We start from the raw sequence: 46,430 nt of genomic DNA on the forward strand, positions 1-46,430 counted from the left end.
AATCTCCCGCCACTCCTCGCTCGACCGCCTCACCTTCCCGTTCGCTTGCACCCGCATGCCGCCTCCTCCCGGATTGTCATGCGGTGGGTCTACATCTCGCCGGCGAGCCCGGGAAGAACGGCGATATCCGGCCGCTTACGTACTCCCGACCTCTTGCACCTCCTGGAATCCCACATGACCTCATCATCCCTGTCCCGCGCGGTCCCTCCGATGACCCTGCAAGGCGGCTCCTCGGAGTTGATTCGCCTGGCCTACCCGATCGTCCTGACCCAGCTTTCGATGTCAGCGATGCAGATCGTAGATTCCGCCATGGTCGGGCGCCTGGGCCCTGGCGAACTCGGCGCCGTGGGCTTCGGCGGCATCTGGCTGTGGACCGTGCTGACGCTCTTCGTCGGCACGACGCAAGGCGTTCAGACGTTCGTATCCCAGGACTTCGACGCCGGCCGGCCAGCTGCCACGGGTGCCTGGTTCTGGCAGGGGCTCTACTCGGTCCTGCCCCTGACGCTGCTCGCGATCGGCACCTTCGCGCTGTGCATGCCGGCCTTCATGGACCTGCTTGCGCCGCCCGAGGAGATCCGGCCGCTGGCGACCTCGTACGTCCAGGCGCGCGTGTTGGGCTCGCCCGCTGGCGTGGCATTTGCGGTGGGTGCGGCGTTCTTCCGCGGCATCGGAGATACGCGAACGCCCTTCCACATCACGTTGTTCGCCGTCGGCATCAACGCCGTGCTCGACTACGGGCTGATCTTCGGCAGGCTGGGGTTTCCGGAACTCGGTGTCAGCGGTGCCGGCTATGCCACGGCCGTCGCCAACTGGATCGCAGTCATCTTGATCTTCCGCGCACTGATGCGACCTGGAGTTCGGCGCCGCCATGCCACGGCATGGATTCGCCCGAATCCGGACCAGATGATCCGCTTCCTGTGGACGAGCGCGCCCGTCGGTGCCCAGTGGCTGCTCGGGATGTCGTCCTTTGCGGTGTTCTCGACGCTGGTCGCACACATGGGCAGTACCTCCATCGCCGCGAGCCAGGCGCTGATCGCTGTGCTCTCGATCTCGATCATGCTGGCGAGTGGTCTCTCCATCGCTTCGTCGACACTGGTGGGCCAATACATCGGCGCTCGCAATCTTGCCGCTGCTGAACGTGCCCACCGATCGGCGATCCGCATCGGCTTCGGCGTCAGCCTCTGCCTGGCCGCATTCTTCGTCGGTGCACCGGGATTCCTGATTCGGCTCTTCACTGAAGACCCCGGACTCCTGGAGGCTGGCGCAAGCCTCATGCTCGTCGGGGCAGTGCTGCAAGTCTTCGACACGATGGTCAACATCTCGAGTGGAAGCCTGCGCGGCGCCGGGGATACCCGTTGGCCGCTCCTGGCAACGACCAGCCTGGCATGGCTGGTCTATCTGCCGCTGGCCTATTTCCTGGGTATCACCCTCGAGGGCGGCTTGTTGGGCGCGTGGATGGGCTGCGCAGTCAATTCGTTCCTTGCCGCGATGGTCTTGCTCGCCCGCTTCCGGCGCAGGACCTGGCAGACGATCACCATCTGATCGGTTCGCTCTCCGGATCGTCCAGTCCCGCCTTGTCGCAGCGCTTGCTCGCCCGTGCGGTCAAGCTCGCTCCACTCGATCATGGCGAATAGAAGATGGCAGCTCTCAGGAATCCGAATCACTACGACACTGACGGGGGTGGCGCCCTGCGCTTGGATGCGGTGCGGCTGCACGGCACCAGGGCAGGCAACATCATCGCTGCGGGCTCAGCTTCACGATCACTGTCGCGCCCCCTTCGATGCTCGCTGAGGGCACATTGGAGTAGCTGGTCCAGACGTTGCCTTCTGGGTCGAAAGAGATCTCCCTGCAGAAGGTCACCTGAGAGGGCAGGCGATACGTGGTGAAGCCTTCCGTCTTCGGATCGAAGTGCAGCATCGTGTCGGAATTGGAGCCGCAGCCCCACACGGTATCGTCGATGGGGTCGACGCCAATTGCATAGACGCTGTCGCCGCTGCCGGTGGGAAGGTCGTAGCCGGTGAATTTGTCTGCTGCCGGCTCGTACTTGTAGATGCGACCGTCCGTGAACGCCGGTATCCACAAATTGCCCTGGGAATCTGCGCGGAAGCGACGAGGGCCACCAAAGGGCGTGTCTACCATCTTGATCTCTTTGCTGTGCTTGTCGTAGTAGCCAATGCGCCGGTTGTTGTATTGGCTGAACCAGACTTTGCCGTCGGGGGTAACGTCGATGCCGTAGGCGATCGGTCGCAGCTCCCGATCGAACACGAGGGAGTAGGAGCTGTTGCGTTGAATCTGGGCAACGATCGCCGCGACTGGAGGCCAGGCGTATAGGCTCTGCATCCAGTTGCGCGTCGGCAGGTCGATCAACTCCAGCTCAGCCGTCTCCGGATTGACCGTGCCGAGCTGGTTGGTCAGGGTGACGGTGAACCACACCTGCCCATCACCATCAAAGCGCAGCGTATGGGGATAGATGCCATCGAGGTAGGAGAGATTCCATACTTTCATGGTGTCGCTGGGTATGTCGTAGCGTGAGAGGACATTGCCCTGGGCATAGGTGAACCACATGCTGGTGCCATCGGGTCCCGGAAGAACCGTATGCAGCCCAAGGGCATCGCCTACGAAGCTGTTCCCTTCGGGCTTGACGTGAGTCATCTCCTGACGCTCACTGGTCTTCGGGTCGAGACGCCAGATCTGGTTGTCCTTCGTGCCCGCTCCGTAGATGAGTCCATCGGGTCCTACGGAGATATCGTGCATGATGCCACCCGGCTCCATGCCCCACTCCGTCACAGTGGCCGTGGTTTCCTTGCCGCGAGGCATCGGTGGGATGCGTGGCAGGTCGTCATCACCTCGTAGTACGTAGGCTGCCAGGAGCGCATCGATGGTCTGCTCCCTGGTGTCGTCGGAAACCATCGCGTTCTTGTGTGCCATCCGGTCGAAGACCGTGTACCACTGCTCGCGGTTCGTCGGCCATCTGGCAAGGTTGTTGCCCTGTTGGTGGCACATCATGCATTCGATTCGAAACTCGCGGTCGATGTCAGGGGAGATCCTGGCAATGCGCTCTGCCCAGATGTTGGCAGGCAGTTGCTGCCGAACCTCCTCCTTGCTGGCCGGTGTGAGTTCGAAATCGATGCTGGCGTCCTGCGTCGGGTCATCGATGGCGCGAACCTGATCTGCAAACGTGAAGTACCTGGCCCGAATCTCGATTGGACCGGTCGCATCGGAGTCCGTCTTGTAACGGCCATTCGCGTTGGTATACACGCTGACCTTCTTGTGCTGCTGCCCGTCGATGAGGGTCACGATGGCCCCTTCGAGGGGGGCGTTGCCGTCGGTGACAGTCCCAGAGAATGTGGCCGCATTCGCGAGGCACGGAAGCATGATCAACAACATGCTTGCCTGTTTCAGCTTTCTCGAGTCGTACATCGGTTACCTCATCATGTGCATGTGGTCGAAGGCCAGGTGGCCGTCCTCGACCCGGCACTCATTCTTTCTCGCCAAGATCCCGCAGACCCCTGTGCAAGATCGCACCCGGCCGTCAATTTCGTTCGGCGGCTGCGATTGCGCGGGGGGACGGACACTCCGCGAGGCTGATCGTCCAGAGCGACTAGTGCAGCTCGGCGAAGAGGAGGACGCCTGTGTAAGCGAGCGCTGCCGTCGTCGGAAGGTAGACCTGGAAGGACGGACGCAGCGCCCCCCCGCCACCAAGTCGATGGGCAGTCGCAAATCCGAACCCGAGCGCAAGGGGGGCGAGGATCGGCGGGAGCACTCCGATGGCGAAACCCGCGACGCCTGTGACAACCACGGCCAGGGTGGTCACCCGCAGACACGTCACTGTCGCAGGCAGGCCGACCGTCGTCGCGAAGTTCCGGTCGGTGCGCGAGTCGCGATCGAAATCCCGCACCTGTTGGGCAAGTTGCCCCGATAGCGACGCCAGGAAGTTGATCGCCAACAACCAGGCATCGAGTCGCAGCCATTCGACGCCCGTCAGGAACACACAGATGAAGTACGCGAAGGTCTGCACGAAGAGCGCATGGGTCAGCAGATCGAGGCCGGGTATCGCCTTGAGCCGGAGGGGAGGCGCCGAGTAGGCCCAGATCACGAGGACGCAGGTCACCGCGACCAGGACGCCCCGAGCGCCGAAGCTGGCAAAGACGCCGAGCGGAACAGCGGCCGCGAACAAGGCCGTCGCGCGGAAGGGTCCGAGGCGATGTCGGACGAAGAGGTTGTGCCGGGCCTTGGCCTCTTCCTGCGCGTCGAAGGCAGAGTCGAAGTAGTCGTTGACGACGTAGCCGAGACCGAAGGCAGCGGTGACGGCCAACACGAGCAGCAGGTTCGCCGGAGTGACGGCGTCGTGGACCAGCAGCGCGATCGAACAAACGATCAGTGCCACACCCCAGGCGTCGATCCGGTGCAGCGCGGACCGCGCGACGTCGCGCAAGAGTGTCGGCATCTGCAATCTGGGCCTCCGCGTCGGCTCGGCTTCGCCGAGCGATATTCTGAGGCAAGGATGTCAGTTCCTCAAGAACCGTCCTGGTTCGCGGGTTGGCCCCAGACGGGGCGGACTGGCGCGCCCGGCAACCCCAGTTCCGCGAGCTGACTTCGAGCTTGAAGGCTCGGGAACTGCGGGGACTTGAAGGCGGCCGGATCGCTCCTGGTGGGTCCCGTTGCGCCAGCCCGGATGCACCTTGGGAAACACCACAGACCCATTGGGTTGCACCGTTGGAGATGAGCCTCGGTCTCCCCGAGGGGTCAGTTCCCCGTTTGTCAGGCGTCGCCGGCTCCAGCGTCGTCGTCTGCCAGGCGGGCCATCGAGACCAGCCCTTCGCCGCTGCCGAGGTCCATCATGCGCACGCCTTGGGTTGCGCGGCCCATGGTCGAGATCGTCTTCACCTTGCAGCGCAAGACCTTTCCGCCGTTCGTGATGAGCATGACTTCGTCGTCATCGACGACTTGCGCGATACCCACGACCTGGCCATTTCGACTGCTCGTACGGATGGTGATGATGCCCTGGCCACCTCGGCGCTGGATCCGGTAGTCGTCCAGCGGCGTGCGCTTTCCGTAGCCGTGTTCGGTGACCGTCAGGACGGTCGCGCCAGGAGAGAGAATCTCCATACCGACGAGTTCGTCGTCCCCTGACAGGTTCATCCCGCGTACACCTGCCGCCGTGCGGCCCATGGCGCGAACCTGATCCTCGGGGAAGCGGATCGCCTTACCCGCCTTCGATGCGAGGATGACTTCGTTGTTGCCGCTGGTGCGGCGGGCACCGATCAGCTCGTCGTCATCGGGCAGGTTGATGGCGATGATGCCGCCCCGGCGCGGGTTCGAATAGGCGTCGACCTTGGTCTTCTTCACCACGCCCTTGCGCGTGCAGAGCAGGACGAAATCGTCCGTGGCTTCCGCGAAATCGCGAACCGGAAGGGTTGCTTGCACGCGCTCGCCTTCCTGCAGGGAAAGCAGGTTCACGAGCGCCTTGCCTCGCGCCGCGCGGCCCAGCTGCGGAAGCTCCCAGACCTTCTTCCAATGCACGCGCCCACGGTTCGTGAAGAACAGGATCGTCGAGTGCGTCGAAGCCACGAAGAGGCTCGAAACGAAATCCTCTTCCTTCGTCTGCATGCCCTTCAGACCCTTGCCACCGCGGCGCTGCGCGCGGTACTGGGTGATCGGGTTTCGCTTCACATAGCCACGGTGGGACACGGTGACGACCATGTCCTCCTCGACGATCAGATCCTCGGTCGAGATGCCTTCCACGGCACCGGTGATCTCCGTGCGGCGCGGGTCGGCGTACTTCTCATTGATCTCGTCGAGTTCTTCGAGGATCACCTCGAGGATCTTCTCATCGCTCGCGAGCAGGGCGATCAGCTCGGCAATCAGCGCCCGCAGCGCCTCGAGCTCGTCCATGACGCGCTGGCGTTCCATCGCCGTGAGTGACCGCAGGCGCATATCGAGGATCGCCTGGGCCTGGCGCTCGGAAAGCTCGAAGCGTGCCATCAACTCGCTGCGCGCCGCCGGCGTGTCTGCCGCGGCTCGGATGATGGCGATCACCTCATCGAGATGATCCAGAGCGATCGCGAAGCCTTCCAGGATATGGGCACGGGCTTCGGCCTGAGCCAGATCGTAGGCAGCTCGGCGGGCGACGACTTCACGGCGGAAATCCAGGAAGTGCCCGAGGCAATCGCGTAATGAGAGGAGTTGCGGGCGGCCACCGACCAGGGCGAGCATGTTCACGCCGAAGGTGGTCTGGAGCGGCGTCAACTTGTAGATCTGGTTGAGGATCACTTCCTCGGGTGCGCCCTTGCGCAGTTCGACGACCACGCGGATTCCCTTGCGATCGCTCTCGTCTCGCAGGTCCGAGACGCCATCGACTTTGCCGTCGCGCACCAGATCGGCGATGCGCTCGACCATCGACGCTTTGTTCACCATGTACGGGATTTCGCTGATCACGATCCGCGAACCGCGCTTGGTCTCCTCGAACCCGGCGCGGCCCCGTACCGTAATCTGGCCACGACCCGTCAGGTAGGCGGATCGGATGCCCTCCGTTCCGCAGATCATCGCACCGGTCGGGAAATCCGGCCCGGGGAGCTTCTCCAACAGATCGTCGATGGTGCAATCCGGGTTGCTGGCCAGCACCTTGAGCGCGTCGATCAGCTCGCCCAAGTTGTGGGGCGGGATGTTGGTCGCCATCCCCACTGCGATTCCCTGGGAGCCATTCGCCAGAAGGTTCGGGATGCGGGTCGGCAAGACCGTCGGCTCGACCTGGTTGCCGTCGAAGTTCGGTGCGAAATCGACGGTCTCCCGGTCGATATCGCGCAAGAGCTCCGTTGCGATCGGACGCAGGCGCGCCTCGGTGTAGCGATACGCGGCCGGCGGATCCCCATCGATCGAACCGAAGTTTCCCTGGCCGTGGACCAGCGGGTAGCGCAGCGACCAATCCTGGGCCATCCGCGCCATGGCTTCATAGATCGAAGAATCACCGTGGGGGTGGTAGTGCTTGATCACCTCACCGACGACACCGGCGCTCTTCTGGAATGGCCGGTTCGGCTGGAGCCCTTCGTCGTGCATGGCGTAGAGGATCCGCCGGTGCACCGGTTTCAGACCGTCTTCCACCTTCGGCAACGCACGGCTGACGATGACCGACATCGAGTAGTCGAGGAACGAGCCGCGAACTTCGTCCTCGATATTCACCGGCAACGCGGGGTTCGCCCCGTCGCTTCCGCCGCCGGTCGGGCTGCCTCCGTCGCCGCCATTGCCGTTGCCGTCGCCACCGTTTTCGGTGGTCTCGGGCGCAGGAGTCTCCCCGATCTCGAGCTCTTCTATCGTTTCTTCGGCCATCTCTAGATGTCCAGGTTCTGCACCTTGAGTGCGTTCTCTTCGATGAACTCACGGCGCGGCTCCACGTCATCACCCATCAAGGTGGTGAACACGAGATCGGCTTCGACCGCATCCTCGACGCGAACCTGCAGCAACGTGCGCTTGGCCGGGTCCATGGTGGTTTCCGCCAGCTGGTCCGGGTTCATCTCGCCCAGCCCCTTGTAGCGCTGGATCGAAAGGCCCTTCTCGGCGCGCTTCAGGATGTCGACTCGGAGTTCCTGTGCGCTTGCGAATGCCTCGGGTTGATCGTCCGGCTCACCCGTGACGACATGGTAGGGCTCCTGCCCCGCCTCGCGGATCCGCTCCGCCAGAGCCATCAGTCGAACGAGATCTGGTGAACGCACGAATTCGTTGTCGAAAACCGTGCGCAGGGGAGCCCCGGAACGGCGGCTCATCGCAATCAGCTTCACGCCCCCGTGCTCCGGATCTGCCTCGATGTTCCAGAGTGCGCCCGCACATTCGGGGTGCAGGCCCTCGAGCTTGGCTGCAAAATCTCCGAGGCGGGTCTGCAGCCACTCCTCGTCCTGGAGATCGTCTTCTCCGATTCCACCGCACTGAACCACGGCATCTACGATCCGCTCGTCGATTCGCCGCAAGGCGATGTGTTCGATCGAGCCCGCGTAGTCTCCAGCCAATTCAACGATGCTACGAGCGGCTTCGGTACTGAGCACCTGGCGTTCGGATCCACTCTCGACTTGAACACTCTGGAACGCGAGATCGAGCAGATAGGCGTCCAGCGCCGGTTGGTCCTTCACATAACGCTCACTTCGGCCCTTCTTGACCTTGAAGAGCGGCGGCTGGGCAATGTAGATGTAACCGCGCTCGAGCAGGTCTCGCATCTGGCGAAAGAAGAACGTCAACAACAGGGTTCGGATGTGGCTGCCGTCGACATCCGCGTCGGTCATGATGATGAGCTTGTGATAGCGGGCTTTCTCGGCGTCGAAATCTTCACCGATTCCGCAGCCGAGAGCGGCGATCATCGCCTGCACCTCTGCGTTCGAGAGCATTCGATCGAGGCGCGCGCGTTCGACGTTCAAGATCTTGCCGCGAAGCGGAAGGATCGCCTGGAACTCCCGGCTTCGACCCTGCTTGGCCGTCCCACCCGCGGAGTTGCCCTCGACCACGAAGAGTTCGCTTTTCGCCGGATCGCGCTCCTGACAATCCGCGAGCTTGCCCGGCAGGCTGTGATCCGAGAGCGCGCCCTTGCGGCGGGCCAGGTCGCGAGCCTTGCGGGCCGCGGCGCGAGCCCTTGCGGCATCGACCACCTTGGAGGTGATCGCCTTTGCGATCGCCGGATTCTCCTCGAGCTTCTCGAGCAGCTTCTCGTAGAGCAGGCCTTCGACCAGGCCCCGCACCTCACTCGTGCCGAGTTTCGTCTTAGTCTGGCCTTCGAACTCGGGCTGGGGAAGCTTTACGGAAATGACGGCAGTCAGTCCTTCGCGGACATCGTCGCCAGACAAGCCCTCGTCCTTCTTGGGTGTCTTGCCGTTCTTCTGCTGAGCCGTCAGGTACCGGTTCAGGGTGCGCGTCAGCGCCGTCCGAAAGCCAATGAGGTGCGTTCCACCTTCCACCGTATTGATGTTGTTGGCGAAGCTGAAAACGTTTTCGTTGTACGAATCGTTGTACTGGAGCGCGATCTCGATCGAGACCGGCGTATCCCGCTCCTTGCCGGGAATGGCGCGCTCGCCGACGATGTGGATCGGTGGTGTGTGAAGCGGTTGTCGGGTTCGGCTCAGGTGCTCGACGAAAGAAACGATCCCACCTTCGAAGCAGAAATCGTGTTCCTTTCCGCTTCGCTCATCCTTGATGACGATGCGGATACCCGCATTCAGAAACGCCAACTCACGGAGCCGTTGGGAAAGCACGTCGAATGAGAAATCGGTCGACTGGAAGATCTCGCCATCCGGGAGGAAAGTGACCTTCGTCCCTGTGGCTTCCGTTGATCCGATCTCATTGAACGGGCTTACCGGCTCGCCCCTGGAATACCGCTGCGACCAGACCTTTCCCTCGCGCTTGATCTCGAGCTCGAGGGATTCCGACAGCGCATTCACGACCGAGATTCCTACGCCGTGCAACCCGCCGGATACCTTGTAGGAGGATTCGTTGAATTTTCCGCCTGCATGGAGCGTGGTGAGCACGACCTCGGCTGCCGGGCGTTTCTCCGTCGGATGCTCTCCAACCGGGATTCCACGACCATCGTCCACCACAGTGACCGAATTGTCATCGTGGATCGTGACGATGATCTCCTTGCAGAACCCCGCGAGAGCCTCGTCGATCGAGTTGTCGACGACTTCGTAGACGAGATGGTGAAGACCATCGGGTCCAGTCGTCCCGATATACATCGCGGGGCGCTTCCGAACCGGATCAAGGCCTTCGAGGACCTCGATGGAACTGGCGTCGTAGCTCACCCGTTGACCTGCCTTGTCCAATGATGGCGGTGTCGAGGCGAATTCATTGAAGCCTGCAACCCGTCCGTCACATATCGGCGCGAGCCCACCCGCTGCCGGCGCCTCCGAAAATGGATGCCCCCTGGGTACGGCAAACTGCCATGGGGGAGCCCGGAGCGCAGGCAAATAATATCCGACCCCGGTAGCTCCGTAAACCCCAAGGAAGACAGAAAACGCGAATAATATTAGCTAGTTAGCAGGCTTTTTCGAAGCGCTTGCAAGACTCTTGGCCCACTCGAGTCAGATGCGCATGGGCATCACGATGGCCACGCTATCCGCGTCGTCCGTAGGCCGGATCTCAACCGCTGTATTGCCGTCCTGGAGGCCCAACATCACTTCCTTGGCACCCAGGGCTCCGAGCGCATCGAGCAGGTATCTCGCGTTGAATCCGACCGAAACGGCCTCACCGGCATAGTCGAAATCGATCTCCTCGGAAGCTTCGCCGAGATCAGGATTACTCGATGAGATGAGCAGTGTGCCGTCACTCAGGTCGAGCTTGATGGCACGGCTGCGCTCTGCGGAAAGCAATGCAACACGGCGCAACGCACGAGTGAAGGGCTCCGCCGTGAGCGTGAACGGGCGCTTGATGTCATCCGGAATGACCTGGCGATAGCTCGGAAACTCTCCCTCGATCAGTCGCATCACCAACGTGACACCGCCTTTGCGCGCCAGCCCACTATTGCCTTCGAAGCCGAGCTCGACTTCGTCCGCGTCTTCTTCATCCACCAGCCGCTTCAACTCGGCCAATCCTTTGCGTGGAATGATCACTCCACTCGCAAGCTTGCTGGCATCGCTACCGACGCTGCGATCTACCAAGGCGAGCCTGTGGCCGTCCGTCGCCACCATGCGGATCTTCTCGTCCTCTGCGAGAACCTCGAAGTAGACCCCGTTCAGGTTGTACCGCGTCTCATCAACCGACGCGGCGTACATCGTGCGCTCGATCATCTGGCTCAAGACAGCAGCTTGAAGCTTGACGAGTTGTCCCGGTGCGAATTCGGGGAGGTTCGGATACTCCTCCGCATCGGTACCTGCGAGAGAGAAGCGTGACCTTCCACAACGGATCTCGAGATAATTGTTGTCCGTTGCATGAAGTTGGACTTTTTCGTCCGGTAGTTCACGAACGATGTCGTAGAACCTGCGAGCTGAGACTGTGACCGCACCCTCTTTGGAGATATCCGCGTTCTGCGATCCACGGATTCCCACTTCGAGATCAGTCGCCGCAAGTTCGAGTTGGCCGTCGGCACCCTTTCCTGAGGCCGTCAGTAGGACGTTGGCCAGGATCGGCATCGAGTTCCGCTTCTCGACGATTGCCTGGAGGCGACCAAGGCCTCGTTGCAGATCGCCCTTCTCGATCACGAGCTTCATTGCGTCCCGCCTCTTCTCTTGTTCTTCTTCATTCAAGAAATAAAATAATGAAGGGAATAAGGACCGACAGACCGACAAAGCGGTCGCAACGGAGCGGTTCTATTGGCCTTCAATCTTGTCAGCCAATAGCTCGTCCCCGGAGCCCATGTCGATTCACCCCCTCGGTGATCAGCGGGGGCATCATACCACTCTGTAGCCGTCTGAGGCCGATGGAAACTCGGGGTGGCTCGGAACCCGGGTTCCATTGCGTTCCCGGAATGCGAGGGGTAGGATCCCGCGCTCTCCGGGTCCCTCTGGACCTGGCCAGGAATTCCGCAGATCATGAAGCGAACTTATCAGCCGAGCCGTATCCGCCGTCTTCGTACCCATGGCTTTCGCGCTCGGATGAAGACCAAGAGCGGTCGGGCGGTGATCAAGCGACGCCGGGCCAAGGGCCGAAAGCGGCTAGCCGTCGGCGTCTCTTCCAAGTAGGCAAGACCCGCGGCCACGGTCTCTCCTCTCCGTGGATAGCGATGCCCGAACACCTCTCCAACCTCAGAGAGGGCTCCCAGCGCCTTCGGCGGGATTCCCGCCTGCGCAACCCGAAGGATTTCCGACGGGTCCAGCGCACAGGTCAACGCCGCGTAGGGCGTCATTTCGTGCTGGTGCGAGCCAAGAGTCGGGAACCTGCCAGTATTCGGCTAGGTCTCGCGGTGAGCCGGAAAGTGGGAAATGCGGTGGCTCGAAATCATGTGAAGCGTCGAGTGCGGGATTGGTTTCGACGAAATCGCCTGCGGCTCCCCGAGGGTGATCTGGTGGTGATCGCGCGGTCTGGAGCTGCACAGCGGAGCGGTGCAGAAATCGCCAGTGAACTCGCGGAGTTGACGCAATGAGAATCTGGCTGACGCGGCTCTTGACCCTCCTGGTACGTGTCTATCAAGTCGTCTTGTCTCCTCATCTCGGAGGAGCCTGTCGTTTTGCGCCCAGTTGTTCGGAGTATGCGATCTGCGCACTTCAGGAACACGGGCCTTGGCAGGGCACTGTTTTGGCTGCGCGCAGGATCGGCCGCTGCCACCCCTTCCATCCCGGCGGCTTCGATCCGGTTCCAGAGGCCGGAGGCAAACGCCATGGATCGTAATTTCCTCCTTGCCATGGCGCTTTCCCTCGCAGTGGTCGTCAGTTGGACGATGTACACCGATGGGAAAAGGCAACAGTATTTGGCTGAAAACCCAATTGAGGTGGAAGAGCCCCAGCAAGAGGAGAGTGCTGAATTCAAGCCCAGTGAGGCATTCGAACCTTCTGCGGCCACGGAAACAGCAAAGCCATCCACTACGGCAACGCCGATCCCCAAGCCGGCGCAAATCGCTGAGGCACGAACGACCGTTCGCACAGAGCTCTACGAGGCGGAACTTTCGAACCGCGGAGCGTCGCTCCTTCGCTGGGACCTCCAGAAATACGACGACGCCTCTCAGGACGGCACCCCTCTGGTCGAAGTGACGACACTCGGCGAAGGCGAGTTCGCGTTGGCGACACCTCTCGAGGGCCTCGGCTTCGGCGATCTCAGTGCTGCGCCCTATCGGTTGGAGGAGCCGGATGCGAACACACGGGTGTTCACGTTGGAGCACGAAGGCGTCACGGTTCGCAAGACGTACAACTTCGCCGACGACGACTACAGGGTTCAGCTTCGCATCGCCGTCGAGAACAACTCGGATCGGCACCTGCGGCCCGAGTTCGCAATCCGTTGGCCGGCGCGAGCTCGCGACAGCGCGGATTTCTCCAACTTTTCGATCGCTGTTCGGAGTGAAGCGGATGTCGAACTGCTGCCGATTCAGACGAACCGGGCCTTCCTCGGGTTCGGGGGCGGCGGCATCGAGGGCAGCCATTCCTATAGCGCCGTCGATTGGATCTCTGCGGATACGACCTACTTCCTGGCGGCCATCGTCGCAGAAGTACCCGAGCGAGCTTCGGCGAGCGTCGTCCCGTTAGGCGAAGATGCCGCAGTCACAGAGATGACGATCGACGGGGTGAACCTGCCGCCGGGTCAACGCCTCGATTACGAGTATCGCCTCTACCTGGGACCGAAGGAGACCGCGCGTCTCGACGTGTTCGGTTCGCATCTCGATGAGGCCGTCCAAAAGGGCTGGTTTCCGTCGCTGACGCGCTTCTTTGGTTGGCTGCTCGAGGCTGCACATTCCGTGGTTCCGAACTACGGGGTGGCCATCATCCTGATCACGATCATGGTGCGCCTGTTGATGGCGCCGCTGATGGCGCGGCAGATGAAGTCGATGAAACGCATGAGCGACATCTCGCCGATGATGAAAGAGATCCAGGCGAAGTACAAAGACGACCGAGAGCGACAAAGCCAGGAGATGATGGCGCTCTACAAACGGGAAGGCGTCAGCCCCTTCTCGATGTTGTCTGGCTGCTTTCCGATGTTGCTGCAGTTCCCTGTGTTCATCGGGTTCTATTTCGCCTTGCAGAGCGCGATCCAGTTGCGTCAGCAGCCGTTCGTCGGTTGGATCGATGACCTTTCCCAACCGGAAGCGTTGTTCGTCATTCCGGGGATCGATCTTCCGGTACGCGTCATTCCCATCCTGATGGGCGTGGCGATGTTCTTGCAGCAGAAGCTCACGCCGTCGGGCTCGATGGATCCCGCGCAGCAACGAATGATGATGACCATCATGCCCGTGATGTTCACGGTGATGTTCTACCAATTCGCTTCGGGCCTGGTGTTGTATTGGTTCGTCAGCACGTTGATCGGAATCGGTCAGCAGGTGGTGACGAACCGAGACAAGACGCCCGTAGTCGCCAAGTGAATCGACCTCCAAGGAGACCTCCACATGTACGACCCGAAAGCCGAAGCCCACGAATTCCTGGGCAACGATGCCAATGAGGCGATCGCGAAGGCCACCACCTATTACGGAATGGACCGCGCGGATCTGACGATCACGGAGTTCGGCGAGAGCGTCTCCGGGCTAGGCGGGCGAGTGCTCGTCGTCGCTCAGCCCAGCTCCAGCGTTGGAACCATCGATGGCGGCGGCGGCGGCGGCGGCGGCGGCGGCTCGCGTGACCGTGGACCGCGGGAATCGCGCGGGCGAAACGACCGTGGGGATCGTGGCGACCGTGATCGCGGTCGCGGTGGTCGGGATCGAGATCGTGGGGACCGGGGAGGTCGCGGTCGCGGTGGTCGGGATCGAGATCGGGGCCGAGGCCAGGACCGAGATGACGATCGTGAGGAGGTGGCTGCGGAGCCCGTAGTGCCGCTCGAGGATCTGGGACCGTCGAAGGGTGCGGCCGAGGGCGACATTGGACCGATCGGAGACTTCATCCTCGGTGTGATCGAGCGAATGGAGCTTGGCCCCTTCGGAATCGTCAAAGAGACCGAAGAGGAGAGGTTCATCGTCTACCAGGTGACCGGAACGGCGGCCAACGGCCTCACGACCGGCGACGGGCGAACCCCGGATGCGGTCCAGCTTCTCGCGAACCAGGTCGCGAGCCGCACCGATGAAGATCCCAAGCGCATCATCATCGACGTAGAGGGCAACCGTGGCCGCCGCGACGATTTCGTCGAGCGCGTGGCCGAGCGTGCTGCCCGCCGCGCACAGGATACGGGACGCACGGTGGCCCTGGAGCCGATGAGCCCCCGTGACCGGCGGATCATCCACGTGGCCCTGCGCGAGACCGAAGGTGTTGCCACGATGAGCCGAGGCGAAGGCCGCTACCGCCAGGTACTGGTCGTTCCGGAAGGTGCCGCGGAGTACGAGGAAGCCGAAACGGCTTCTCAAGCTTCCAACGACGACGAATAGTCCCGACGGCTCCATGTTCCACGGGGAACACACGCAGCTGGGTCGATCCCGTTGGCGTGTGGCACGGGGTTGGTGTGTTCCACGGGGAACGTTCGCCTCGTGACCGCCGATGGTCACGGCCGTATTTGGGCCCTGTTGGGTACGGCGGCTGAGGGCCGGGCGATTCAAGAGTCTCAGTTGGAGGCTCTCGGCAGGTATGCCGAGAGCCTCCACAACTGGAACCAGCGCATCCGCCTGACGGGGGCAGACTCCATCGAGGCGATTCTGGCCGAGCACGTTGCCGACGCCCTGCCACTGCTCGACCATCTCCCAAGCGGTCCGTTTCGAATGCTCGACGTCGGAAGCGGCGGCGGCTTCCCCGCGATCGTGCTGGCGCTACTCCGGCCCGATGCCCAGATCACGATGGTCGAGCCGATCGGAAAGAAGCATGCGTTCCTGCGCGCCATGATCCGCGAGCTTCCACTACCGAACGCCGAAGCCCTACAAGCCCGCGTCGATCATCTGTCGACCGAAGATGAGTTCGATGTCGCAATCTCCCGCGCGACCTGGCCCATCGAGGAATGGCTCGCCCGTGCCCGCCCCGGCCTCCTCCCAGGCCGCCGCATCCTGGGCCAGGCCGGAGCCAACCTCCCCGAACTCCCCCCCGACGTCACCGTTCACGCCTACGAGCACATGAAATCCCGTCGCCACGTAGTCGTGCTGACAGAAGAGCCTTCCTAGCGACAAGCTCGCAGCGAGAAGCCAACGTTCCCCGTGGAACACGCATCCCAAGCGTTCTACAACCACGCTTCGCAACGCTGCAAGCTCCCCAGCGATCTCCCCAAGTCTCTCACTTCTCCACCCACCCAACCGAACCGGGCCTCTCCCTACACGTCGTTCGAGCGCGGCGCGTCTCACAAGGGTCACCGTGCCGCCACGCCAGCCCCGAGGCCGGGTGGGGGTACCGGAGCGAGCGACGGATCCAGACTACGAGAACCATGTGCCCCCCGGAATCATCACCGAGGCCGAGGCCCTGGAGCTCCATCCATCCCCCGGCACCCACACGGGACCACCAAAGGGCCCCCGCCCCGCCCACCCCAGAGCCAAGGAGACCAGCGCAGGTACCCCCACCCGGCCCAAGGCAACTTATCTCATACACCGGCGTTCCCCGTGGAACATCCCCCAAAACCAAAGCGTTCCCCGTGGAACACTGGACTCCCCAGAGGACCGGTGATAGAACCCCTTTGAACGGGCATCCCAGCCCAGGGTGAGAGGGACCCCATTCAGGACACCCCTGTCCAGACCAGCGCGCGCGTGATCGCCGTCGTCAACCAGAAGGGAGGCGTCGGCAAGACCACGACCGCCGTCAACCTGGCTGCCTCGATTGCGGCAGCCGAGCGGCCGGTCTTGCTGGTCGATCTGGACCCGCAGGCGAACACCAGCAGCGCCTATGGCATCGCCGCCCCGGAAAGCCAACTCTACGACGTCCTGTCCGGCGAAAGCACCCTTCCCCAGGTCGCTGTCGCAACGGAACTCAGCCATCTCCAGGTGGTTCCTGCGGGTCCGGACCTGGCCGGCGCTGAGATCGAGCTGGTTTCGGCCGAAGCGCGGGAGACGCGCCTCCGCGAAGCCCTCGCCGAAGTACTGCCCTACTACGACTTCGTGATCATCGACTGCCCGCCATCGCTCAGCTTGCTGACCTTGAACGCGCTATGCGCCGCCGATAGCGTGTTGATACCACTACAGTGCGAATATTACGCCCTCGAGGGTCTGGCGCGTCTTCAAGATACGGTAGATCGCGTGCGTGAATCCCTGCATCCGGATCTCCAGATGGAAGGGATCGTCCTCACCATGATGGACCGGCGTGCCAACCTGAGCCGCCAGGTCGAAGACGAAGTGCGTTCGCATTTCGGTCAGCAGGTCTTCGCCACCGTGATTCCGCGGAACGTCCGGCTCAGCGAGGCGCCGAGCCACGGCAAGCCGATTCTGCTGTACGACATCGCATCCAAAGGCGCGCGGGCGTATCTCGAGCTGGCCGGTGAGTTGATGCACAAACATCCGGGCGCATCCCGCAAGCCTCCGGCACTTCCCCCCGCGCACCAAGCGAACTAACGAGGAACACCATGGCTGCACGCAGGAATGCTTTGGGTCGAGGGCTCGACGCGTTGATCCCCAGGGAGCCGGCGACCGCGGAGGCGTCTGCACCGACGCTGGCGGCGGACGAGCCCAGGCCCGTGACACAGACACGCGTCGAGCCACCGAGCACCGGTCTGGCCGAAATCTCCGTCGAAGCCATCGTCGCCAACCCGGAACAGCCGCGCCGGATCTTCGACGACGCGGAACTCCAGCGTCTGGCTGACTCGATTCAACGTCACGGCGTCCTGCAACCGGTCGTCGTGCGGCGTGCGCCCGACGGTGCGGCGGCGCCCTACGAACTCGTCGTCGGTGAGCGTCGTTGGCGGGCCAGTCGCCTGGCGGGCCGCCCCACGATTCCCGCAACCATCCAGGAGCTTGCACCGCGGGATCTTCTCGAAGTGGCGTTGATCGAGAACGTTCAACGGGCCGATCTGAATCCAATCGAGTTGGCCATGGCGTTTCGGACCCTGCAGGAGCAAGGCGCAACCCAGGAAGAAGTCGGCCGGCGCGTCGGACTCGACCGCTCCACGGTCGCCAACCATCTGAGGCTTCTCGATCTGCCTCGCGAGCTTCAATCGGATGTGGAGAACGGCACCCTGACGACGGGCCATGCGAAGGCGTTGCTCGGCGTGAGCAACCCGGAACGTCGCCGTCAGCTGAGGGACCGGATCGCCACCGAGCAGCTCTCCGTTCGGGCTTCCGAGGCCCTTGCGCGTCAGATCTCTGGTCCCAGCCGCCGGCTCAAACCGCCGGCCCGTGCAGGCTCGGTGGATCCGAACCTTCAAAGCCTGATCGACGCGCTCCGCGAGCGCCTCCAAACCCAGGTGCGCATCACTGGTTCCGGAGAGCGAGGCCGAATCGAGATTGATTTCTTCGGGCCTGAGGATCTGCACCGCCTCAGTCAGGCGATTCTCGACGGATCACGGCTGTGAGGCAGGGGAGCGATGAGGAAATTCCCACGGTTCTGGGAGCAGGCAGCCATTTCGAGGGCTTGTTGACCTTTCGGGGCGCCGCCCGGGTGGATGGGAGCATTTCGGGAACGATCCACGCCACCGGCCGTCTATGGATCGGTCCCGAGGCTCATGTGGAAGCGCAGATCGACGTAGACGAGTTGGTCGTCGAAGGCCTCGTGGAGGGAGATGTTCGCGCCCATACGAGGGCTGAGCTGATGCCCACCGGGCGGGTGATTGGCGATTTGTTCTCGCCGCAGTTCAAGATGGCGGAAGGTGGCGTCCTCGAGGGCCGTTGCCGTACCACAGCACCCGATCATCCCCCCGAGAGCGACGAAGACTCCCAGACCCCCGATTCCGTGGCGGAATTCGGCTGACCCTGGGTTGAAACTCGGGGCGGATCTGCAAGGATTTGCGCCGCCCGAGGTCGGCCCGTTGGGGGCCCACCTCCACCCATCCCTCGCCTCCAACGCCTTCGAGCGGCGGTAATCGCGATGGTCGCGCTCGTCGCGGTCTCGTGACCGACCCGCCCGCCGAAAGCCGCGGCCGGCGGGCAGCCCACCCAGCGAAGGCTCGGCGGGTTTGGCGGGAAGGACAGGGAGTTCGAGCGAAGCGATGACCCGAAGACGCATCGTGGTAATTGCCGTCGTGGTGGGCCTGCTCGCGTTTCCGCTGGCCGCGGCCGCAGCCGAAGGAGGCCTCTCGATCTTTCCGGATTGGAAAGAGCTGCTGATCTTGCTTGCGGTTTTCGCGGTGCTGATCTTCCCCTCCAACAAACTCGTCTTCGAGCCCCTGATCGAGGTTCTCGACGAACGGGGCCGGCGCATCCAGGGCGCCCAGGCCCGCGCCCAGGAAGTCGACACCGAAGCCGATCGGGTGTTCGGTGAGTACCAGGCGGCCGTCACGGTGGCGCGCAAACGGGCCGAGGAGGATCGTCGCGGCCGGATGGAGGAGGCGCGCCGGGAGCAATCCCGCGTCACCTCCGAAGCTCGCGGAGATGCCGAAGCCGAGATGCAGCGCGCTCGCGCCGGAGTTGCCGACGCTCTCGGCCAGGCACGCGAGGAGCTGCGCAGCCAGGCCGAAGGCCTGGCCAACGACGCCGCCAGCCAGGTGCTCGGAAGGAGCGTTTCGTGAGCCGCCGCGCCCAACGCTTCAGTCTCATCGCCGGGTTGTGTCTGGCCCCGACGGCCGCGTTCGCCGCCAGCGAAGGTGGCATGGGCATGGTCTGGGAGGTCGTGAACCTCGCACTATTGCTTGGCGTGCTCGTCTACTTCGCGCGAAAGCCCGTGCTCGCCTATCTGAGTGAACGACGGGGCGGGATCCAGGAAAATCTGGAAGGCGCTGAGAAGCTGCTGCAGCAGGCCGAGAGCAAGCTCCAGGAATGGAGCGAACGTGCCGGGCAGCTCGATACCGAAGTCGAATCCATTCGTGCTGCTGCAAAGAAAGCTGCCGAGCAGGAGCGCGACGCCATCATTGCCGATGCGGAGGCCACGGCTGGGCGGATCCGTTCAAGCGCGGGCTCCGTCGTCGATCGCGAGCTGCGCGCTGCCCGGGAATCCCTCCGTGAGGAGGTCGCCGATCTCGCGACCGATCTCGCCCGGACGATCCTCACCGAAAAAGTCAACGACGAGGACCGTCTGCGCCTCGTCGACGAGTTCATCAACAAGGTCGAGCACGGGGAGGCGAACTAATGGCGCGTTTTGCAGCCGCCGAGCGCTACGCCAAGGCACTCTTCCAGTTGGCCAAGGATCAGGGGGACGTGGCGGTCATCCGCACCGAACTGCGCGGCCTCGGATCGCTTCTCGAAGAGAATGAGGACCTTCGCGAGGTGTTGCTGCAACCGCTGCATCCCGCCGCCCAGCGGCGCGCCGTGCTGGCTTCGGTGGCCGAGCAGTTGGGCGCGAGCACTTTCTTGAAGAGCTTCTATTCCTTCTTGATCGACCAACGCAGGCTGGTCGATTTCGCAGCGATCGAAGAAGCCTACGGCGAGCTGGCCGATGCGGATGCCGGGCTGATCAAAGCCCAGGTGCGCAGTGCTGCGCCGCTCAACGATGATCAGCGCACCCGCCTTCAAAGCGCTCTCGGCGCGAGAGCCGGGGGCAATGTCGAACTCGAAGTCGAAATCGATCCGAGTCTGCTCGGAGGCGTGGTCGCGCAGATCGGCGACACCTTCTACGACGGCAGCCTCGAGAGTCAGCTTCAACAGCTGCGCGCGAGCCTTGCCAAAGGTTAGCCACGCGGCAGAAGAATCCATCCACCCGGCGCTGCCCAACGAGCAGTGCTCACGCGGAGTCCCAACCCATGACAGCTGAGATTCGCCCCGGCGAGATCACCGACATCCTGAAGCGCGAAATCCAGGAGTACGGCCGTGAGGTCGATGTCGCGGAGACAGGCTCCGTCCTCTCCGTGGGCGATGGCATCGCTCGCGTGTATGGCCTGCAGAGCGCCATGGCCGGCGAGCTCGTCGCGTTCCCGGGCGGCGTGGACGGGATGGTCCTCAACCTGGAGGACGACAACGTCGGCATCGCGATCATGGGCGAGGGCTCGCACATCAAGGAAGGCGATCTCGTTCGCCGGACAGGTCGCATCGTCGAGGTACCGGTGGGCGAAAGCCTGCTGGGCCGGGTGGTGGATGCACTCGGCAATCCGATCGATGGCAAGGGCCCGATTGAATCCAGCGAAAACCGCCGCATGGAGCTCAAGGCCCCGGGCATCGTGACGCGCAAGAGCGTGCATGAGCCCTTGATGACGGGCTTGAAGGCGATCGACGCGATGACACCGATTGGCCGCGGGCAACGCGAGCTGATCATTGGCGACCGTCAGACTGGCAAGACCGCGGTCGCCGTCGACACGATCATCAACCAGAAGGACACCGACGTCTTCTGCATCTACGTCGCTACTGGCCAGAAGAAGTCGACGGTGGCCAATGTGGTCGAGAAGCTCACCCAGCACGGTGCCATGGATTACACGATCGTCGTGGCTGCGACTGCGGCTGAATCGGCGCCGCTCCAGTACATCTCGCCCTACACCGGTTGCGCGATGGGCGAATGGTTCCGGGACAACGGCAAGCACGCCCTCATCATCTACGATGATCTCTCGAAGCAGGCGGTGGCCTATCGTCAGCTCTCCCTCCTGCTTCGTCGCCCGCCGGGCCGCGAGGCCTACCCGGGCGACGTCTTCTACGTCCACAGCCGGCTGCTCGAGCGCGCTTGCAAGCTCGACGATTCGCTTGGTGGTGGCAGCCTGACAGCCCTCCCGATCATCGAGACCCAGGCGAACGACGTGTCGGCCTACATCCCGACCAACGTCATTTCCATTACCGATGGTCAGATCTTCCTGGAGACGGACCTGTTCAACTCAGGCATCCGACCCGCGGTGAACGTGGGGCTTTCGGTGTCGCGGGTGGGCGGCTCGGCCCAGACCAAGGCGATGAAGGGTGTGGCCGGCACGCTCAAGCTGGGCCTCGCCCAGTACCGCGAGATGGCGGCCTTTGCCCAGTTCGGTTCCGACCTCGACGCCGCCACCCAGGAGCAGCTGGCAAACGGTGAGCGCCAGACGGAGATGCTGAAGCAAGGCCAGTACCAGCCCTTGAAGATGGAAGAGCAGGTCGTCTCGATCTTTGCCTGCACGCCACCGAAGGGCGCCAAGAGCTGGGTGCGGGATCTCGAGACCGGCGACATCGGTCGCTTCGAGCGCGAGCTGCTTGCCCACATGCGGGCGAGCCATGCCGATCTGCTCGGCCGCATCCGGGAGACTGGCAAGCTTTCGGACGAAGACGCGGACGTGCTGAAGGGCGCGCTCGACGAATTCGGCAACATGTTCCAGCCGACCTCAACCAGCGAGTAACCAAGCGTGGCGAGCCTCAAGGACATCAAGCGACGGATCGGCTCCGTGGAGAACACGCAGAAGATCACCTCGGCCATGCGCATGGTCGCGGCGGCCAAGCTGCGTCGTGCACAGGACGCGATCATGGCGGCGCGGCCCTACGCCCAGAAGATGTACGCAACGCTTGGCGAGATCGGAAAACGCCAGAAAGACGCCGAGCATCCTCTTCTTCAGGCCCATGAGACCGAGACCGTGATGGAGGTGGTCATCATCACCTCCGACCGTGGGCTATGCGGCGCCTTCAACGGCAATGCGATCAAAGCCGCGGATCGCGCGATCAGCGAGAAGGGTTCGGCCTTCGACAAGGTCGTCGTCTCCACGATCGGTCGCAAGGCGACCGAGTACTACACCAAGCGTCAGGGTGTCGTTCGCAGCTGGACGGGAATGACCAGCGTTGGCTTCGCCGACGCAGTGGCAATCGCGCAGCACCTAGCGGAGCGGTACAACGCGGGCGAGATCGACCACGCACTGATCATCTACAACGAGTTCGTTTCTGCGATGACGCAGAGGCCGAATGCGGATCAGCTGCTTCCGCTCTCGCCGGCCCAGGAAATCGCAGATGCAGGGGCAACGACCCCGATGCCCTTCGAGATCGAGCCGGACGCCGCAGGCCTGCTCAACGTGCTCGTGCCTCAGGCTCTGGAGTTCTCGATCTACCGGGCGCTCCTCGAGAGCCAGGCGGGCGAGCATGCCGCACGCATGACCGCGATGGAGAGCGCAACGCGCAACACCGAGGATCTCATCAAGAGCCTCACCCTCAAATACAACCGCGCACGACAGGCGGCGATCACCAGGGAACTGGTGGAGATCGTCTCCGGTGCGGAAGCCCTCTGAATCAGAGCGAGAAGGAATCATCCATGGCGCAGCAAGGTAGGGTCACACAGGTCACAGGTCCGGTCGTCGACGTCGAGTTCCCGCCCGGCGAGCTGCCGGAAGTGCTCACTGCACTCCGCGCGACGAACCCCGGCATCGACGATCGAGATGACAACCTCGTGCTCGAGGTGGCTCAGCACCTCGGCGAGAACACCGTCCGCACGATCGCGATGGACACCACCGAAGGTCTGGTTCGAAACCAGGAAGTGACCAACACCGGTGAGTCGATCAAGATGCCGGTGGGTCCGCAGGTCCTCGGTCGCATCCTGAACGTGATTGGCGATCCGGTCGATGAACGCGGCCCGGTCGAAGCCGAGAACCATTGGTCGATCCACCGGGAGGCCCCGCCCTTCGTCGACCAGGCGACTTCGGTCGAGAACCTGGAGACGGGCATCAAGGTGATCGATCTGGTCTGCCCCTACCAGAAGGGTGGCAAGGTCGGCCTGTTCGGCGGCGCTGGTGTTGGCAAGACGGTCATCATCCAGGAGCTGATCAACAACATCGCCCACGAGCACGCGGGCTACTCGGTGTTTGGCGGCGTCGGCGAGCGCACCCGTGAGGGCAACGACCTCTGGCACGAGATGGAGGACGCAAAGCTTTCCGATGGCACGACCGTGCTCGACAAATGCGCGCTGATCTTCGGCCAGATGAACGAGCCGCCGGGAGCACGCGCCCGGGTCGGGCTTTCTGCGCTCACCTGCGCTGAGTACTTCCGCGACGAAGAGGGCAAGGACGTCTTGCTCTTCATCGACAACATCTTCCGTTTCACCCAGGCAGGCTCCGAGGTTTCCGCACTTCTCGGCCGCATTCCGTCCGCGGTGGGCTATCAGCCGACCCTGTCGACGGATATGGGCGAGCTGCAGGAGCGGATCACCTCGACGAACAAGGGCTCGATCACCTCGGTGCAGGCAATCTACGTTCCTGCAGACGACTTGACCGACCCGGCGCCGGCGACCGCCTTCACGCACCTGGATGCGACGACCGTGCTCGACCGCGCGATCTCGGAGCTGGGCATCTATCCGGCAGTGTCGCCTCTTGATTCCACCAGCCGGATCCTGGATCCATTGGTCGTCGGTGAGGAGCACTACGAAGTTGCCCGGGCCTGCCAGCAGATGCTCCAGAAGTACAAGGATCTTCAGGACATCATCGCGATTCTCGGCATGGACGAGCTCAGCGAAGAGGATCGGGTGACCGTGGCACGGGCTCGTAAGGTGGAGCGCTTCTTCTCTCAGCCCTTCCATGTGGCCGAGCAGTTCACGGGTCGGCCCGGTGTCTACGTCCGGCTCGAGGACACGATCCGCTCGTTCAAGGAGATTCTCGAGGGCGGCTGCGACGATCTTCCGGAGCAGGCCTTCTTCATGGCCGGCGCGATCGAGGACGTTCGCGAGAACGCCAAGCAGCTGGGCTAGACGAGATGGCCATCGATCTCACCGTGGTGACTCCGGAGGGCCAGGCCTTCCAGGGGGATGTGCAGAGCCTGGTGCTTCCTGGCGTCGAAGGCGATTTCGGCATCCTCGAGGGACACGAGGTCTTCATGACCAGCTTGCGTCCCGGCGAGATGCAGCTCGACACGGGCGGCGAGCTCTTGCGCGCCGCCGTCTCCAAAGGCATCGCCGAAGTCCACGAGGACAGCGTGACCGTGATGGTGGGCAGCTGCGAGTTTGCCCACGAGATCGATCTCGAGCGCGCCCAGATCGCCGCCGAACGAGCCAAGAAGCAGCTCACAGAGATGCGCGGCACGAAGAACGGCGAGGTACTCTACGAGGAGTACCAGGAGGCCTACTCCAGGGCCATCGCCCGGGTAGCGGTCTCCGAAAAGTAAATCGCGGGGACGGAGTTTACAATTGACTTGTTTGGGGCAGAGCCCCCAAACAAGTCAATTGTAAACTCCGTCCCCGCGATTTACTTTTCAGGACGAGATGGGGGTGGCTTTCACCTTTGCCTTGCCCGCTTCGACGACGACGCGGAACTTCACCTTTGCGCAGCCGTACTTCTTGCGGATCGCGGCTTCTTGTTTGGTGAGGACCTTGTCGAGCTTCTCGCGGGTGAGGCCGTTGGCGCCCTGCCCCGTCGAGCCGCGTGCGGTCACGTAGGCATCGAAAAGATCGTCCTTGCTCGGCCCCTTGTCGCGCACGAGCACGTCGCGCCGACGGTCCTTCGTCTCGTTTCGTTCGCGGTCGTGGAGGTTGGCCTTGAAGAGGTGTCGCTCATAGCAGCCCGCTTCGATCTTGCGCAGCGTGTCGTCCCAAAGCCGCTTGAACGTGAAGTAGCGTGAGCGCAGGTTGCCGAATTTGAAGCGGTGGCCGGTGTTGGTGAGCTGGCGGTTGGTGTAGGTCACCACCATCTTGTTCACTTCACCGCGCAGCATGTGCGGCTCGCGTTTGCGGCTGCCCAGGAAGTACTGGTCGTACTCGTTCTTGAGCTGCTTCATCTTGATCTCGATGAGCACGAGATCTTCGGCGATGTCGATGCCGAATTGGGCCATTCGTCAACTATCGGCCCATCCAAGGATGTCCTTGAGGGCATTTCCCCTCAAGCAATCGTACCCGCTCAGGGGGCCAGCCGGGCAGGGATGGGGGCACCGTCTACCCGGAAGCGCTCCAGCGCGTAGTGGTCCGTGAGCGTACTGGTCATCGTCCCCTGGGCCGTGAGTAGATCCATGCGGACGGACTCTTCTGCCATCACCAGCCCGACCCGGGGCGCGAACCAATGGGTCATCTCCATCTGGCCATCGCGAACCGGCAGACGGCCATCCTCGAGCTCGATCATGCCACTGAGGGCGCCGGTGTAGCGGACCTTGAGGCAGCGCTCGAAAGCACCCGCCGGAGTCTTGGCCGCTTGAAGTCCGAGAATCTCGCCCTGCATCTCCACCATCAAACCGTTCAGTTCGAGGGTGCCGACCTTCCAACTCATGCCACCCTTGACGCTGGCCGGCACGTAGACGAGTGGATTCTGGTGCAAGCTCAGGCCCTCGCCGGTGTCGAGGGCGAATTCGAGGAAAGCGCCCCTGCGCAAGGCTCCGAGACTGGTCGTGCGACCATCCTCGTGGTCGCCCTTCCACTCGCGCACCTCCTCGAACACGAAGACCGGAACCGGCACCTTCGCGTGCTGGCCCTGCTTGGTGATCTCGCGCAGGTAGCGGCCGGATTTCGATTCCTGGGAAACGGCCTGGCCACCGATCGCGTACTCGGCCGTCTCGGTGATCCGGTACTTCCATTCATTGCCGACGGCTGTAGGCATCCAGATCTCGGCCGTGGCCCGGTTGGAGCTTGCGACGAGCAGGAGCAGACTCATTGCGAACGTGATCGCAAAGCCAGCGACGCGTCTGGGCCACCTCATGCAACCCCTCATCGGCGCTTCAGAATTCGGTCTTGAGAGGAGCACGGTCGGCTGGGCCGCGCAGGTCTTGCCGCCGGCTTCTAGAGCCCCAGACGATCCAGGTCGATGGCTCCGTCGGCTGGCAGGGCGTGTTCGGCGAGCGGCGGAATTTCGCCAATCAACCGTTCACCGAGGGCGTCCCGCAAAACCACCAGATTCAGGGCGTCTGCGTCGACGAGTGGCCCCGTGGAATGAGAGATCACGACGCCCGCAATCGTCAGCCCGCGCCTTTCGGCGGCTTCGAGACTCAGCAATGTGTGGTTGATCGTGCCGAGTGCGGCGCGGGCCACGATGACCAGGGGCAGTTTCAACTCTCTGGCCAGGTCGGCCATCGTCGCGCCTTTCCAGAGCGGAACGAGCAGGCCGCCGGCACCTTCCACCACCATGAGCTCATGTCGCCTGGAGAGCTCACGCCAGGCGGCGCGAATGGTCTCGGCATCCACCTCGCGTTCTTCAGCCTGGGCGGCCACGGTCGGGGCGGCCGGCAGGCTGAATGTCTGGGGGCAGATCTGCTCGAGCATGTCCGATGTGGCGGCAGCCTCTCGCAACGCGATCGCATCGAGGGGGCCCGCCTCCCCCACGCCGGTTTCCGCGGGTTTCATGACCCCCACATCGAGGCCTCGCGCTCGCAAGCCTCGCACGATTGCGCACGAGACCACCGTCTTGCCCACTCCGGTATCGGTACCCGTGACGAACCAACCTCGGCTCAAGGGAGTGCCGCGGTTTCTTCCGCCACGGCCCCGATCAGGGCGTCGATGTCGGCCTCCTTGTGCGTGGCCATCGGCGTAATGCGCAAGCGAGCGGTGCCTTCGGGTACGGAGGGATGCCGGATGCCCTGGGCGTAGAAGCCGCGAGTGAGCAGCCGCTCGCAGACGGCCATGGTGCGTGCATTGTCGCCGAGCACGACGGGTACGATATGGGTGGTGCTGGGAGCGGTGGAGAGGCCGCTTCGGCTGAGTCGCTCCCGCAGGCGAGCAGCGTTCGTTTGCAACTGCTCCCGGCGCCAAGGCTCGCGATCCACCAGGCGGAGCGCAGCCCGCGCGGCTTCTACGGCCGGCGGTGCCAGGGCACACGAGAAGATGAAGCTGCGGGCCGTGTTGACGAGCAACTCGCGCAGCCGAGCCCCCCCGGCGACGAACGCACCGAAGGAACCCAGCGATTTGCCGAGCGTCCCCATCAATACGTCGACCTGTTCCGTGACACCGCAAAGCTCAGCGCTGCCGCGCCCGGCTCGACCCAGGGTTCCGGTGCCGTGGGCGTCGTCCAGAAGTGTCATCGCTCCGTGCTGGCGCGCGAGGGCGAGGATTTCCGGAAGCGGCGCCACGTCTCCGTCCATGCTGTAGACGCCATCGATGGCGACGAGGATGCGGCGGAACTCGTTCTCCGCTCTCGCCAGTACGTCTGCCAACGCGTCTAGATCGCCATGGGGAAATATGCGGGTCTCGGCCTGGGAGAGCCGGCAGCCGTCGATGATCGACGCATGGTTGAGGGCGTCGGACACGACCACGTCGCCCTTGCCGACCAGCGCCGGAATCACCCCGACATTCGCCATGTAGCCCGTGTTGAACGCCAATGCGGATGGCGTGCCGAGGAATGCAGCCAATTCTTCTTCGAGCGCTTCATGAATGGCCAGGTTGCCGGAAATCAGCCGTGAACCACCTGCGGCGGCGCCGTGCTCCCGTGCCGCCGCGGCTGCGGCTTCGACGACTTCAGGATGCCCGGCGAGATCGAGATAGTTGCTGCCGGCGAAGAGCAGCACGTCGCGGCCATCGACCTGCATGCGAGGCCCTTGGATGCCCTCGAGCACGCGCATTCGCCGATGGGTACCACGAGCCCGAATGGCACCCAATGCCTCGGCGGCGACCTCGGCGACCGGGTCGCCCAACTCAGAAGCCCCGGGTGGGCCGCCCGATCCCGGGCTTCAGGATTTCGCCGTCGCCACCACGCAAGCGGAACTCGCCTTCCGGTGTTTCCGCATGCAGTGCGTCGTAGGCAGGGTTGCCGTCTACCTCGAAGCCCGCGTCGCGAATCATCCGGTAGGTATCGATCTCGTTGTCACCCCGGGTCGTGAGATAGCCGTCGACGAAGAGCGAGTTCGCAGGCCAGAGTGCCAGCGGACCGAGGCTGCGGATGTTGCCTTCTCGCCCGCCGGCGATGCGGACTTCGGCGGTCGGGTTGATGAGCCGCACCAGCGCCAGCGCTCGCAGGCAACGCTCCGGTGTGAGGCTGCCATCTTCCATCACCGGGTTGCCATCGATCGGGATCAGGAAGTTCACGGGAATGGACGGCACCTCGAGCTCGCGCAAGCGAAAGGCGACCTCGACGATGTCCCGGCTCTCCTCGCCCATCCCAATGATCAGCCCGCTGCACGGCTGGATGCCGGCTTTCTTGGCAGCGCGCAGGGTTTCCACTCGCTCCTCGTATGTATGGGTGCTGCAGACATCCGGATAGTGGGATTGGCTCGTGTTGAGGTTGTGGTTCAATCGGTCGAGGCCGGCGTCGGCGAGGATGCGCGCCTGTTCCTCGTTGATCAGGCCCGGCGAGACGCAGACCTCGATCGGGTAGGTTTCCTTTACCGTGCGGATCAGCTCCGCCAGCTTGCGGGTGTGTGCGAGGGTTGCCGCCCTGCCCGACATCACCATGCAATAGCGCGAGGCCCCTGCCCGGGCGGCGGCTTCTGCTTCCGCCAGGATCTCCTCGTCGCTCTTCATCGGGTACTTGCGAATCGCCGCATCCGAGTTCTTCGACTGGGAGCAGTAGCCGCAATCCTCCGGGCACAGGCCGTTCTGCACGTTGTTCAGCACATGCACCATCACCTTGCGGCCGAAATGCTTCTCCCGCGGGGCGAAGGCCGCCTGCAACAAGGGCAGGAGTTGGACGTCCTCGCCGTCCAGGATCCAACCGGCGTCGCTCTCCGACGGTGCCTCTCCAGCCAGGGCCCGATCCGCCAGCCATGCATAGTGTTCGAACATGGAACCTCCCGAAAACCTCAATAGAACGGGATGTTACAAGTCCGCCTCGCCCCCCGTCAACCATCACCCTGCACGAGGGTGACAGGGGAAGAGTCAACCAGCGGGGACGGGGTTTACAATTGACTTCTTTGGCGGGCACCCGCCAAAGAAGTCAATTGTAAACCCCGTCCCCGCTGGTTGACTCTTCAGCCTTTGGGCAGAGCGGCGCCTCGGTAGAGGGTGGCGAAGACGCGCGGGCCCTCGATCAGCTGTTCGAGGCGTTCGAGCTGGAAGCCGGCGCGCTCGACCATTTCACCCGTCTTGCGGTTCAGGTTGCAGCCGCAGCCGATCACGTTCCAGAGCGGGTTGATGCGGTCTTGCCAGCTGGCGACCTTCGCATCGTCGCTGCGGCCGTGTTCGATGAAGAGGAGCTTGCCTTCCGGACTGAGTACCCGGTGCATCTCCTTCAGCGCGGCGTGGGCGTCCGGGATGGTGCACAGGGTCCAGGTGACGGTCACCGTATCGAACCGGCCCTGGTCGAACGGCAGGGCGCCATCGGCGGGCAGATGGTGACGTTCGACCGGGAAGTCCACCGCGTCGATGCGCGTCTGGACCTTCTCTTGGAGCGCGTCCATCGGATCGACTGTAGAGAGCTTTTCCACGCCATCCGGGTAGTACCGGAGGTTCAAGCCCGTGCCGAAGCCGATCTCGAGGACGTCCCCCTTGGCTTCAGCCAAGGTCTCCTCGCGTTGGGGGCCGAATTTCCTCATCGCCCGGTCGAGGATCGGGGGGAAGAGGCGCTGCTCGTAGAAGTCGTAGAGACCCATGCCTCCATCTTAGGCCTCCACGGCTACATTTGCGTCCATGGCCAAGCCGCGCTCCGTTTTTTGCTGTACCGAGTGCGGCACCCAGCAGCCCCGCTGGCTTGGGCGCTGCCCGGGCTGTGGGGCCTGGGAAACGCTGATCGAGGAGCCGGTGGCGGGTGACGAGCTGGTTGCCAGTCTGGTGGCGGCTCAACCTGACGGAGCCGCGGGGAAGGCCATCCCTCTGGCGGACGTGGATACCGACGGTGCCCCGCGCCTCCCCACCGGCATCGCCGAACTCGATCGCGTGCTCGGTGGTGGTCTGGTGCCGGGCTCGGTGGTGTTGATCGGCGGCGAGCCGGGGATCGGCAAGTCCACCCTTTCGTTGCAGCTTGCGGCCCAGATCGAACAGAAGGCCGGCCGGGTTCTGTATGTGACGGGTGAGGAGAGCCTCGAACAGGTGCGCTTGCGCGCCGAGCGCCTGGGCGAGATCCCCCGTTCCCTGATGGTTCTGTCGGAAACGCGGGTCGAGGCCTTGGCCGGGCCGTGGCGCGACCACAGCCCGGCCGTCGTCGTGGTCGATTCGATTCAGACCTCGCGGACGGAGCGGATCGAATCCGCCGCCGGTTCCGTTTCCCAGGTGCGAGAGTGCGCGGCGTTGCTCTCGGCGACGGCGAAGAACCACGGCACCGCGCTGGTGCTAGTCGGCCACGTGACCAAGGAAGGCACGCTGGCCGGGCCGCGCGTGCTCGAGCACCTGGTCGATGTCGTCCTGAACTTCGAAGGCGATCGCAGCACGCCATTTCGGCTGCTTCGCGCCAGCAAGAACCGTTTCGGCTCGACCCAGGAGGTCGGCATCTTCACCATGGGCGAAAAGGGTCTCAGCGCGGTGGAGAATCCCAGCGAGCTCTTCCTGGCCGAGCGTAGGCCGGGCTCGCCGGGCTCCTGCATCGTGCCCGTCATGGAAGGTACACGTCCTGTCCTGCTCGAGGTTCAAGCCCTCGTCGCGCCGGCGGGCTATGGCACGGCGCGTCGCACCTGCGTCGGCATCGATGACGCGCGCGTCGCGCTGTTGCTAGCGGTACTCGATCGCCACAGCGAAATCGATCTGTTGTCCTGTGACGTCTACGTCAACGTCGTTGGTGGCGTGCGCGTGACCGAACCCGCCGCAGATCTCGCGGTCGCCCTGGCCATCGCATCCAGTCGTCTCGACAAGGCCATGCCCGCGGATGTCGCGGCCTGTGGCGAAGTCGGGCTAGGCGGGGAGGTGCGGCGGGTGGGACGCCTCGACCAACGCCTGCGCGAGGCCGGCCGGCTTGGCTTCGGCCGCGTCCTGGTGCCTGCGGCGGTGGCTGCCGAAGCACCCGCGGTCGACGGTGCGTTTGGGGTCGAGGATATCGGCCAGGCGGTTCGTTGGCTCTTCGAGAACGCTGTTTCACGCCCAGGTGAACAACGGTAAACGCCTGCCATTACACGGGTTTTTACGTATCGGGTTTTGACACCGGGGGGCACTGGCGCTAGCGTCGGAGACGATGGCGAAGAGTTCCTCCCCTCCGCCGGCCCTTGCCACGGCGCTTGCTCGACTCGAACCGCACCTGCAACAGGTCGAGCGGACGATGCGCGACCAGCTCGTTTCCGAACAGGCGCTGGTCGGCGCGATCGGCGAACACGTGCTCTCGTCCGGTGGCAAACGCTTGCGCCCGGTGCTGGTCATGCTTGCAGCCGAACTCTGCGGCTACACCGGACCGCGTTGTGTGCAGATCGCCGCCGCCGTCGAGTTGCTGCACACCGCCACGCTGCTTCACGATGACGTGGTCGATCTGGCAAATCTACGGCGCGGGCGCGCGGCCGCACGGGCGATCTGGGGCAACCGCCGTGCGGTGCTGGTGGGAGATTTCTTCTACGCACGTGCGTCGTCGATGGTCGTCGAAGACGGCGACCTCGATATCCTTTGGATCTTCTCGAGCACCATCCGGCAGATGGCCGAAGGGGAGCTCCTCCAACTCGAAGCGAGCTTCGATCCGCGCGTGACGGAGGCCCACTACTACTCGGTGATCGAGCGGAAGAGCGCGACCCTCCTTTCCGCCTCCGCGGAATCCGGTGCCGTGTTAGGTGGTGTGACCCGAGCCGAGCGCCGGCGCATCGCTGAGTTCGGCAAAGAACTCGGGTTGGCCTTCCAGCTGCGCGACGATGCCCTCGATTTCGCAGGCGGGGAAGAGGATCTCGGCAAGCAGCCCTTCACGGATGTTCGCGAGGGGAAGGTCACCCTTCCGCTCCTGCTGACGCTGAAGCGTTGCGCCCCAGCCGAGCGCGAGTTGATTTCCGGTCTCTTGAAGACCGCCGCCCAGCGCACCCTCGAGCTCGAGGCCGAAGGCCCGATCGAAATCGATCAGGTGCTGAGCCCGGCAGAGCTTGCACCGATCGTCGATCTGGTGCGCCGTCACCGTGGCATCGAAGACACGGACCGGCGCGCCGAGGAGCACGTCAGGCGCGCAGCCGAAGCCATCGCCCCGTTCCCCGACGGTGCGATCCGAGACGCCCTCGTTGCGGCCGCCGACTACTCGGTGCATCGCACGAGCTGACCTCGCCCCGCTGGTCCCGGGGAAACCTCCCCATGATCCTCCGAACCATGACCAAGAAGCTGGGCCTCGCCCTGGCGCTCGCCCTGGCGGCTCCGGCGACCGGCTCCGTCTGGTGGCCCCAACCGGCGGAAGCTGTTGCACCGGCCCTTCAGGGGGCGCTCAACCTGAACACCGCGAGCCCTGACCAGCTCGTGCTCCTGCCCGGCGTGGGCGAGAGCCGGGCGCGGGCCATCGTGGCGCTTCGCAAGCAGCGCGGCGGCTTCAAGAAGGTCGACGAGCTGGCAGATGTGAAAGGCATCGGTGAGGCGGCGCTCGCCAAGCTTCGGCCTTTCGTGAAGCTTGGTGGCGCCACCACGCTTCGGGTCGACTAGGTCCAGGGTTTGCCCGACCCATGCGCATTTGCGCATGGGTCGGGTTTTTCTCCGCACGCGGCCGAGGCGCCCTGCAGGACGAGTGGTTAAAATTCGCCCTCCCCCCAGCCCGGAGGCCGTATGTTCAGCGCAATCACCACCGTCCGTGCCCTCGAGATCCTCGATTCCCGTGGCAACCCCACACTCGAGGTCGAGGTGGCGACCGCCAGCGGCAAGCGCGGCCGAGCCGCCGTGCCGTCCGGTGCTTCGACAGGTGCCCGCGAAGCCCTCGAGCTTCGGGATGGCGACAAGGATCGCTACCTCGGAAAGGGCGTTCGCACCGCCGTGGCCAACGTGAATGGCGAGATCGCAGCCTCCATCAGCGGTCGCGATCTCGATGGCCTGGACGAACAACGCGCCCTCGACGATGCGCTTTGCGCTCTCGACGGCACCGAGACGAAATCGCGGCTGGGTGCCAACGCGTTGTTGGGTGTCTCCCTGGCGGCCGCCCACGCCGCCGCTGCGATTCGCGATGAGCCGCTCTACCGCTTCCTGGGCGGTGAGGATGCGCATCTGTTGCCTGCCCCGATGATGAACGTGCTGAATGGTGGAGCCCATGCTGACAACAATGTCGATCTGCAGGAGTTCATGCTCTACCCGGTGGGCGCAGGGAGTTTCGCCGAGGCGCTGCGTTGGGGTGCCGAGGTATTCCACAAGCTGAAGGGCGTTCTTTCGGAGAAGGGCTACGCCACTTCCGTTGGCGACGAGGGTGGCTTCGCACCGAATCTCTCCTCGAATCAGGAAGCCATCGAGCTATGCCTGTCTGCAATCGAGCAGGCGGGCTATCGGCCGGGCGACGAGATCGGTATCGCCCTCGATCCGGCCTCCAGCGAGTTCTATTCCGACGGCATCTACGATCTCGCCGGTGAGGGCAAGCAGAAGACCCCCGAGGAGATGGTCGCCTTCTACCAGGACTGGTGTGATCGCTACCCGATCCTCTCCATCGAGGACGGGCTGGCGGAGGATGATTGGGACGGCTGGAAGAAGCTCACCGACGCGTTGGGCGGGAAGGTTCAGCTGGTGGGCGATGATTTGTTCGTGACCAACCCGGCGATCTTGCAACAGGGCATCGAGCGCGGCGTCGCCAACTCGATCCTGATCAAGGTCAACCAGATCGGCACGCTCTCTGAAACCCTCGACGCCATGAAGATGGCACGGGTCGCCGGCTACTCCTCCGTCGTCTCACATCGTTCGGGGGAAACAGAGGATACGACCATCGCGGACCTGGCCGTGGCGACCGGTGCGGGTCAGATCAAGACCGGCTCCCTGTGCCGCACGGATCGGGTGGCAAAATACAACCAGTTGCTTCGCATCGAGGCCCAGCTCGGCAGCAAGGCACGTTATGCGGGCCGAGAGACCATCATCGGCGCATGACGGTTCGTCTCCGAAGTCTCGGTCTGATGATGGCCCTGATGCTTGCCGTTGGGTTGGCGACGGCTGCGCTCGCCTACATCCCGCCCGCCAAGCAAGTGGCGGGTGCGGTGGCGAAGGCAAATCGCGTTGCCAAGCGGAACCGTGCGTTGACGATGGAGGTGAGTCTTCAGCGCGGCGACACGGAAGAGGAGATCGCCAGCGGAACGCTGATCGCGGATCCTTCGGGCAAGGCTCGGCTCGAGCTGCTGGAAGGTGGCCGGATCGAACGCCATCTCCGAGCCGGGGCTCGGCTCGAGGCGACTCGTGAGGGAGGCGTGCACTCAGGCGAGCTGCGGCTCCCGCCCCTCCACCTTCTCCAGCTCGTGCAACGCGCCAAGCTTCAGGCCGCCCTGGCTGCCCTCGGGGCGCCGGGGGGTGCCATTGAGCTGGGCCACGACGACGATCTGGACGCCTACGTGCTCGGCGGGCGAGGCGCGACGGCGCTGTGGGTCGATATGGAGAGCCTTTCGCCGGTCCGGATCGACCTGCCTGCGAACATCACGGTGCGATTGGGGCCCCTGGAGAGCTTCGACGGGGTGCTCTGGCCTGCCTGGCTCAGCATTCAACAGGGCGAGGCACCGGTCATCCGGATGGAGTTCCGAGGTGTAACCGCTACGAAGACGAGCCCGGAGACGTTCCGCCGAGAGTGGCTCTTCCCAGACTCGCAGCCTCGGCCTTAGGGGTCGGTAAAACCACCGGTTTTCTCCGGGTTTTCCCCTAAAGAAATTCCGATGTCAGCCGAATCGATGGGTGTTTCCATGGATGCGGAGGTCGTAGGAATCATGGCAGGAAGCCAACCCTTGAACGTTCTCGTGGTCGAGCCCGACGTGCAGATGCGCGGCCAGTTGGCCCACTTCCTGGCTCAAGAGGGCTATGAAGCCACCGCCCTTCAGGAGCCCACCCAGGCCGCCCAGGAAGTAAGGAATGGCCGCTACCAGATGGTGCTGCTCGATCTCGGGCGCCCTGGGGACGGTGGAATCGGCCTGCTCCAGCAGATCCGCTCCGTGGACGACGACCTCTGCGTCATCTGCATGACCGACGAGCCCAGTGTGGAAGCGGCGGTGGCGACGATGAAGCATCGCGCTTTCGACTACCTGAAGAGGCCCACCGCCGTCGATGATCTGCGCCCGGTTCTTTCGGCCGCTGTGAAAGAGCACGGCCTGGCTGTCGATCCGGAGGAGCACCTCAACTCTGCGATCGGCGAGCGCATCCGGGGACGGCGTCACGACCTGACATTGACCCTGAAACAGGTCGCGAACCGGACGGGCCTCTCGGTGAGCTTGATTTCGCAGATCGAACTCGGGAAGAGCGCTGCCTCGGTGACGACCCTGTACAAGGTCGCGACGGCTCTGGGCGTTCCGATCGCGACGTTCTTCGAGACGGTCTAGGTCGAGGCCGAAAGAACGTCCTCGCCTGCGACTCGCTAACCTTCCGGGCGATGAGGACGGTCGAGGATACGCGACCCCGACCCGGGCTTTCGGTGCCCGTGGTGACGCCGTTGTCCCAAGATGGACAGCTGCTGGAGGACGATCTGCGCTCGGTCGTGCGCTTCGTCGTCCAGGATGGATATGGGGCAGACGTCGTCTTCGCGGCTGGCACCACGGGAGAGTGGGATCGGATCGGCGCTGCGACCCAGCGGCGTGTCATTCAGGTCTGTACCGAGGAAGTCGCCAAGGCGAACGCCAAACTCGGGAGGCCCGTCGAATCCTGGGCGGGAATCACGGCTCGTACGCCTGAGGAGACCCTCGAAAATCTCGATGCCGCGATCGCCTGCGGCGTAGATGCGGCGGTGCTGGCGCCACTCTCGATCCGCGGTCTTTCGGATCCGGTGCGCTTCGTTGCTCGCGACGTGGCCGATCTGCTGGACGCACGCACGCGACGCATTCCGGTGTATCTGTACGACAACGCGGATATCGCCGTGGATCCGAAGATCCCCCACATCCGAACGCGGCAGGTCAAGGCACTCTCACGGCTCGATTTCGTCCGTGGCATCAAGGTGAGCGCGTCGAAGCGCGTGCTGGGGAACTACACGCAAGCTGCAAGGGGCTTTCGCGATCGCGGCGAATTCGGAATCTACGTTGGCAATGCGATGCTGATCTTCGAGATCTTCCGGCCGCGGACGGGTATCGTGGGTTCGATCTCGGAGCATTGGCAGCGCAATCGCATGCGGGGTGGGCTTCCCATCGGCGTGGTGGCCGGGCCCGCCAACGCGATGCCGCGAGAGTGGGCCCGCGCCTGGCAACTATGTCGCGCCGGTGACGCCGAGCGAATGGACAGGATCCAACGGGTGGTGGAGGCATTTCGCCTAGGAACGCGAGCCGCAGGTGGCAAGCGCACGATTGCCTGCTTGAAGCGCGCGTTGCTTTCGCGAGGTGTGATTCGTTGTGACGCAGTCGCGGAAGGTACACCTGCTCTTGCTCGCCCGGATGCGGAACGCTTCGATGAAATGTTCGAAGAAGTCCGGAATCAAGCCTCGGAGCTGCTCGTTCCAACCTGGGTGACACCGGAGCCCGGAGCCGCGGAGTGAAGCGCGGACGAACCCTCGGAATCGGTTCCATGGCGGTGGATCGCATCCGCCGGGTTCCGCGTATTCTCGGCAGCGAAGAGAAGGGAACGATCCACGTTCAGGGTGGTGTGGCCGAGGAGCAACGCGTTGGCGGCGTCGTACTCAATCATCTCGGTTGGGCCGCCGTGCTCGGGAATCCGACGGGCATCTTCGGCAAGCAGGCCGACGATGCGGGCGGACGTTTCCTGCGCCAGGCCATGGACGGGCTTGGCATCGAGCGTCATCTCGTCCTGGATGGTTCCGCGAGCACCTTCGCCGACATCTTCGTCGATGATTCTGGCGAGCGGGCCATCTACATGGCACCGGGAGCCACCTCGGAAACCACACCCGCCTTCATTCGCGAGCATTTCACGCAGTTGATCCAAGCGGCCGCACGTGTCACGACCGAGGTTTCGCAACTACCTCTCGATGCCGCGTTATGCGTCTTGGAACTCGCACGGGAGGCGGGGGTTCCGACGCTGCTCGATCTCGACCTTCCGCCGTCGGCTGCGGTTCCGGGCCTGGGCGACACGCCGACGCTCGAGAAGCTGCTGTGCGCAGCCGACGTGTTGAAACCTGCCAAGGCCGCTGCCGCGGAGCTGGTGCCCGAGGCAGCCGGCGATGTCCTTGCCGTCGCCGAGGCAATGCGTGCGCGTTATGGGAACAACGCTGTCATCGTGACCGATGGTGCGGCGGGTTGTGCGATCTCGGCAGAGGGTGTCGCATTGCGCGTTCCAAGCAAGGCCGCGAAAGAGGTGGTCGATACGACCGGGGCTGGCGATGCCTTCCTGGGAGGTCTGCTCGTGGCACTTGCCAATGGGCTTGGTTGGGAAGATACAGCGCTGCTGGCCAACGCCTGTGGTGCAGCCTGTGTCGAAAAGCTGGGAGCCTTTCCGGACGATCCAGCGGCCGCATTCGCAAGGGTTTCCGAGCTCTACGATGGTGCACCAATCGAGCTGGCCTTGCCCGAGTGCGTGGGCACCTCGGCCATTCTGGCATCCGAACGCGCGATGAATGCTCTCGGTGTGGCTGTGGACGAGTTGATCGCGCTCCGCGAGCGATACGATCCGGCCGGCTTCGATGCCGCCGCGGCTTGTATCCGCTCCTGCGAAGCGCGCGGCGGGCGACTTCACGTCACGGGGATCGGAAAGCCGGAACACGTTGCGCACTACGCGGCATCCCTGCTCTCGTCCACCGGGACCCCGGCAACCTTTCTGCACGGAACCGAAGCCGTGCACGGTAGTGCCGGCCAGGTCGTGGCTGGAGACGTCGTGATCGCCATCAGCAACAGCGGAGCCACGGAGCTCACCGCAACCGCGAAGGCGGTCCGAGCGCTAGGTGCCGAGGTCATTGCAGTGACCGGGAATCCGGACTCGCCGCTCGCCGCAGAGGCAGCCGTCGTGCTCGACGCCAGCGTCCATCAGGAAGGCGGAGGTCTTGGCCTTGCGCCTCGCGCCAGTGTCGCCGCCGAGTTGCTCGTGCTCGCTGCCCTCTCTGCAGCCCTCGAAGAAGAACGCGGCTTCACCCGCGCCGCCTATCATGCCCGTCACCCGGCCGGCAAACTCGGTGAAAAGTCAACGAGCGGGGACGGAGTCTGAAACGGACTCTTCAGCTGGGAAGCTTGACCGTGAGTACGGGGCAGGGGGCTTTCTGGACGACGCGTTCCGCGATGCTGCCGAGGAGCAGATGCTTCAGGCCTGAGAGGCCGTGGGTTCCGAGCACGATCAGGTCGACGCCCTCAGCCGCAGCTTCTTCCTCGATCACGGTGGCCGGGTAGCCCTCGCGTACGACGGACCGTACCTGGATGCCGCGGGAGCGGAGCGCCTCGGCGTGGGTCGCGAGGCCCTGCTGGCCCTCGTCCTTCACCGTGTCCCAGAAATCCTGGGGCAGGTAGGCACCTTCGAGCTGCTGGAACTCCACGGGCAGGTGGTAGGCGTGTAGCAGGATGATCTCGCTGCCATGCTCCGCTGCCAGGTGCGCCGCCCACTCCAAGACGGGCTCGGCGTGCTCCGAGAAATCGATCGGGACCAGAATTCGACGAAGTTGCACGGTCATGCAGGAAGCCTGCTCTCCAGAGGCCGCCGTTGCAAGTTCCTGCGGGGACGCCTACCGTTTCTGCCTTCCCGGCGGGGCCGTAGCTCAATTGGGAGAGCGCCGCGTTCGCAACGCGGAGGTTGGCGGTTCGATCCCGCTCGGCTCCACCATTCCTTCGCGGGTTTCGCCAGGCTCATCCTCGCTGCGCGTCACACCGCTGGCCGCAGCGGTCGGATTTGCAGCGATGGTTCTTGTCTCGTAGTCACGAGCGTTTACCTGGTGTGGAACGCGGGGTAGTCTGAATCGTTCGACGGGAGTCAGCTGGGTTGCAGGTGCCGGCCATCGTTGCCGCCGGAGGCGGGAGAGCCGCCAAGGCGGTTTACGGGGACAACAAGGCCCACCTGGAGCTGGCGGGCCGGAGCCTCGTGGGCCACGCGGTGGCCGCTCTCCAACGGGTGCCCGAGGTCAGCGAAGTCTGGGTCGTCGGTGATGCGGCTCGGCTCGAAGCGACCCTCACTCGCGAGTTGGCGGGGGAGCTGTGCAAACCCCTCACGGTGGTCCCGGAGTTTCGCAACCTGCTCGAGAATGCCTGGGAGACCTATCGGCGGCTGTTGCCCGGTGCGGGCCCCGCGGGCCGGGATCCCACTCCCGATGAGCGGGAGAATCTCGTGCTCTTCCTCTCCTCCGACGTCCCGTTGGCCACGCCTCAGGAGATCTCCGCATTCATCAAGGAGGGCGCTGCCCAGGAGGTGGACTACTCCCTCGGCCTGGTCAGCGAAGAGAGCATGCAGCCGTTCTATCCGGAGGTCGGCAGCCCGGGGGAGGCCGGCAAGCCAGGCATCGAGATGGCCTACTTCAATCTTCGCGAGGGAAGGATGCGTCAGAGCAACTTGCACCTCGCCAGGCCTCCGAAGCTCGGCAAGCGGCAGCACATCGAAGAGTTGTACGAGCACCGCTATCAGAAGCAACTCGGGAACGCGCTGGCCCTGGCCTGGCGCATCTTCTGGGATGAGGGCGGTGGCCTGCGTGTCCTCTTCTACTACTCGTTGATGCATCTGGCGGGCGTGTTCGACCGCCGCCGCTGGCGTTGGCTGGCCGACCGCTTTCGGAACTGGGTCACGATCGAGCGGGTCGAACGTGCGTTGGGCGCTCTGCTGAAGGCCCGAATCCGTGTCGTCATCACCGAAGGCGGGGGCTGCGCCGTCGATGTGGACAACGAGCGCGATTTCGACGTGATGCAAGAACGCTGGGACGATTGGCATGCCCGTCAACAAAAGACCGTCGAGGCGCTCTACGGCACGGCACTTCTGCCCGAGCGAGCGACGGAGTTCGAGGTCCGCCGCTGGCAAGGTGGAGGAGAGGACTCGACATGAGCGGCCTGGCCGAAAGTCTCGACGCGGTTCGAGCCGGCGCCGGGTTGTTCCGACAGGAAACTCGCGGGGTGATCGAAGTTTCCGGCAGCGAACGCTCGCGCTGGCTCGATAGCATGGTCAGCAACGATGTGGCCTCGCTCGCGCCCAGCGCAGGTTGCCGCGCTCTGTTGCTCACACGGCAGGGACGCATCACCGCAGATCTGCGCATCCTGTGTCTCGACGAGGTCTTCTGGCTCGGACTTCCGCGGGCAGACGCGTCGCGGATCACCTCCGTTCTCGAGGGCTTCATCATCGCGGATGACGTCGACCTCTCGGATCGCAGCGCCGAGTTGGAGCGCTGGTCTCTCGACGGTCCCACCGCAGAGGACATCTTCTCAGCCATGACGGGAGGTGCGCCACCAGCCGTCGCAGGCGGCTCGGTCGTCGCGCGGATTGCGGACGAAGAGGTTCGTGTCGCCAACTACAGCCTCACCGGCTTGCCCGCGTTGCAGTTCTTCGCACCTGCGGGCAGCGGAGACGAGGTGGCAGAGGCCCTGCGCGCTGTCGGCGAAAGGCACGGACTGGTCGATGGTGACACGGAAGTCCACGAGTGCCTGCGCATCGAGATGGGCCAGGCTGCCATGGGCAAGGAGCTCGATGATTCCGTTCTGCCTGCAGAGGCACGGATGGACGAGGCTGTCTCGGAGAACAAGGGCTGCTACACCGGCCAGGAGGTCGTGGCCCGGATGCGGAGCCGCGGTCGGGCGAGCCATCTGTTGGTCGGCTTGCGTTTCGCTGGCGAGCTTCAGGAGCGCGGGAGCGAGTTGGCGCACGAGGGCCGGAAGATCGGCGAAGTGACGAGCAGTGTTCGCTCGCCGAGTCTTGGCCCGATCGGAATGGGCTACGTGAAGGCCGAGTTGGCGGAGGCCGGGACACAGCTGCAGGCGGGTGGTTTCGGCGCCCAGATCGTCGCTCTGCCTTTTCTTTCGTGAGCGGCGATTCAGGGGACAGGGGTCCGCTGCTGATCGTCTTCGCGAAGCGCCCGGACGCCGGTGCCGTGAAGACCCGGCTCTGCCCGCCATTCACCCTGCTTCAGGCCGCAGAATTCTACGCCTGCCTGCTCGAGGACGTGCTCGAGGCGATGGCCCGAGCGGCACCGGCGCTCGGTTTGTCCCTTCGGTTGGCAATCCACCCCGATGAGGCGGTCGAATCGCCCGGGGTTCCCGTGCCGGTCGGTTGCTCGGTGGTTGGCCAGCGCGGGCCGGGCCTCTCCGAGCGGATGGAGCACGCCATCGGGGAAGCCGCAGCCGAGGGGTTCGGACCGATCCTGGTGCGGGGAAGCGACAGCCCCGCACTGGATGGTGCCGTGCTCGAGGCCGCTCTCGTCGGGCTCGAGCAGGCCGATCTGGTGATCTGTCCGGATCTCGATGGCGGCTACAACCTGGTCGGCCTGCGCAGGCCGGCGCCCGGGATCTTCGACCATCCAATGAGCACGGCTTCGGTTCTCGGTGACACGTTGGCCCAGGCCGATCGACTCGGCCTCCGCCACGTCGTTCTTCCGGAAGGCTTCGACATCGATACCATCGATGATCTGCGAGTGCTTCGCACCACGATGAACACAATGGGATCGTGTTCGCGTACACGGGCCTACCTGGATGAGAAGGATCTCTGGCCGCGCGATTGAGCGACCGGGCAGATCGTGCGCGTACCCCGTTGCCACGGCAAGACGCGTGCACTATTTCCAAGCACGCACGCCTCCGATCGGGGCATCTCCCCGGTCCCGCTCTACGAGTTCTAAGACGAGAGGTTCCGGTCTCTGCCCAGTTGTGCACGAATGCACACGCAAAGAGCCTGGTATGGGAGTTGCAGCCCCGCATTCGTTCATGCAGGGGCATCATCAGTAGGAGGGATTCCCGAGATGAGAATTGGATGGCTGACAGTCCTGGTGGCATCGTCGTTTTTCGTGCCGTGGAGCGCACTGGCGGCGGATGAAGACATGGAAGCGCAGATGCGCCTCATGCAGGAGCGGATGAGCCAGATGGAGGATCGCCTCGAAGCGACCACCGATCAGCTCTCGTCCGCCAACCAGAGGCTTTCCGCTCAGCAACACGTGATCGAGCAGGTCGAACTCGACCAGCGCGGTTCGAACGGCCTGGCCCAGTTCCTCGATACCATCGAGATCGGTGGCTGGGTTTCGGCGAGCTATCTCTACAACTTCAACGATCCGGATGGTCGGGCACTGAACGGCTCGAATACCGGCGGCTTCGCCTATCCATTCCGTCCGGATGCCAACAGCTTCTCCCTGGACCAGCTCTGGATCTGGATGGAGCGGGGCATCAGCGAGGAGAACCGCGCCGGCTTCCGTGCGGACTTCGTCTACGGCAAGGACGCCGGGTTGCTTTCCGGTGATTTCGGCGCAGGCGACGGATTCAGCGGCAACGACTTCGAGCTCTATCAGGCCTACATCCAATACCTGGCCCCGCTCGGCGAGGGTGTGGAGATGAAGTTCGGCAAATTCGCCACCTTGATCGGCGCCGAAGTGGTGCAGTCTCCCGACAACTTCAACATCACACGCGGTCACGTCTACAACCTGTTCCAGCCGATCACCCATACGGGAATCCTGGCCTCGACCGCTGTTGCGGGCCTCGACGTTTCACTTGGCTTCGTGAATGAGACGCGATCGTTCCCGGCCAACGATATCGATCGGAACAAGAACAAGGCGGTGCTGTGGTCGATCGGCGGTGGTGCTGGCCAGTTCTCCTGGTCGTTCAACGGCATCCACGGCGATTCGGACAGCGGCCTGGGCTTCGACGCACCGGCCGGCGACAAGGAGACGATCCTGGATGTGATCCTCTCCTTCAGCCCGTCCGAGAACTTCACCACCTACGTGAATGCCGACTACATCGAGACCCAGAACTCTCGTGGTCGTGATATCGAGGGTTACGGAGTCTCCTGGGCAAGTCGCCTTGCGATCAACGAGCGCACGGGTGTCGCGTTCCGCGCCGAGTACGTCGACATCGACAACTTCTTTGGTGGCGGCAGCGATCTCGACGTATGGGGCCTGACTGGAACCGTCGACTACAAGCTCACCGAGAACCTCCTGGTTCGCGGCGAGCTTCGCTACGACGACATCAGCGACGGTGGAGACCTCTTCGTCGGAGACGACAGCTTCGCCCCGGGCGTAGCCAGCTTCGACGAGGACGATCAGCTCACCGCCGGCGTCGAGGTCATCTACACCTTCTGAATGCGACCGAGGGGACGCCCCTCGAGGTCAAGGCAACGCAACGGGGCGTTGCGCTCACCGGATCCCGGTGAACGCAACGCCCTTTTGCGTTGGTATCGCGCTGGCGCCCGGTTCAGGGCCGGACGGAGAAAGTCGGCTCGATGCCGAGCTTCTCCATCTTGGTGTAGAGCGTGCGGCGGCCAATGCCGAGTTGGCGGGCGGCTTCGGATCGGTTGCCCCGGGCCTGGCGAAGGGCGTGGAGGATGCGCCAGGCCTCGGCGAGGTCGGTCCATTCCCGCAGTGCCGGCGGCGCGCCGCCCTCCTGGGTTGATCGCTCGAAGAAACTCTGGAACAGGCGCTCGAGGTCAGGGAGATCCCGGACCAGGCTGCCTGCGGTCGATAGGGTGGATTCGTGCACGATGGCCCCTTGCTGCAAGCGACGTTCCATCCAAAAGGGGTTCCGGAACGCCCGGGGCGGAGCCGATGCCCGGATCTTGAGCAGGTGCTGCCCATCATCTGGGCAAGTCTCGGCACAAATTTGCCGGATCCGGCCGATCCGGGGATGATTGGCCCTCTCTTCGTTGGCACCGCGGTTGCTTTGTTCCAGGCCCGAGAACAGGCGATGTCCTGAGGCCGTTGTGATACGGTCCGGCGTTCTGAGCCGAATCAGGCGAGAGCCGACCCGAGCGGGCCGGACTCGAAACGCCTGGACGGAGCGCCGACAGGCGCACAGGAGCGGTGATGCGCAAGATCGAGGCGGTAATCAAACCCTTCAAGCTCGACGAGGTCAAAGAGGCCTTGCACGAGATCGGAATCCAGGGAATGACGGTGACCGAGGTCAAGGGCTTCGGCCGCCAGAAGGGCCACACAGAACTCTACCGGGGTGCCGAATACGTCGTCGACTTCCTGCCGAAGGTGAAGATCGAGATCGCCGTGGCAGACGAGATGGCCGAGAAGGTTGTCGAGGCGATCGTCAGCGCTGCCAACACCGGTCGCATCGGTGATGGCAAGATCTTCGTCCTCCCCATGGAGGAAGTGGTGCGGATCCGCACCGGAGAACGCGGGCCCGCCGCAGTCTGACTCGGCTCCGCAGGCTGTGGCCAGACCGATGGAGGCGGAGCCCCCAGCCCAACCCCCAACCTCCCCCAATCAGAGGAACGAGCGAACCGATGACTCCCAAACAGGCCCTCGAACTGGCCAAAGAAAACAACGCGGTGATGGTGGACTTCCGGTTCATCGATTGGCCGGGCACCTGGCAGCATTGCAGCTTCCCCATCAGTGAGGTCGACGAGTCGACCTTCGAAGATGGGATGGGTTTCGATGGCTCCTCCATCCGCGGCTGGCAGGCGATTCACGAGAGCGACATGCTGATGGTCCCGGACGCCTCGACCGCGTTCATGGATCCATTCTTCGCCCATCCGACACTGGTGCTGATCTGCGACATCGTCGATCCGATCACCCACCAGCCGTACCATCGCGATCCCCGCCACATTGCCCGCAAGGCTGAGGCTCATCTGAGGCAGACCGGGATTGGCGACACGGTGTTCTTCGGACCCGAGGCCGAGTTCTTCGTCTTCAACGACGCCCGCTTCTCGACGGGGGCCAACCATGGCTTCTTCGAGGTCGACTCCGTCGAAGGGATCTGGAACTCGGGGCGGGAAGAAGAAGGCGGGAACCTCGGCTACAAGCCGCGTCACAAGGAGGGCTACTTCCCGGTGCCGCCGACGGACTCCCTGCAGGATCTCCGCACCGAGATGGTGCTGGTCATGCAGCAGGTCGGCCTGCACGTCGAGGCGCAGCACCATGAGGTGGCGACCGCTGGCCAGTGCGAAATCGACATGAAGTTCGAGACGATGCTGGACATGGCCGACCGGCTCACCAAGTTCAAGTACGTGGTAAAGCAGGTGGCCCGTCAGAACGGCGCGACGGCGACCTTCATGCCGAAGCCGCTCTTCGACGACAACGGTTCGGGCATGCATTGCCACCAGTCGATCTGGAAGGAAGGGACGCCGCTATTCGCGGGGGACGGTTACGCCGGACTCTCGGATCTCGGCCTCTGGTATGTGGGCGGCATCCTGAAGCACAGCCGAGCGCTGGCAGCCTTCACCAATCCGACCACGAATTCCTACAAGCGCCTGGTCCCGGGCTTCGAGGCGCCGGTGAATCTGGCCCTCTCGGCTCGGAATCGCTCGGCTTCGTGCCGGATCCCGATGTACTCGGCGAGCCCGAAGGCCAAGCGCGTGGAGGTCCGCTACCCGGATCCGACGGCCAACCCGTACCTGGCTTTCTCTGCCATGTTGATGGCGGGCCTGGACGGCATCGAGAACAAGATCGATCCGGGCGAGCCGCTCGAGAAGGATCTCTACTCGATGGCTCCGGAGGAGTTGGCTTCGATCGAGACCATGCCGGGCAGCCTCTCGGAGGCCCTGGACGAACTCGAAAACAACCATGACTTCCTGCTCAAGGGCGACGTCTTCACCGACGACTCGGTGAGGAACTGGGTCGACTACAAGCGCGAGAACGAGGTGGACCCGATGCGCCTTCGCCCGCATCCCCACGAGTTCGAGCTCTACTTCGACATCTAGGCCGAACCCGGTTCTTGTTCGGAGTGGTCGAACCCGGCTCTCGTTCGGAGAGGCCGAATCCGGTCTGAGATACCAGGGCCCCGTCGGCAATGCCGGCGGGGCCCTTTCACTCCGGCTACTTGGCCGAATCCCCTTGCCCCGAACCATCGGTAGGCGCACGATAGGGGGTTCAAGGAGGTGCAGAATGGACCGCTCCCCCCGACGCTCACGCTCTTGGATCATCTTGCTGTAAGCGGCCAGCCTCGGACGTGGTTGCAGCCCGTATCGCGGGGTCTCAGCCTGTCAGGGGCCCGAGGGGAGCGTCGGCGAAGTTCTCTTTCCAGAGGCGCGGCGTGAGTTCGGCGACCCTGGTTTGAGGGTGGACACTGA

At 63.8% G+C, this 46,430-nt stretch carries 44 protein-coding genes and 1 tRNA gene; 32 read left to right on the plus strand and 13 right to left on the minus strand.

Translation table 11 applies throughout. The features are described 5' to 3' along the window. Positions 1–174: 174 nt before the first annotated feature. Entirely contained in the window at positions 175–1,542 is a 1,368-nt protein-coding gene (locus GY937_23255) for an MATE family efflux transporter (GenBank protein ID MCP5059633.1), read from the plus strand. Positions 1,543–1,734: 192 nt separating this feature from the next. On the opposite strand, the gene GY937_23260 is transcribed toward GY937_23255, so the two are convergent. The 5 genes from GY937_23260 to dnaN all read right to left on the minus strand — a co-directional run bounded on the left by GY937_23260 (position 1,735) and on the right by dnaN (position 11,177). After that, complete coding sequence (locus tag GY937_23260) at positions 1,735–3,420, minus strand: hypothetical protein (protein MCP5059634.1); 1,686 nt, start codon at positions 3,418–3,420, stop codon at positions 1,735–1,737. 181 nt (positions 3,421–3,601) lie between these two features. Then, complete coding sequence (gene ubiA / locus GY937_23265) at positions 3,602–4,447, minus strand: UbiA family prenyltransferase (protein ID MCP5059635.1); 846 nt, start codon at positions 4,445–4,447, stop codon at positions 3,602–3,604. Positions 4,448–4,761: 314 nt separating this feature from the next. Further along, positions 4,762–7,326, minus strand: coding sequence for a DNA gyrase subunit A (gene gyrA, locus GY937_23270; GenBank protein ID MCP5059636.1), 2,565 nt, complete (start codon positions 7,324–7,326; stop codon positions 4,762–4,764). A 2-nt stretch (positions 7,327–7,328) separates the two neighbouring features. Then, positions 7,329–9,773 (minus strand): DNA topoisomerase (ATP-hydrolyzing) subunit B, encoded by a 2,445-nt coding sequence (gyrB, locus tag GY937_23275; protein ID MCP5059637.1) that lies wholly within the window; start codon positions 9,771–9,773, stop codon positions 7,329–7,331. A 279-nt stretch (positions 9,774–10,052) separates the two neighbouring features. Then, positions 10,053–11,177: a DNA polymerase III subunit beta gene (gene dnaN, locus GY937_23280; protein ID MCP5059638.1), complete on the minus strand. Its 1,125-nt coding sequence runs from the start codon at positions 11,175–11,177 to the stop codon at positions 10,053–10,055. Between the two features lie 321 nt (positions 11,178–11,498). On the opposite strand from dnaN, the gene rpmH reads away from it, so the two are divergent. The 16 genes from rpmH (at position 11,499) to atpC (ending at position 24,607) form a co-directional block, all read left to right on the plus strand. Next, on the plus strand, positions 11,499–11,648 hold the full coding sequence (rpmH, locus tag GY937_23285) for a 50S ribosomal protein L34 (protein ID MCP5059639.1): 150 nt from the start codon (positions 11,499–11,501) through the stop codon (positions 11,646–11,648). A 41-nt stretch (positions 11,649–11,689) separates the two neighbouring features. Further along, entirely contained in the window at positions 11,690–12,049 is a 360-nt protein-coding gene (gene rnpA / locus GY937_23290) for a ribonuclease P protein component (protein MCP5059640.1), read from the plus strand. Then, complete coding sequence (gene yidD / locus GY937_23295; GenBank protein ID MCP5059641.1) at positions 12,046–12,294, plus strand: membrane protein insertion efficiency factor YidD; 249 nt, start codon at positions 12,046–12,048, stop codon at positions 12,292–12,294. The genes rnpA and yidD overlap by 4 nt, the downstream gene beginning before the upstream one ends. Next, entirely contained in the window at positions 12,284–13,972 is a 1,689-nt protein-coding gene (gene yidC, locus GY937_23300) for a membrane protein insertase YidC (protein MCP5059642.1), read from the plus strand. The genes yidD and yidC overlap by 11 nt, the downstream gene beginning before the upstream one ends. Positions 13,973–13,996: 24 nt before the next feature. Continuing rightward, positions 13,997–14,962, plus strand: a complete 966-nt coding sequence (locus GY937_23305) for a hypothetical protein (protein MCP5059643.1) — start codon at positions 13,997–13,999, stop codon at positions 14,960–14,962. Positions 14,963–15,061: 99 nt separating this feature from the next. Continuing rightward, a complete protein-coding gene (rsmG, locus tag GY937_23310) occupies positions 15,062–15,682 on the plus strand; it encodes a 16S rRNA (guanine(527)-N(7))-methyltransferase RsmG (protein ID MCP5059644.1) in 621 nt (206 codons plus the stop codon). A gap of 540 nt (positions 15,683–16,222) precedes the next feature. Next, complete coding sequence (locus tag GY937_23315; protein MCP5059645.1) at positions 16,223–17,053, plus strand: ParA family protein; 831 nt, start codon at positions 16,223–16,225, stop codon at positions 17,051–17,053. Positions 17,054–17,064: 11 nt separating this feature from the next. Further along, the gene (locus GY937_23320) at positions 17,065–18,009 is read left to right on the plus strand and encodes a ParB/RepB/Spo0J family partition protein (protein MCP5059646.1); all 945 of its coding nucleotides are present in this window, start codon (positions 17,065–17,067) and stop codon (positions 18,007–18,009) included. Next, entirely contained in the window at positions 18,006–18,404 is a 399-nt protein-coding gene (locus GY937_23325; GenBank protein ID MCP5059647.1) for a polymer-forming cytoskeletal protein, read from the plus strand. Before GY937_23320 ends, GY937_23325 begins: the two co-directional genes overlap by 4 nt. Before the next feature lie 238 nt (positions 18,405–18,642). Beyond that, the gene (locus GY937_23330) at positions 18,643–19,161 is read left to right on the plus strand and encodes an ATP synthase F0 subunit B (GenBank protein ID MCP5059648.1); all 519 of its coding nucleotides are present in this window, start codon (positions 18,643–18,645) and stop codon (positions 19,159–19,161) included. After that, the gene (gene atpF, locus GY937_23335; protein ID MCP5059649.1) at positions 19,158–19,718 is read left to right on the plus strand and encodes a F0F1 ATP synthase subunit B; all 561 of its coding nucleotides are present in this window, start codon (positions 19,158–19,160) and stop codon (positions 19,716–19,718) included. Before GY937_23330 ends, atpF begins: the two co-directional genes overlap by 4 nt. After that, entirely contained in the window at positions 19,718–20,260 is a 543-nt protein-coding gene (atpH, locus tag GY937_23340; GenBank protein ID MCP5059650.1) for an ATP synthase F1 subunit delta, read from the plus strand. The genes atpF and atpH overlap by 1 nt, the downstream gene beginning before the upstream one ends. 68 nt (positions 20,261–20,328) lie before the next feature. Then, the gene (locus GY937_23345; GenBank protein ID MCP5059651.1) at positions 20,329–21,873 is read left to right on the plus strand and encodes a F0F1 ATP synthase subunit alpha; all 1,545 of its coding nucleotides are present in this window, start codon (positions 20,329–20,331) and stop codon (positions 21,871–21,873) included. A gap of 6 nt (positions 21,874–21,879) precedes the next feature. Then, entirely contained in the window at positions 21,880–22,746 is an 867-nt protein-coding gene (gene atpG / locus GY937_23350) for an ATP synthase F1 subunit gamma (protein ID MCP5059652.1), read from the plus strand. Between the two features lie 23 nt (positions 22,747–22,769). After that, positions 22,770–24,194 (plus strand): F0F1 ATP synthase subunit beta, encoded by a 1,425-nt coding sequence (gene atpD / locus GY937_23355; protein MCP5059653.1) that lies wholly within the window; start codon positions 22,770–22,772, stop codon positions 24,192–24,194. A 5-nt stretch (positions 24,195–24,199) separates the two neighbouring features. After that, complete coding sequence (atpC, locus tag GY937_23360) at positions 24,200–24,607, plus strand: ATP synthase F1 subunit epsilon (GenBank protein ID MCP5059654.1); 408 nt, start codon at positions 24,200–24,202, stop codon at positions 24,605–24,607. 87 nt (positions 24,608–24,694) lie between these two features. Here the strand turns inward: atpC and GY937_23365 are convergent, their stop codons facing one another. From GY937_23365 to GY937_23390, 6 genes are all read right to left on the minus strand, one after another. Then, positions 24,695–25,270, minus strand: coding sequence for a hypothetical protein (locus GY937_23365; GenBank protein ID MCP5059655.1), 576 nt, complete (start codon positions 25,268–25,270; stop codon positions 24,695–24,697). Positions 25,271–25,335: 65 nt separating this feature from the next. Next, the gene (locus GY937_23370; protein ID MCP5059656.1) at positions 25,336–26,124 is read right to left on the minus strand and encodes a hypothetical protein; all 789 of its coding nucleotides are present in this window, start codon (positions 26,122–26,124) and stop codon (positions 25,336–25,338) included. An 80-nt stretch (positions 26,125–26,204) separates the two neighbouring features. Beyond that, positions 26,205–26,873 carry a dethiobiotin synthase gene (gene bioD / locus GY937_23375; GenBank protein MCP5059657.1) on the minus strand — a complete coding sequence of 223 codons (669 nt, stop codon included), beginning with the start codon at positions 26,871–26,873 and terminating at the stop codon, positions 26,205–26,207. Continuing rightward, positions 26,870–27,976 (minus strand): 8-amino-7-oxononanoate synthase, encoded by a 1,107-nt coding sequence (gene bioF, locus GY937_23380; GenBank protein MCP5059658.1) that lies wholly within the window; start codon positions 27,974–27,976, stop codon positions 26,870–26,872. The genes bioD and bioF overlap by 4 nt, the downstream gene beginning before the upstream one ends. A 73-nt stretch (positions 27,977–28,049) precedes the next feature. Beyond that, complete coding sequence (gene bioB, locus GY937_23385; GenBank protein ID MCP5059659.1) at positions 28,050–29,135, minus strand: biotin synthase BioB; 1,086 nt, start codon at positions 29,133–29,135, stop codon at positions 28,050–28,052. Between the two features lie 185 nt (positions 29,136–29,320). Beyond that, the gene (locus GY937_23390; protein ID MCP5059660.1) at positions 29,321–29,941 is read right to left on the minus strand and encodes a class I SAM-dependent methyltransferase; all 621 of its coding nucleotides are present in this window, start codon (positions 29,939–29,941) and stop codon (positions 29,321–29,323) included. 37 nt (positions 29,942–29,978) lie between these two features. Here GY937_23390 and radA point away from each other — a divergent pair, with 37 nt between their 5' ends. The 8 genes from radA to GY937_23430 all read left to right on the plus strand — a co-directional run bounded on the left by radA (position 29,979) and on the right by GY937_23430 (position 38,465). Further along, on the plus strand, positions 29,979–31,376 hold the full coding sequence (radA, locus tag GY937_23395; protein MCP5059661.1) for a DNA repair protein RadA: 1,398 nt from the start codon (positions 29,979–29,981) through the stop codon (positions 31,374–31,376). Positions 31,377–31,449: 73 nt separating this feature from the next. After that, entirely contained in the window at positions 31,450–32,499 is a 1,050-nt protein-coding gene (locus GY937_23400; protein MCP5059662.1) for a polyprenyl synthetase family protein, read from the plus strand. 47 nt (positions 32,500–32,546) lie between these two features. Continuing rightward, positions 32,547–32,870 (plus strand): helix-hairpin-helix domain-containing protein, encoded by a 324-nt coding sequence (locus GY937_23405; GenBank protein MCP5059663.1) that lies wholly within the window; start codon positions 32,547–32,549, stop codon positions 32,868–32,870. A gap of 120 nt (positions 32,871–32,990) precedes the next feature. Next, positions 32,991–34,283, plus strand: coding sequence for a phosphopyruvate hydratase (gene eno, locus GY937_23410; GenBank protein MCP5059664.1), 1,293 nt, complete (start codon positions 32,991–32,993; stop codon positions 34,281–34,283). Next, complete coding sequence (locus GY937_23415; protein ID MCP5059665.1) at positions 34,280–35,002, plus strand: hypothetical protein; 723 nt, start codon at positions 34,280–34,282, stop codon at positions 35,000–35,002. Before eno ends, GY937_23415 begins: the two co-directional genes overlap by 4 nt. A 51-nt stretch (positions 35,003–35,053) precedes the next feature. Continuing rightward, complete coding sequence (locus tag GY937_23420; GenBank protein MCP5059666.1) at positions 35,054–35,710, plus strand: response regulator; 657 nt, start codon at positions 35,054–35,056, stop codon at positions 35,708–35,710. Positions 35,711–35,760: 50 nt separating this feature from the next. Next, on the plus strand, positions 35,761–36,849 hold the full coding sequence (locus tag GY937_23425) for a hypothetical protein (GenBank protein ID MCP5059667.1): 1,089 nt from the start codon (positions 35,761–35,763) through the stop codon (positions 36,847–36,849). Next, entirely contained in the window at positions 36,846–38,465 is a 1,620-nt protein-coding gene (locus tag GY937_23430; protein ID MCP5059668.1) for an SIS domain-containing protein, read from the plus strand. The genes GY937_23425 and GY937_23430 overlap by 4 nt, the downstream gene beginning before the upstream one ends. Positions 38,466–38,475: 10 nt before the next feature. Here GY937_23430 and GY937_23435 read toward each other — a convergent pair whose 3' ends face one another. Continuing rightward, positions 38,476–38,922: a universal stress protein gene (locus GY937_23435; GenBank protein ID MCP5059669.1), complete on the minus strand. Its 447-nt coding sequence runs from the start codon at positions 38,920–38,922 to the stop codon at positions 38,476–38,478. A gap of 73 nt (positions 38,923–38,995) precedes the next feature. Between GY937_23435 and GY937_23440 the strand changes: the two genes are divergently transcribed. The 5 genes from GY937_23440 (at position 38,996) to GY937_23460 (ending at position 43,497) form a co-directional block, all read left to right on the plus strand. Next, a tRNA-Ala gene (locus tag GY937_23440) sits at positions 38,996–39,071 on the plus strand. Between the two features lie 162 nt (positions 39,072–39,233). Then, positions 39,234–40,274, plus strand: coding sequence for an NTP transferase domain-containing protein (locus GY937_23445; GenBank protein ID MCP5059670.1), 1,041 nt, complete (start codon positions 39,234–39,236; stop codon positions 40,272–40,274). Continuing rightward, positions 40,271–41,245 (plus strand): aminomethyl transferase family protein, encoded by a 975-nt coding sequence (locus GY937_23450; GenBank protein MCP5059671.1) that lies wholly within the window; start codon positions 40,271–40,273, stop codon positions 41,243–41,245. The genes GY937_23445 and GY937_23450 overlap by 4 nt, the downstream gene beginning before the upstream one ends. After that, positions 41,242–41,937, plus strand: a complete 696-nt coding sequence (locus GY937_23455) for a glycosyltransferase (GenBank protein MCP5059672.1) — start codon at positions 41,242–41,244, stop codon at positions 41,935–41,937. The genes GY937_23450 and GY937_23455 overlap by 4 nt, the downstream gene beginning before the upstream one ends. A gap of 234 nt (positions 41,938–42,171) precedes the next feature. Further along, positions 42,172–43,497, plus strand: a complete 1,326-nt coding sequence (locus GY937_23460) for an outer membrane beta-barrel protein (protein ID MCP5059673.1) — start codon at positions 42,172–42,174, stop codon at positions 43,495–43,497. A gap of 112 nt (positions 43,498–43,609) precedes the next feature. Here the strand turns inward: GY937_23460 and GY937_23465 are convergent, their stop codons facing one another. Further along, positions 43,610–43,924, minus strand: coding sequence for a hypothetical protein (locus GY937_23465; protein MCP5059674.1), 315 nt, complete (start codon positions 43,922–43,924; stop codon positions 43,610–43,612). A 293-nt stretch (positions 43,925–44,217) separates the two neighbouring features. Between GY937_23465 and GY937_23470 the strand changes: the two genes are divergently transcribed. Then, the gene (locus GY937_23470; protein ID MCP5059675.1) at positions 44,218–44,556 is read left to right on the plus strand and encodes a P-II family nitrogen regulator; all 339 of its coding nucleotides are present in this window, start codon (positions 44,218–44,220) and stop codon (positions 44,554–44,556) included. An 89-nt stretch (positions 44,557–44,645) separates the two neighbouring features. Then, on the plus strand, positions 44,646–46,061 hold the full coding sequence (gene glnA, locus GY937_23475; protein MCP5059676.1) for a type I glutamate--ammonia ligase: 1,416 nt from the start codon (positions 44,646–44,648) through the stop codon (positions 46,059–46,061). Positions 46,062–46,430 lie beyond the last annotated feature (369 nt).

Source organism: bacterium, from assembly GCA_024228115.1.
Taxonomy (GTDB): Bacteria; Myxococcota_A; UBA9160; order UBA9160; family UBA6930.

What these genes read in the sequence shown, in the direction of transcription:
- GY937_23460 (MCP5059673.1), top strand. Translation starts at nt 42,172, where the DNA reads ATGAGAATTGGATGGCTGACAGTCCTGGTGGCATCGTCGTTTTTCGTG.
- GY937_23425 (MCP5059667.1), top strand. Translation starts at nt 35,761, where the DNA reads ATGAGGACGGTCGAGGATACGCGACCCCGACCCGGGCTTTCGGTGCCC.
- GY937_23405 (MCP5059663.1), top strand. Translation starts at nt 32,547, where the DNA reads ATGACCAAGAAGCTGGGCCTCGCCCTGGCGCTCGCCCTGGCGGCTCCG.
- GY937_23345 (MCP5059651.1), top strand. Translation starts at nt 20,329, where the DNA reads ATGACAGCTGAGATTCGCCCCGGCGAGATCACCGACATCCTGAAGCGC.
- GY937_23330 (MCP5059648.1), top strand. Translation starts at nt 18,643, where the DNA reads ATGACCCGAAGACGCATCGTGGTAATTGCCGTCGTGGTGGGCCTGCTC.
- gyrA (MCP5059636.1), bottom strand. Translation starts at nt 7,326, where the DNA reads ATGGCCGAAGAAACGATAGAAGAGCTCGAGATCGGGGAGACTCCTGCG.
- eno (MCP5059664.1), top strand. Translation starts at nt 32,991, where the DNA reads ATGTTCAGCGCAATCACCACCGTCCGTGCCCTCGAGATCCTCGATTCC.
- ubiA (MCP5059635.1), bottom strand. Translation starts at nt 4,447, where the DNA reads ATGCCGACACTCTTGCGCGACGTCGCGCGGTCCGCGCTGCACCGGATC.
- GY937_23465 (MCP5059674.1), bottom strand. Translation starts at nt 43,924, where the DNA reads ATGGAACGTCGCTTGCAGCAAGGGGCCATCGTGCACGAATCCACCCTA.
- yidC (MCP5059642.1), top strand. Translation starts at nt 12,284, where the DNA reads ATGGATCGTAATTTCCTCCTTGCCATGGCGCTTTCCCTCGCAGTGGTC.
- GY937_23260 (MCP5059634.1), bottom strand. Translation starts at nt 3,420, where the DNA reads ATGTACGACTCGAGAAAGCTGAAACAGGCAAGCATGTTGTTGATCATG.
- rpmH (MCP5059639.1), top strand. Translation starts at nt 11,499, where the DNA reads ATGAAGCGAACTTATCAGCCGAGCCGTATCCGCCGTCTTCGTACCCAT.
- GY937_23435 (MCP5059669.1), bottom strand. Translation starts at nt 38,922, where the DNA reads ATGACCGTGCAACTTCGTCGAATTCTGGTCCCGATCGATTTCTCGGAG.
- yidD (MCP5059641.1), top strand. Translation starts at nt 12,046, where the DNA reads ATGAGAATCTGGCTGACGCGGCTCTTGACCCTCCTGGTACGTGTCTAT.
- GY937_23365 (MCP5059655.1), bottom strand. Translation starts at nt 25,270, where the DNA reads ATGGCCCAATTCGGCATCGACATCGCCGAAGATCTCGTGCTCATCGAG.
- GY937_23470 (MCP5059675.1), top strand. Translation starts at nt 44,218, where the DNA reads ATGCGCAAGATCGAGGCGGTAATCAAACCCTTCAAGCTCGACGAGGTC.
- GY937_23390 (MCP5059660.1), bottom strand. Translation starts at nt 29,941, where the DNA reads ATGGGTCTCTACGACTTCTACGAGCAGCGCCTCTTCCCCCCGATCCTC.
- radA (MCP5059661.1), top strand. Translation starts at nt 29,979, where the DNA reads ATGGCCAAGCCGCGCTCCGTTTTTTGCTGTACCGAGTGCGGCACCCAG.
- dnaN (MCP5059638.1), bottom strand. Translation starts at nt 11,177, where the DNA reads ATGAAGCTCGTGATCGAGAAGGGCGATCTGCAACGAGGCCTTGGTCGC.
- GY937_23305 (MCP5059643.1), top strand. Translation starts at nt 13,997, where the DNA reads ATGTACGACCCGAAAGCCGAAGCCCACGAATTCCTGGGCAACGATGCC.
- glnA (MCP5059676.1), top strand. Translation starts at nt 44,646, where the DNA reads ATGACTCCCAAACAGGCCCTCGAACTGGCCAAAGAAAACAACGCGGTG.
- atpH (MCP5059650.1), top strand. Translation starts at nt 19,718, where the DNA reads ATGGCGCGTTTTGCAGCCGCCGAGCGCTACGCCAAGGCACTCTTCCAG.
- bioF (MCP5059658.1), bottom strand. Translation starts at nt 27,976, where the DNA reads ATGCGCGTGCTCGAGGGCATCCAAGGGCCTCGCATGCAGGTCGATGGC.
- atpC (MCP5059654.1), top strand. Translation starts at nt 24,200, where the DNA reads ATGGCCATCGATCTCACCGTGGTGACTCCGGAGGGCCAGGCCTTCCAG.
- GY937_23415 (MCP5059665.1), top strand. Translation starts at nt 34,280, where the DNA reads ATGACGGTTCGTCTCCGAAGTCTCGGTCTGATGATGGCCCTGATGCTT.
- rnpA (MCP5059640.1), top strand. Translation starts at nt 11,690, where the DNA reads ATGCCCGAACACCTCTCCAACCTCAGAGAGGGCTCCCAGCGCCTTCGG.
- GY937_23320 (MCP5059646.1), top strand. Translation starts at nt 17,065, where the DNA reads ATGGCTGCACGCAGGAATGCTTTGGGTCGAGGGCTCGACGCGTTGATC.
- GY937_23450 (MCP5059671.1), top strand. Translation starts at nt 40,271, where the DNA reads ATGAGCGGCCTGGCCGAAAGTCTCGACGCGGTTCGAGCCGGCGCCGGG.
- GY937_23370 (MCP5059656.1), bottom strand. Translation starts at nt 26,124, where the DNA reads ATGAGGTGGCCCAGACGCGTCGCTGGCTTTGCGATCACGTTCGCAATG.
- atpD (MCP5059653.1), top strand. Translation starts at nt 22,770, where the DNA reads ATGGCGCAGCAAGGTAGGGTCACACAGGTCACAGGTCCGGTCGTCGAC.
- GY937_23400 (MCP5059662.1), top strand. Translation starts at nt 31,450, where the DNA reads ATGGCGAAGAGTTCCTCCCCTCCGCCGGCCCTTGCCACGGCGCTTGCT.
- bioB (MCP5059659.1), bottom strand. Translation starts at nt 29,135, where the DNA reads ATGTTCGAACACTATGCATGGCTGGCGGATCGGGCCCTGGCTGGAGAG.
- GY937_23420 (MCP5059666.1), top strand. Translation starts at nt 35,054, where the DNA reads ATGTCAGCCGAATCGATGGGTGTTTCCATGGATGCGGAGGTCGTAGGA.
- GY937_23255 (MCP5059633.1), top strand. Translation starts at nt 175, where the DNA reads ATGACCTCATCATCCCTGTCCCGCGCGGTCCCTCCGATGACCCTGCAA.